Source organism: Arthrobacter sp. Helios (assembly GCF_023167125.1).
GTDB classification, from domain to species: domain Bacteria; phylum Actinomycetota; class Actinomycetes; order Actinomycetales; family Micrococcaceae; genus Arthrobacter_B; species Arthrobacter_B luteolus.
Window position 1 is genome coordinate 859902 of record NZ_CP095402.1, and the last position, 57671, is coordinate 917572.

At 65.9% G+C, this 57671-nt stretch carries 48 protein-coding genes and 3 rRNA genes (2 of these 51 cut by a window edge); 37 read left to right on the plus strand and 14 right to left on the minus strand.

All coding sequences use genetic code 11. The annotated features are described in order from the left end of the window. The 3 genes in view from rplT to ArtHe_RS03770 are tightly spaced (at most 52 nt apart) and all read left to right on the plus strand, a layout consistent with a single transcriptional unit that may run on beyond the window. A protein-coding gene (rplT, locus tag ArtHe_RS03760) for a 50S ribosomal protein L20 (protein WP_066302904.1) crosses the window boundary here: on the plus strand, positions 1-415 show its 3' portion. The gene continues 257 nt to the left of window position 1, outside the view; 415 of the gene's 672 nt are visible here — the last part of the coding sequence; its start codon lies off the left edge, out of view; it ends in the stop codon at positions 413-415. A gap of 51 nt (positions 416-466) precedes the next feature. Then, positions 467-1336 carry an RNA methyltransferase gene (locus tag ArtHe_RS03765; RefSeq protein WP_248318830.1) on the plus strand — a complete coding sequence of 290 codons (870 nt, stop codon included), beginning with the start codon at positions 467-469 and terminating at the stop codon, positions 1334-1336. 52 nt (positions 1337-1388) lie between these two features. Further along, a complete protein-coding gene (locus ArtHe_RS03770; RefSeq protein ID WP_066302907.1) occupies positions 1389-2360 on the plus strand; it encodes a cation diffusion facilitator family transporter in 972 nt (323 codons plus the stop codon). On the opposite strand, the gene ArtHe_RS03775 is transcribed toward ArtHe_RS03770, so the two are convergent. Next, complete coding sequence (locus ArtHe_RS03775) at positions 2257-3516, minus strand: MFS transporter (protein WP_248318831.1); 1260 nt, start codon at positions 3514-3516, stop codon at positions 2257-2259. The two genes, ArtHe_RS03770 and ArtHe_RS03775, sit on opposite strands and share 104 nt — an antisense overlap. Positions 3517-3738: 222 nt before the next feature. Here ArtHe_RS03775 and ArtHe_RS03780 point away from each other — a divergent pair, with 222 nt between their 5' ends. Beyond that, positions 3739-4188, plus strand: a complete 450-nt coding sequence (locus tag ArtHe_RS03780) for a (deoxy)nucleoside triphosphate pyrophosphohydrolase (RefSeq protein WP_248319660.1) — start codon at positions 3739-3741, stop codon at positions 4186-4188. A gap of 42 nt (positions 4189-4230) precedes the next feature. On the opposite strand, the gene ArtHe_RS03785 is transcribed toward ArtHe_RS03780, so the two are convergent. Beyond that, the gene (locus ArtHe_RS03785; RefSeq protein WP_248318832.1) at positions 4231-5298 is read right to left on the minus strand and encodes an Rv2578c family radical SAM protein; all 1068 of its coding nucleotides are present in this window, start codon (positions 5296-5298) and stop codon (positions 4231-4233) included. 69 nt (positions 5299-5367) lie between these two features. Further along, a complete protein-coding gene (locus ArtHe_RS03790) occupies positions 5368-5874 on the minus strand; it encodes a hypothetical protein (protein WP_248318833.1) in 507 nt (168 codons plus the stop codon). 177 nt (positions 5875-6051) lie between these two features. On the opposite strand from ArtHe_RS03790, the gene pheS reads away from it, so the two are divergent. From pheS to ArtHe_RS03805, 3 genes are all read left to right on the plus strand, one after another. Continuing rightward, a complete protein-coding gene (pheS, locus tag ArtHe_RS03795) occupies positions 6052-7128 on the plus strand; it encodes a phenylalanine--tRNA ligase subunit alpha (protein WP_248318834.1) in 1077 nt (358 codons plus the stop codon). After that, positions 7129-9672 carry a phenylalanine--tRNA ligase subunit beta gene (gene pheT, locus ArtHe_RS03800; RefSeq protein ID WP_248318835.1) on the plus strand — a complete coding sequence of 848 codons (2544 nt, stop codon included), beginning with the start codon at positions 7129-7131 and terminating at the stop codon, positions 9670-9672. It abuts the gene before it with no gap. 76 nt (positions 9673-9748) lie between these two features. Continuing rightward, positions 9749-10369 carry an HAD family phosphatase gene (locus tag ArtHe_RS03805; RefSeq protein ID WP_248318836.1) on the plus strand — a complete coding sequence of 207 codons (621 nt, stop codon included), beginning with the start codon at positions 9749-9751 and terminating at the stop codon, positions 10367-10369. On the opposite strand, the gene ArtHe_RS03810 is transcribed toward ArtHe_RS03805, so the two are convergent. Both ArtHe_RS03810 and ArtHe_RS03815 read right to left on the minus strand, forming a co-directional pair. Then, the gene (locus tag ArtHe_RS03810; protein WP_248318837.1) at positions 10366-10698 is read right to left on the minus strand and encodes a TfoX/Sxy family protein; all 333 of its coding nucleotides are present in this window, start codon (positions 10696-10698) and stop codon (positions 10366-10368) included. The genes ArtHe_RS03805 and ArtHe_RS03810 overlap by 4 nt on opposite strands. 224 nt (positions 10699-10922) lie before the next feature. After that, positions 10923-11888 carry a quinone oxidoreductase gene (locus ArtHe_RS03815; RefSeq protein WP_248318838.1) on the minus strand — a complete coding sequence of 322 codons (966 nt, stop codon included), beginning with the start codon at positions 11886-11888 and terminating at the stop codon, positions 10923-10925. Positions 11889-12041: 153 nt separating this feature from the next. Between ArtHe_RS03815 and argC the strand changes: the two genes are divergently transcribed. From argC to rrf, 17 genes are all read left to right on the plus strand, one after another. Beyond that, on the plus strand, positions 12042-13073 hold the full coding sequence (gene argC / locus ArtHe_RS03820) for an N-acetyl-gamma-glutamyl-phosphate reductase (RefSeq protein ID WP_248318839.1): 1032 nt from the start codon (positions 12042-12044) through the stop codon (positions 13071-13073). After that, positions 13073-14266, plus strand: a complete 1194-nt coding sequence (gene argJ, locus ArtHe_RS03825) for a bifunctional glutamate N-acetyltransferase/amino-acid acetyltransferase ArgJ (protein WP_248318840.1) — start codon at positions 13073-13075, stop codon at positions 14264-14266. Before argC ends, argJ begins: the two co-directional genes overlap by 1 nt. Positions 14267-14277: 11 nt before the next feature. Continuing rightward, positions 14278-15204 (plus strand): acetylglutamate kinase, encoded by a 927-nt coding sequence (gene argB, locus ArtHe_RS03830; protein WP_248318841.1) that lies wholly within the window; start codon positions 14278-14280, stop codon positions 15202-15204. Continuing rightward, positions 15201-16469, plus strand: a complete 1269-nt coding sequence (locus ArtHe_RS03835; protein WP_248318842.1) for an acetylornithine transaminase — start codon at positions 15201-15203, stop codon at positions 16467-16469. The genes argB and ArtHe_RS03835 overlap by 4 nt, the downstream gene beginning before the upstream one ends. After that, positions 16466-17431 carry an ornithine carbamoyltransferase gene (argF, locus tag ArtHe_RS03840; RefSeq protein WP_248318843.1) on the plus strand — a complete coding sequence of 322 codons (966 nt, stop codon included), beginning with the start codon at positions 16466-16468 and terminating at the stop codon, positions 17429-17431. Before ArtHe_RS03835 ends, argF begins: the two co-directional genes overlap by 4 nt. A 2-nt stretch (positions 17432-17433) precedes the next feature. Continuing rightward, complete coding sequence (locus tag ArtHe_RS03845; protein WP_066302938.1) at positions 17434-17964, plus strand: arginine repressor; 531 nt, start codon at positions 17434-17436, stop codon at positions 17962-17964. 128 nt (positions 17965-18092) lie between these two features. After that, positions 18093-19301 (plus strand): argininosuccinate synthase, encoded by a 1209-nt coding sequence (locus tag ArtHe_RS03850; RefSeq protein WP_066302939.1) that lies wholly within the window; start codon positions 18093-18095, stop codon positions 19299-19301. A gap of 4 nt (positions 19302-19305) precedes the next feature. Beyond that, on the plus strand, positions 19306-20769 hold the full coding sequence (gene argH / locus ArtHe_RS03855; protein ID WP_248318844.1) for an argininosuccinate lyase: 1464 nt from the start codon (positions 19306-19308) through the stop codon (positions 20767-20769). Positions 20770-20882: 113 nt separating this feature from the next. Beyond that, positions 20883-21416: a pyridoxamine 5'-phosphate oxidase family protein gene (locus ArtHe_RS03860; RefSeq protein WP_248318845.1), complete on the plus strand. Its 534-nt coding sequence runs from the start codon at positions 20883-20885 to the stop codon at positions 21414-21416. Between the two features lie 110 nt (positions 21417-21526). After that, complete coding sequence (locus tag ArtHe_RS03865) at positions 21527-22411, plus strand: SRPBCC domain-containing protein (RefSeq protein ID WP_248318846.1); 885 nt, start codon at positions 21527-21529, stop codon at positions 22409-22411. An 82-nt stretch (positions 22412-22493) separates the two neighbouring features. After that, positions 22494-23162: a DNA-3-methyladenine glycosylase gene (locus ArtHe_RS03870; RefSeq protein ID WP_248318847.1), complete on the plus strand. Its 669-nt coding sequence runs from the start codon at positions 22494-22496 to the stop codon at positions 23160-23162. A gap of 189 nt (positions 23163-23351) precedes the next feature. Beyond that, entirely contained in the window at positions 23352-23867 is a 516-nt protein-coding gene (locus tag ArtHe_RS03875; protein WP_248319661.1) for an adenine phosphoribosyltransferase, read from the plus strand. Between the two features lie 127 nt (positions 23868-23994). Continuing rightward, entirely contained in the window at positions 23995-26262 is a 2268-nt protein-coding gene (locus ArtHe_RS03880) for a UvrD-helicase domain-containing protein (RefSeq protein ID WP_248318848.1), read from the plus strand. Between the two features lie 12 nt (positions 26263-26274). Continuing rightward, positions 26275-27600 (plus strand): tyrosine--tRNA ligase, encoded by a 1326-nt coding sequence (gene tyrS, locus ArtHe_RS03885; RefSeq protein WP_282568711.1) that lies wholly within the window; start codon positions 26275-26277, stop codon positions 27598-27600. Positions 27601-28179: 579 nt separating this feature from the next. Then, positions 28180-29708 (plus strand): 16S ribosomal RNA (locus ArtHe_RS03890). A 588-nt stretch (positions 29709-30296) separates the two neighbouring features. Beyond that, positions 30297-33432, plus strand: a 23S ribosomal RNA gene (locus tag ArtHe_RS03895). A 239-nt stretch (positions 33433-33671) separates the two neighbouring features. Next, positions 33672-33788, plus strand: a 5S ribosomal RNA gene (gene rrf, locus ArtHe_RS03900). The 16S, 23S and 5S rRNA genes sit together here, the layout of an rRNA operon. A 917-nt stretch (positions 33789-34705) precedes the next feature. On the opposite strand, the gene ArtHe_RS03905 is transcribed toward rrf, so the two are convergent. Continuing rightward, positions 34706-35335, minus strand: a complete 630-nt coding sequence (locus ArtHe_RS03905) for a maleylpyruvate isomerase family mycothiol-dependent enzyme (RefSeq protein WP_248318849.1) — start codon at positions 35333-35335, stop codon at positions 34706-34708. Positions 35336-35777: 442 nt separating this feature from the next. Further along, on the minus strand, positions 35778-36821 hold the full coding sequence (locus ArtHe_RS03910; protein ID WP_248318850.1) for a hypothetical protein: 1044 nt from the start codon (positions 36819-36821) through the stop codon (positions 35778-35780). Positions 36822-36827: 6 nt separating this feature from the next. Between ArtHe_RS03910 and ArtHe_RS03915 the strand changes: the two genes are divergently transcribed. The 10 genes from ArtHe_RS03915 to ArtHe_RS03960 all read left to right on the plus strand — a co-directional run bounded on the left by ArtHe_RS03915 (position 36828) and on the right by ArtHe_RS03960 (position 46674). Beyond that, the gene (locus ArtHe_RS03915) at positions 36828-37691 is read left to right on the plus strand and encodes a hypothetical protein (RefSeq protein ID WP_248318851.1); all 864 of its coding nucleotides are present in this window, start codon (positions 36828-36830) and stop codon (positions 37689-37691) included. Continuing rightward, positions 37684-38679, plus strand: coding sequence for an HAD-IIA family hydrolase (locus ArtHe_RS03920; protein WP_248318852.1), 996 nt, complete (start codon positions 37684-37686; stop codon positions 38677-38679). Before ArtHe_RS03915 ends, ArtHe_RS03920 begins: the two co-directional genes overlap by 8 nt. A gap of 9 nt (positions 38680-38688) precedes the next feature. Next, positions 38689-38967 carry a hypothetical protein gene (locus ArtHe_RS03925; protein WP_248318853.1) on the plus strand — a complete coding sequence of 93 codons (279 nt, stop codon included), beginning with the start codon at positions 38689-38691 and terminating at the stop codon, positions 38965-38967. 2 nt (positions 38968-38969) lie between these two features. After that, complete coding sequence (locus ArtHe_RS03930) at positions 38970-39827, plus strand: TlyA family RNA methyltransferase (RefSeq protein ID WP_248318854.1); 858 nt, start codon at positions 38970-38972, stop codon at positions 39825-39827. Between the two features lie 52 nt (positions 39828-39879). Continuing rightward, complete coding sequence (locus ArtHe_RS03935) at positions 39880-40824, plus strand: NAD kinase (RefSeq protein WP_066301492.1); 945 nt, start codon at positions 39880-39882, stop codon at positions 40822-40824. Then, the gene (gene recN, locus ArtHe_RS03940) at positions 40821-42569 is read left to right on the plus strand and encodes a DNA repair protein RecN (RefSeq protein ID WP_248318855.1); all 1749 of its coding nucleotides are present in this window, start codon (positions 40821-40823) and stop codon (positions 42567-42569) included. The genes ArtHe_RS03935 and recN overlap by 4 nt, the downstream gene beginning before the upstream one ends. Beyond that, a complete protein-coding gene (locus ArtHe_RS03945) occupies positions 42566-44260 on the plus strand; it encodes a CTP synthase (RefSeq protein ID WP_066301483.1) in 1695 nt (564 codons plus the stop codon). Before recN ends, ArtHe_RS03945 begins: the two co-directional genes overlap by 4 nt. Before the next feature lie 4 nt (positions 44261-44264). After that, a complete protein-coding gene (locus ArtHe_RS03950; RefSeq protein WP_248318856.1) occupies positions 44265-44933 on the plus strand; it encodes an NUDIX hydrolase in 669 nt (222 codons plus the stop codon). Between the two features lie 284 nt (positions 44934-45217). Then, positions 45218-46159, plus strand: coding sequence for a site-specific tyrosine recombinase XerD (gene xerD, locus ArtHe_RS03955; RefSeq protein WP_282568726.1), 942 nt, complete (start codon positions 45218-45220; stop codon positions 46157-46159). Next, entirely contained in the window at positions 46156-46674 is a 519-nt protein-coding gene (locus ArtHe_RS03960; protein WP_248318857.1) for an 8-oxo-dGTP diphosphatase, read from the plus strand. Before xerD ends, ArtHe_RS03960 begins: the two co-directional genes overlap by 4 nt. Positions 46675-46715: 41 nt before the next feature. Here ArtHe_RS03960 and ArtHe_RS03965 read toward each other — a convergent pair whose 3' ends face one another. Beyond that, positions 46716-47192 carry a DUF4188 domain-containing protein gene (locus tag ArtHe_RS03965; RefSeq protein WP_248318858.1) on the minus strand — a complete coding sequence of 159 codons (477 nt, stop codon included), beginning with the start codon at positions 47190-47192 and terminating at the stop codon, positions 46716-46718. Positions 47193-47270: 78 nt separating this feature from the next. On the opposite strand from ArtHe_RS03965, the gene ArtHe_RS03970 reads away from it, so the two are divergent. Next, positions 47271-47924 carry a MerR family transcriptional regulator gene (locus ArtHe_RS03970; RefSeq protein WP_248318859.1) on the plus strand — a complete coding sequence of 218 codons (654 nt, stop codon included), beginning with the start codon at positions 47271-47273 and terminating at the stop codon, positions 47922-47924. Positions 47925-48008: 84 nt separating this feature from the next. Here ArtHe_RS03970 and ArtHe_RS03975 read toward each other — a convergent pair whose 3' ends face one another. The 4 genes from ArtHe_RS03975 to ArtHe_RS03990 form a co-directional block, all read right to left on the minus strand. Next, entirely contained in the window at positions 48009-49142 is a 1134-nt protein-coding gene (locus tag ArtHe_RS03975; RefSeq protein WP_248318860.1) for a bifunctional 2-methylcitrate synthase/citrate synthase, read from the minus strand. Between the two features lie 81 nt (positions 49143-49223). Next, the gene (gene prpB, locus ArtHe_RS03980; protein ID WP_248318861.1) at positions 49224-50147 is read right to left on the minus strand and encodes a methylisocitrate lyase; all 924 of its coding nucleotides are present in this window, start codon (positions 50145-50147) and stop codon (positions 49224-49226) included. Beyond that, a complete protein-coding gene (locus ArtHe_RS03985) occupies positions 50148-51665 on the minus strand; it encodes an MmgE/PrpD family protein (protein ID WP_248318862.1) in 1518 nt (505 codons plus the stop codon). 18 nt (positions 51666-51683) lie between these two features. After that, positions 51684-52331 (minus strand): GntR family transcriptional regulator, encoded by a 648-nt coding sequence (locus ArtHe_RS03990; RefSeq protein ID WP_248318863.1) that lies wholly within the window; start codon positions 52329-52331, stop codon positions 51684-51686. Positions 52332-52591: 260 nt separating this feature from the next. On the opposite strand from ArtHe_RS03990, the gene ArtHe_RS03995 reads away from it, so the two are divergent. After that, positions 52592-53602, plus strand: a complete 1011-nt coding sequence (locus ArtHe_RS03995; protein WP_248318864.1) for an AEC family transporter — start codon at positions 52592-52594, stop codon at positions 53600-53602. Between the two features lie 88 nt (positions 53603-53690). Continuing rightward, a complete protein-coding gene (locus ArtHe_RS04000) occupies positions 53691-55610 on the plus strand; it encodes an AMP-binding protein (protein WP_248318865.1) in 1920 nt (639 codons plus the stop codon). Between the two features lie 99 nt (positions 55611-55709). On the opposite strand, the gene ArtHe_RS04005 is transcribed toward ArtHe_RS04000, so the two are convergent. Then, complete coding sequence (locus tag ArtHe_RS04005) at positions 55710-57248, minus strand: sodium:solute symporter (protein ID WP_248318866.1); 1539 nt, start codon at positions 57246-57248, stop codon at positions 55710-55712. Positions 57249-57400: 152 nt separating this feature from the next. Then, a protein-coding gene (locus ArtHe_RS04010; RefSeq protein ID WP_248318867.1) for a response regulator crosses the window boundary here: on the minus strand, positions 57401-57671 show its end. It continues 425 nt past the right edge of the window; 271 of the gene's 696 nt are visible here — the last part of the coding sequence; its start codon lies beyond the right edge, outside the window; it ends in the stop codon at positions 57401-57403.

Consider the following 57671-nt stretch of genomic DNA (forward strand, 5'->3'; position numbering starts at 1 on the left):
CGAGATCGAGGTTGACCGCCGTATGCTCGCCGAGCTGGCCGTGAACGACGCCAACGCGTTCGCCACCCTGGTTCAGGTTGCCAAGGATGCCCTCCCGTCCGACACCTCCGCGCCGGCCGCTGCCGCGGCTCCGGTTGCCAAGAAGGCTCCGGCCAAGGCTGCTAAGGCTGCTCCGGCTGCGAAGGCTGCCCCGGCCGCCACCGCCACCGTTGCAGACGGCGGTTTCAAGGCTTCCGAGGGCGAAGCTCCCGAGGGCTTTGTTATCAAGGGTGCCGCGACCGGCAAGTACCACGTTCCGGGTTCCACCTGGTACGAGCAGACTGAAGCCGAGTACTGGTTCAACTCCGTGGAAGCAGCCAAGGCTGCCGGCCTGGAGCCTGCTGGCGGCGAAGCCCGCCAGAAGTTCCAGGGCTAAGTTCGGTATCTGCTGAACATGTTTGACGCCGGACGCTCCCCAGCGCCGCTGATGTCCAATCCCCGAGCTGATCGGGTGAAGGAAGCAGCGAAGCTGGCGGGGCGTCCGGCGCGTTTAAAGACCGGCCGGTTCCTCGCTGAAGGACCGCAGGCCGTACGGGAAGCCCTTGTTGCGCACCGTAACGCCGCCGGCTCAGGCCGTAACGGCGTCGTGCTTGAAGTCTTCGCGACTGCTGCCTGCCTGGAGCGCCTGCCGGAACTGGCTGAACTTAGCCAGGGACTGCCGCTGCGGCTCGCCACTGACGAAGTCCTGGCCGCCATGGCCGATACCGTCTCGCCGCAGGGAATCGTGGCTGTCTGCCGGATCGAGTCCCCGGCGCTCAGCGACGTCCTGGCGCTCCGCCCGAAGCTGCTTGCCGTGATGTGCGAGGTGCGCGATCCGGGGAATGCGGGGACCATCCTGCGCGCCGCGGACTCGGCTGGCGCTGACGCTGTGATCCTGACGGCCTCCAGCGTTGACATCCATAATCCCAAGGCCGTCCGGTCCACCGCCGGCTCACTTTTCCACCTTCCGGTTGTCTCCGGCGTGGAGTTCGCTGAACTTGCCGGTGCACTGCAGGACGCCGGCATCACGATCCTCGCCGCTGACGGGTATGGCGACCAGGACCTGGACAAGCTGCAGGACGCCTCGGCGCTCCGCCGGCTGGCCCCGGACGCTGATGTCGCGGATGGAGCTGGTCCCCGCCTGGAGAATCCGACCGCCTGGCTCTTCGGCAACGAAGCCCAGGGACTCTCCCAGGACGAACTCGATGCCGCAGGCCACCGGGTTGCCGTCCCCGTCTACGGACAGGCTGAGAGCCTTAACGTCGGCACCGCCGCAACCGTGTGCCTCTACGCCTCCGCCCGCGCCCAAAACGGCTAAAGTAGGCAGGGTTCCCGTGGGGAGCATGACTTCAGGCGTGTAGGGAGGCTGTATGGCTGCCAGCGGCGGGACGAAGGCTGTAGTAGCAGCGCTGATCGCGAACCTGGTTATCGCGGCCCTCAAATTCCTGGCGTTCTTCCTGACCCGTTCGTCCTCGATGCTGGCGGAAGCAATCCACTCAGTAGCCGACTCGGGAAACCAGATCCTGCTGCTGATCGGAGGGAAACGGGCACGCCGCCAAGCCAGCCCCGAGCATCCGTTCGGGTATGGGCGGGAACGCTACATCTACGCGTTTATCGTTTCGATCGTGCTCTTCAGCGTGGGCGGCTTGTTCGCCCTGTACGAGGCATACTCCAAGTGGCAGGACCCGCATCCCATCGAAGGATTCTGGTGGTGGGTACCCCTGGCCGTCCTCGCCGGGGCGGTCATCGCTGAATCGTTCTCCTTCCGCACCGCCATCCGGGAATCCAACCACGTCCGCGGAACCCAGGGCTGGGTGCAGTTTGTCCGCACCGCGAAGGCCCCGGAACTGCCCGTGATCCTGCTGGAGGATTTTGGTGCCCTGCTCGGGCTGGTTTTCGCGCTCTTCGGGGTGGGCATGACCCTGATCACCGGCAACGGCATCTGGGACGCCCTGGGCACAGCGATGATCGGTGTCCTGCTCGTGGCTATCGCTGCGGTCCTGGCGCTTGAAACCAAGTCGCTGCTGCTCGGAGAATCAGCCGCGGCGCCGATGGTCCGGCAGATCGAGTCCGCCATCACCGAAGACGGAACCCGCATCATCCACCTCAAGACCCTGCACCTGGGCCCGGACGAGCTCCTCGTAGCAGCGAAGATCTCCGTCAGCGAGGGCGAAACCGGAGAGCAGATTGCCCGGGCGATCAACGCCGCAGAAGCCCGGATCCGCTCCGCCGCCATGCCTACAAGGACTGTGATTTATCTGGAACCGGATCTGTACCGTCCGCGGGCTGAAGGGGACCTTCCAGGCCCAGCCTCGTCCGACGGCGGTCCAGCGCCCCGCTGAGCAGTGCGATGCCCAGGCCCAGCAAGGCCAGGACAGCACCCACGACGGCAGGGGACCGGAACCCCCAGCCCCAGGCGATGACCAGGCCGCCCACCATGGCGCCCAGGGCATTGGCGACGTTCAGGGCCGCATGGTTCAGTGAGGAAGCCAGTGACGGTGCTCCCGGGGAGACGTCCAGCAGACGGGTCTGCAGGGCCGGGGTCAGTGCGGAACCCACGGCACCAACCAGGAAAACCAGGATGATGGCGCCGGCCTTGTACTGCACCGCCCAGGCATAAACCGCCAGGATCACGGCGGTGCCGGCCAGCACCGCGTAAATGCTCCCCATCACGGACCGGTCAGCGATCCTGCCGCCGACCACGTTGCCGACCACCTGTCCCACCCCGTACAGGCCCACGATCAGCGGCAGCACCGAGAGCGGGAGGCCTGCCACCTCGGTCATGGTGGGTGAGATGTAGGTGTAAACGGCGAAGAAGCCGCCAAAGCCAACAGTGCCGACCAGCAGCGCCAGCCACACCTGTATCCGGCGCAGGGCGCTGAGCTCGCGCCGGATGCTGGCATCGGGATGGGCCGCTTGGAACGGCACGAACCGGGCAACCAGGGCCACGCTGACCAGGGCTATCGCCCCGACGAGCACGAACATCCAGCGCCAGCCTGCCTGCTGGCCCAGCCAGGTCGCAAAAGGAACACCGATCACATTGGCGACGCTCAGGCCCAGCATCACCATGGAGATGGCCCAGCCGCGCCGGGTAGGTGCCACCAGGGACGCGGCAATCACGGCAGCCACTCCGAAGAAGGCGCCGTGCGGAAGCCCGGAGAGGAACCGGGTGACCAGCAGCCAGCCGTAGTCCGGGGCGATGAATGAGGAGAGGTTGGCAACGGCAAAGAAGGCCATCAGTCCCAGGGCCAGCCGCTTGCGCGGCATCTTGGCGCCGAGGGCCGCCAGCAGCGGAGCCCCGACCACAACGCCGAGGGCGTAGGCGGAAATGACGTGCCCGCCCGCAGGAACGGAGATACCAAGGTCGGTCACCATTTCCTGCAGCAGGCCCATGATGGCGAACTCCGTGGTGCCAATGGCGAAGCCGCCGGCGGCCAGGGCAGTGATGGCCAGGCCGGCATGACGGGTTTTGGAAGCCGGGGTGCTCGGTGAAGGCATGGGGTGTGGTGCTTTCGGATCAGCGGTGAGCCGCGGAGCCGTGGAGACACGGACGCGCATGGATGGCCAAGCTGCATGGGGAGAGAGGCTGCCGGTATTCCGCGCCGGAAAAACCAACGGAAAACCCGCAGCGACAACTCTGCTGCGAGAAACCGGGCCGGGGACGGCTTTAAACCATCGCCGTCCAGTGTAGTGCAGCGGGGACCGTAGACTCGAGCTGTGTTGAATCCAGAGTTGAAGCAGGTGGTCGGCGCCGCGATCGTTGACGACCTTCGCAGTCCACGCAGCCTTCTGGCCGCCCGGCGGTCAGCACCCGAGCAGTATGCCGGAATGTGGGAGTTTCCCGGCGGAAAGGTGGAGCCCAACGAAACGTGTGAAGCCGCACTGCACCGCGAACTGGCCGAAGAGCTGGGAGTTGAGGTGTCCCTGGGCGCCGAGATTGCCGGGCCCCTGGCGCAGGGCTGGCCGCTGAACCAGGCCGCCGCCATGCGCGTCTGGCTGGTCCAGCTCAGTGCCGGCGAGCCGCAGCCGCTTGAGGATCACGACGAACTGCGCTGGGTCCGGCTCGACTCGCCCGACCTCGCGCAGCTGCCCTGGATTCCCGCGGATCTGCCAATTGTCTCGGCCATGCTGCAGGCCGCCGGTGTGCGGAATCCTGCCCTCAGGGGCTGAGCCAGTCCCAAGCCGAGCGGTCAACGGGCTGCGTGAACGGGTTTAGAACAAGGTGCCGGCTGTAGCCGGAACGGGCGGCAGCCCGGACCGAGCAGGCAGCGGCGCCGGAACTGCGGGCGGATGCCCGGGCCCCTGCCCAGCGGCCCGGGTGGCGAGGAACCGGTTGGCGCCGTCGAATCCATGACGGGCTTTGAAAAACCGGATGCGTCCGGCGAGCCAGGTGCGGTACTCCTTGGAGGCATAGGAACCGCCGGCGTAGAGCGCATCGTACTTTGCGCCCAGCTGCGGATAGTCCCGGGCCAGCCATTGCCGGTACCACTCCCGCGCGCCGGGGCGGAGGTGCAGCGCGCCGGCTGTCACTGAGGATGCTCCAGCGGCGGCCAGGGCGGAGAAGAGCGCGTCCAAAGACTCGTCGCCGTCGGTCAGCCACGGGAGGATGGGCATGGCCATCACGTTGCACTCCATGCCGGCGTCCCGGATCCGGCTGATCAGTTCCAGGCGGGCCCTGGGCGACGGTGTTCCCGGCTCTACACGGGAGGCAAGGTCCGGGTCCAGCAGGGCCAGCGAGATGCCCATGCTGATCGGAATCTGCGCCGCGGCTTCGGTCAAGAGGGGAAGGTCCCGTGCCAGCAGGGTGCCCTTGGTGAGGATGGAGAACGGTGTGCCGCTGTCCGCCAGGGCACGGATGATCCCGGGCATGAGCTTGTAGCGCCCCTCGGCACGCTGGTAGGGATCGGTGTTGGTGCCCATTGCCACGTGCTCGCGGTTCCAGGACGGCCTGGCCAGCTCCCGGCGCAGCACCTCGCCGGTGTTGGTCTTCACGACCAGCTGGCTGTCGAAATCGGCCCCGGAATCCAGGTCCAGATAACTGTGAGTTTTACGGGCAAAGCAGTACACACAGGCATGGCTGCAGCCGCGGTACGGATTCACGGTCCACCCAAAGGGCATGGAGGAGGACTTGGGTACCTTGTTCAGTACGGATTTCGCCAGGACTTCGTGGAAGGTCACGCCGGCGAAGGCCGGGGTCTGAACTGATCTGACCAGCCCCTGCAGGGGAAGCAGCGCATCTGCTGCGGGTGCGGCCTTGGGTTCCTGCTGCTGCCACCTCATCCAACCATTAGAACATATGTTCGAATAACTGTCAGTGGTGCGGTGCCGTGCTCCCGCGCCCATGGGAGTTCATGAGCCGGGATCGGAGGAACGGCTGGGAACGCCGGGCGCCGCGCCGGGGCGCCGGTAGCCGCCGTCGTCGAGCCCGGCCAGGATTTCAAAGAGGTTCGACGACGCCGGATCGCCGGAGCGCAGCACGGAAATGCCCGCGGCGGCGAAGTACAGCGGCAGGAAGGCCAGGCCCAGCAGGGCGTATTGGGTGCAGTGCCGGGCCTCGTGCCGCAGCAGGGGAGAGGCAGCCCCTGCCGGGGAAGGGTCGAATGCAGCGGAAACCCGCGGCCGGTAGATAACCACGTTGCCCAGGGTGAAAGCGGCGGCATGCGGGAGCCGGTGTTTCCAGCCACCGGCGAGCAGGACCCCATCCGGGCCGCGCCGCGGCCGCACTCCGCCAATCCGCGCCACGATGATCCCCGCCGCCGTCGTTCCGTTAACCAGATTCAGCGCGCGGCGCAGCCGGTGGCCGCCGGTCGCTCTGCCTGTGCCCGTGCCGGTGCTGGAGTCCTGCGCCAAAGTCATGGGCCAATGGTAGGGCGGGCTGAGCGCCTTCACACTGCCCGGCGGCCAGGTGTTCGTTGGTTAGACTGGTAGCCGCAGGCTTTTTCACTTCCCGCCTGCGGACCAGCGTTCCTTGAACAGCCACTGAACAGCCATCGAACAGCCATCAACACGGCCGGAAACAGGTAAGAACGGTACATGTCGAATTCCATACCGGGGATGGACTCCCCAGACACCGCGGCACCCAACCCGCTGGACGAGCCGGCGGTCGCGGCCGCCGTCGACGCAGCGCTCGCAGCCATCAGCTCCGCCGCCGACCTGGACGCCCTCAAGGACGTCCGCATCGCTGTCACCGGTGAGAAGTCGCCGCTGGCCCTGGCCAACCGGCAGATCGGCGGACTCCCCAAGGAGCAGAAGGCCGCGGCAGGCAAGGTCGTCGGCCCGGCCCGGGGACGGATCAACCAGGCGCTCGCCGCCCGTACCGTCGAGTTGGAGGCCGAGCGGGATGCCCGGATCCTCGTCGAGGAAGCCGTGGACGTCACTGCCGCCCCGCGCCGCCGCCGCATCGGCGGGCGCCACCCGCTTTCCACCCTGCAGGACCGCGTCAGCGACATTTTCGTGGGCATGGGCTGGGAAATCGCCGAAGGCCCCGAGGTTGAATCCGAGTGGTTCAACTTCGATGCCCTGAACTTCAAGCCGGACCACCCGGCCCGCGAAATGCAGGACACCTTCTTCGTGGAGCCGCCGGAAGCGCACCTGCTCATGCGCACTCACACCTCACCGGTGCAGGTCCGCTCCATGCTCGAACGCGACCTGCCGATCTACGTGCTCTGCCCGGGCAAGGTGTTCCGCACCGATGAGCTCGACGCGACGCACACCCCCGTGTTCCACCAGTTCGAAGGCCTGGCCATCGACAAGGGCCTGACCATGGCAGACCTGGTCGGCACCTTGGAGCACTTCACCCAGGTGCTCTTCGGCGACGAGGCGAAGGTCCGCCTGCGCCCGAACTTCTTCCCCTTCACCGAGCCCAGCGCTGAGCTGGACATCTGGCACCCCGGCGCCAAGGGCGGCCCGCGCTGGATCGAGTGGGGCGGCTGCGGCATGGTCAACCCCAACGTGCTGCGCGCAGCGGGCATCGACCCCGAGGTCTATTCAGGTTTTGCCTTTGGCATGGGCATCGAGCGTGCCCTGATGTTCCGCAACGAGGTTACGGATATGCGGGACATGATTGAAGGCGACGTACGTTTCAGCGAACACTTCGGGATGGAGATCTAAGTGAGAATCCCACTTTCCTGGCTGCGCGAGTATGCCCAGGTTCCGGCGGACGCAACCGCCGAAGACGTTATGGCAGAACTGGTGAAGGTTGGCCTCGAGGAGGAGGACGTCCACCGTCCCACCGACGAGCTGCAGGGCCCGATCGTTGTTGGCCAGGTGCTCTCCAAGGAGCCGGAGCCGCAGAAGAACGGCAAAACCATCAACTGGTGCACCGTCCGCGTGGTGCCCGAAGGTGCCGAGCAGACGCTGACCGGCGACGGGATCGATCCGTCCGGGATCCAGGGCATCGTCTGCGGTGCGCACAACTTCGAGGTCGGGGACAAGGTGGTTGTCACCCTGCCCGGCGCCGTGCTGCCCGGGGACTTCCGCATCAGCCCGCGCAAGACCTACGGCCACGTCTCGGCGGGCATGATCGCCTCCGTGCGTGAACTGGGTATCGGCGAAGACCACGACGGCATCCTGGTGCTCTCCACCCTGGGCCTTGATCCCGAAATCGGCACCGACGCGATGGAACTGCTCGGTCTCTACGACCAGGCAGCCGAAATCAACGTCACCCCGGACCGCGGCTACGTCTTCTCGATCCGGGGTGCTGCCCGCGAATACGCGCACGCCACGGGCACCAAGTTCACCGACCCCGCCGCCACGGTGGAGGTTCCGGAAGCCGACGGCGCCGGATACCCGGTGCGCCTGGCCGACGAAGCTCCGATCTACGGCAAGCCCGGCTGCGACCGATTTGTCGCCCGCACCGTCCGCGGCGTCGATCCCACCCGCCCAACGCCGCCGTGGATGGCTGCGCGGCTGCGCCTGGCCGGCATGCGGTCCATCTCGCTGATCGTGGACATCTCCAACTACGTGATGCTCGAACTGGGCCAGCCGCTCCACTTCTACGACCTGGACAAGCTCACCGGCGAGATCACGGTCCGCCGTGCCGCCCCGGGCGAGACCATCAAGACCCTGGATGACAAGGTCCGCACCCTCGATCCCGAGGACCTGCTGATCACCGACGAATCCGGTGCCATCGGCATCGCCGGCGTGATGGGCGGGGCCAGCACCGAGGCCTCTGACACCACTCGGAACGTCCTGGTCGAGGCCGCGCACTTCGACGACGTCAGCATCGGCCGTTCGCGGCGCCGGCATAAGCTGCCCTCCGAAGCGTCCAAGCGCTTCGAGCGCGGCGTGGACTGGTACGTTGCCGACGTCGCCGCGCAGCGCGCCGTCGACCTGCTGGTGGAACTGGCCGGCGGCACTGCCGACGAATCCATCACCGACGCCGGAACCGCGCCCGAACCGCGGAGTATTTTCCTGCCCGCCGGTTTCCCGGCGCAGCTGATCGGCTATGACTTCACCGAAGAGCAGATCACCGGCACCCTGGCCGACCTGGGCGCGGACGTGGAGAAGGCCGACGGCGGTTACCGGGTTTCGCCCCCGAGCTGGCGGCCGGACCTGGAAACCCGGGAAGACCTCACCGAGGAAATCATCCGGCTGGTGGGCTACGACCAGATTCCGTCCACGCTGCCGGTGGCGCCGCCCGGACGCGGCCTGACCCGCATCCAGCAGCAGCGCCGCCGCCTGCTGCAGTCACTGGCGGCCTCCGGTCTCACCGAAGTGCTGTCCTACCCGTTCGTGACGGAAGAGGACAACAACACCTTCGGCACGCCGGTTGCCGGTGAGCAGCGTCCGGCCCTGAAGCTGGCGAACCCGCTCAGCGCCGAGTTCGGCTACCTGCGCACCTCGGTGCTGCCGGGCCTGTTCGACGTCGCCAAGCGCAACCTCTCACGCGGCTTCCGGGACCTGGCACTGTTCGAGTCCGCGGCGGTTTTCCTGCCCGGCGAACAGACCGGCACCGAGTCGATTCCGCCGCTGGGCATCAAACCCTCAGAAGAGGTCCTGGATGCGCTGTACAACGGGATTCCGGATCAGCCGCTGCACATCGGCGCGCTCTTCACCGGCCACGAATCGCCGGCCGGCGCCGGCCATACCCCGCGCACGTGGGACTGGGCCGACGCCGTCGACACCGCCCGCCTCATGGGTGACGTGCTGGGCGTTGAACTCGTGATCAGCCAGGGCGAACACCAGGCCTTCCACCCGGGACGCACCGCGAAGATCTCGCTGCGCAGCGGAGAAGCCGTGGGTTACGCCGGTGAACTGCATCCGAAGCTGCTCGCCGCCCGGGACATGCCGGCCCGCACGGTGGCACTGGAGATCAACGCCGACGCGCTGTTCGATGCCGCACCGGACGTGATCGTTGCCCGGGAAATCTCGGCGTACCCGGCGACCACACAGGACGTGGCCCTGGTGGTGGCCGAGGAGATCCCGGCCGAAACCGTCCTGGAAACCCTGCGCGAAGGCGCCGGGGAACTGCTGGAAGACATCGCGCTGTTTGATGTGTACGCGGGCAAGGGCATCGACGAGGGGCACAAATCCCTCGCCTTCGCCCTGCGCTTCCGTGCCGCCGACCGCACGCTGACCGCTGACGAGGCCTCCGAGTCCCGTGCCGCCGCCGTTGCGCTGGCTGCCGAGCGGTTTGGCGCCGTGCAGCGGTAGGTTCGTTCGTTGACAAGCCGCAAGGCCCCACCGGACTTTCCGGCGGGGCCTTGCGCGTTTTGCTAGCTTGTAGCGGGTGAGTACTCATTCCCGCCCCGGCACCTGGTATCTCTTCGACTACGGCATGGTCATTTCTGCCGCGCCGCTGCCGGCGGACTGGGACGCGCTCCGGGAGGCCACCGGAATGGATCTGCAGCCCGCGTCGAGTTCCTATTGGGCCACCCGGCTGGAGTACGACGGCGGCTCGCTGGGTCCGGCGGAGTACTGGGCTTCGGTGCTCGGCCGTCGGGTCCGCGGGGATGAGCTGGCCCGGCTCGAAGAGCTGGACGCGCGGCAGTGGTCCCGGCTCAATCCCCGAACGCTGGAAGTCCTGGAGTTCCTGGCAGAGGAGGGCGCGCAGCTGGCGCTGCTTTCAAACATGCCCGCGGAGATGTCTTACCGGTACGAGTCGGATGCTTCCTGGCCGGCGTTCTTCGCCGCCCGCTATTTCAGCGGCAGGCTGCGCATGGTCAAACCGGACCCGCAGATCTACCGGCATGTCCTGAACGGCCTCGGAGCTGCGGCGGAAGACGTAGTCTTCATTGACGACAATTCTGCGAATATCGAAGCAGCCAGGGCGCTTGGCATGCGGGTGGTCCTGCATACGCGGGACACCGACCTAAGGCAGGAACTGGCCCAGCCCGCGGATCCGGCCTAACTGTCCCTGGACGTGCGGCCGACGGCGATCCACCAGTCCAGGGCCTCATCGTCCGCGATGATGTCCAGGGGGACGTTCATCCATCCTTCGCCCATCGGCCTGCCCGTACCCATGAAGGCTGGCTGTCCGCCGGCGGTGAGCAGGTCCCGGTATTCTGACGGGTCCACCCGCACCAGCAGGTCTCCGCCGCGGCCCGCCGAGACGGCCAGCTGGCCGTCCACCATAAAGGCCACTCCGCCGAACATGTTTTTCTCCCGGATGTCCGGGTGCGAGGCAAGGTTCTGCCGGATGCGTTCTGCCAGGGCATCTCGAGCCGGGTCCGTCTGCATGTGCTGCCACCTTCCCTCAGGAAACGTTGTCGACAGGATCCGTCTGATCCGTTTTCCGGCTCTCCACCAGCGACGAGGTGCTTATGCCCATGCCTACGAGCAGCTAACCGAGGGCTAACCAACCGTGTCCCGGAATCGCTCCGCTTTGTGACAATCGCTCCGCCGCGAACCGGAGCGATTGTCACAAAGCGGAGTCAAACCAGGAAGGCTGCTGCCTGCAACCCCTACGGAACCAGCAGCACCTTGCCCGTGGTCTTCCGGCCCTCCAGATCCGCCTGCGCCTGAGCGGCTTCCGCCAGGGGATAGGTCGCCCCGATCCGCACATCCAGGGTTCCCGCCTCTACCATTTCGAACAGCTCCCGCGCACGCCACTGGCGCTCTTCGGCGCTGAGCAGGTAATCCCTGATGGTCGGCCGGGTCAGGTACAGCGAGCCCAGGGCGTTCAGCCGCTGGATGTCGAACGGAGGCACCTGGCCCGACGCGCCGCCGAACAGCACCATCATTCCGCGCGGACGCAGGCTGGCCAGGGAGCCGTCGAACGTTGCCTTACCCACGCCGTCGAACACCACGTCCACGCCGCGCCCGTCGGTGAGTTCGCGCACCCGGTCCGCGAAGCCGTCGTAGCGCAGCACGTGGTCGGCGCCGGCGCCGCGCGCCAGCTCTTCCTTCTCATCGCTGGACACCGTGGTGATCACCGTGGCGCCCTTGGCCTTCAGCAGCTGGATCAGCAGCAGGCCGACGCCGCCGGCCCCGGCATGGGTGAGGACCGTTTCCCCGGACTGCACGGGGTAGGTCGAATTACACAGGTAGTGGGCTGTAATCCCCTGCAGCGGCAGAGCGGCCGCCACCTTGATATCCACGCCGCGCGGCACCGGCAGGGCCTTGTCCGCGTCCAGCAGCATGTACTCGGAGTAGGCACCGCCGCCCTCGGCGGTGGCCACGTGGTCCCCTTCGCGGAACGCAGCCACTTCCAGGCCCGCGGACACCACCGTTCCGGCAGCCTCCGAACCCGGGATGAAGGGGTAGTGCATCTTGTAGACCCCGCTGCGCTGGTAGGTGTCGATGAAGTTCACCCCGGCGGCGGCCACCTTGACGAGCAGCTCGTTCGGGCCGGGAACCGGCAGGTCCACATCTTCATAGCGCAGGACGCCGGGACCGCCGGCCTGGGGGACGACAATGGCTTTGTGCATGGTTTGCCTCTTCCGTTCGGGGGTGCGCCTGCCTGGCATCAATTGGGAACCATCGTAGGCCCCGGCCCGGCCGGGCACGGTGGAAAAAGCCCATTCCGGTCACAATGCATAAATATGAAGGGTCTTGCATAAAGTTGTTGTAGTGTGGTGAACATGACGATTTCCGTTGCCGTATCAGGAGCCAGTGGCTACGCCGGGGGAGAGGTCCTGCGCCTGCTCGCCGGCCACCCCGGCGTCGAAATTGGCGCCATCACCGCCCACAGCAATGCCGGTTCCCGGCTCGGCGAACTGCAGCCGCACCTGCACGCCCTGGCTGACCGCATCCTCGTGGACACCACGGTGGAGAACCTGGCCGGGCACGACGTCGTCTTCCTGGCGCTCCCGCACGGTGCCAGTGCCGAGATTGCCGCCCAGCTGAGCGCGGACACCCTGGTGATCGACGCCGGTGCCGACCACAGGCTCACCGATCCCGCCGCCTGGGAAAAGTTCTACGGCTCCCCGCACGCCGGCAGCTGGCCCTACGGCCTTCCGGAACTGCCCGGCCACCGCGAAATCCTCCGCGGCGCCAAGCGGATCGCCGTCCCCGGCTGTTACCCGACGTCTTCGCTGCTGGCCCTGACCCCCGGCTTCGCCGCCGGTCTGTTGGAGCCCGACGACGTCGTGATCGTGGCCGCGTCCGGCACCTCCGGTGCGGGCAAAGCAGCTAAGCCGCACCTGCTCGGCTCCGAAGTCATGGGCGGCATGAGCCCCTACGGTGTCGGCGGCGGACACCGGCACACCCCCGAAATCGAGCAGGGCCTCTCCGCCGCAGCGGGCGAGCAGGTCTCCATTTCCTTCACCCCGACGCTGGCACCCATGGCCCGCGGCATCCTCACCACCGCGACGGCGAAGGTCCGCCCCGGCGTCGACGCCGCCGCCCTGCGCTCGGCCTGGGAAACCGCCTACGCCAATGAACCGTTCGTCCGGGTGCTGCCCGAGGGCCAGTGGCCGGCCACCAAGATGGTGGTGGGGTCCAACTACGCCGCACTGCAGCTCGCCTTCGATCCGCATGCGGGCCGCGTTATTGTCTCCGCCGTGATCGACAACCTCACCAAGGGCACCGCCGGCGGCGCCGTCCAGTCCATGAACATCGCCCTCGGCCTCGAAGAGGACGCCGGCCTCACCCTGCAGGGAGTAGCACCGTAATGAGCACCGAAACCAACCCCTCCAGAGTCACCACACCGGCAGCCGGCATCACCGCGCCCGCAGGCTTCCGGGCCGCAGGCATCACCGCCGGGCTGAAGGCATCCGGCGGCCGCGACGTTGCCTTGGTGGTCAACGACGGCCCCGCCAAGGCAGCTGCCGCCGTGTTTACCACCAACCGGGTGGCAGCTGCTCCGGTGCACTGGTCCCGCCAGGTCATTTCCGACGGACGGGCCGACGCCGTGTTCCTGAACTCCGGCGGAGCCAACGCCTGCACCGGACCGCAGGGCTTCCAGAACACCCACGCCACCGCGGAAAAGGTCGCCGAACTGCTGGGCGTCTCCGCCGGCGACGTGCTGGTCTGCTCGACCGGCCTGATCGGCGAACAGCTTCCGATGGACAAGCTGCTGCCCGGCGCTGAGGCGGCAGCCGAGGCCCTGACCAGCGACGGCGGGGCGCTGGCCGCCGAGGCCATCATGACCACGGACTCCGTGTCCAAGCAGGCAGGTTTCGCCGGCACCGGCTACCGGATCGGCGGTATGGCCAAGGGCGCCGGCATGCTCGCGCCCGGGCTGGCCACCATGCTGGTTGTCCTGACCACCGACGCACTGCTCGACGCCGCCAGCCTGGATGCGGCCCTGCGCGCCGCCACCACGGTCACCTTCGACCGGACCGACTCCGACGGCTGCATGTCCACCAATGACACCGTGGTGCTGATGGCCTCCGGAGCCTCCGGCACCATCCCGGACACCGATGAGTTCACCCGCGGCCTGACCGAGGTATGCCATTCCCTGGCCCAGCAGCTGATCACCGACGCCGAGGGCGCCAGCCACGATATCGCCATCACCACCCTCAACGCCGCCACGGTTGCCGACGCCGAAACGGCAAGCCGCGCCGTCGCCCGCTCCAACCTCTTCAAGACCGCCATCTTCGGCAACGACCCGAACTGGGGCCGGGTCCTGTCCGCCGTGGGCACCACGGACGCTGCCTTTGAACCGGAGCAGATCAACGTCTCCATTAACGGAGTCCAGGTCTGCCGCAACGGCGGCATCGGCGACCCGCGCGAAGACGTGGACCTCAGCGGCCGGGCCGTGAGCGTGGAAATCGATCTCGGCGCCGGCAGCGAAACCGCGACCATCTGGACTAATGACCTGACCACGGACTACGTCCACGAAAACTCCGCCTACAGCAGCTGATCGAGGACCCTATGAGCACTCCCACCGAAGCCCGCGAACAGCTCGCCGCGCAGGACAAAGCGGCAACGCTGATCGAGGCACTGCCCTGGATCCAGCGCTTTGCCGGCAGCACCATGGTGATCAAATACGGCGGCAACGCCATGGTCAACGATGAGCTGCGCCAGGCGTTCGCCGAGGACATCGTTTTCCTGCACCACGTAGGGGTGCATCCCGTGGTGGTGCACGGCGGCGGCCCGCAGATCAGTGCGCTGCTGGCCCGGCTGGGCATCAAGTCCGAGTTCAAGGGCGGCCTCCGGGTCACCACCCCCGAAGCCATGGATGCCGTGCGGATGGTCCTCACCGGCCAGGTTGGCCGCGAGCTGGTTGGCATGATCAACTCCCACGGGCCCTACGCCGTCGGCCTCTCCGGCGAAGACGGCGGGCTGCTGCAGGCCGTCCGCACCGGAACCGTCGTAGACGGCGAGGAAGTGGACCTGGGGCTAGTCGGCGAAGTCGTCGGCGTTAACCCCGGCGCGATCCTTGACCTCATCGAGGCCGGACGGATCCCCGTGATCTCCACCGTCGCCCCGGAAATTGATGCCGCAGGCGCACCCACCGGACAGGTGCTCAACGTCAACGCCGACACCGCCGCGGCGTCCCTGGCCGTCGCCCTGGGCGCCTCCCGGCTGGTGGTGCTCACCGACGTCGAAGGCCTCTACGCCAACTGGCCGGACAAATCCTCGCTGATCTCCGCGCTCACCGCCGGTGAACTGCGGCAGATGCTGCCCACACTGGAATCGGGCATGATTCCCAAGATGGAAGCCTGCCTGGCTGCCGTCGACGGCGGTGTGGACCGGGCAGCCGTCGTCGACGGCCGCATGGCCCATTCCATGCTGCTGGAAGTCTTCACCACCGCCGGCATCGGCACCCAGATCGTTCCGGACGGAGAGAGCGTATGAGCAGCATCCCCAAGGCACCGGGCGCGGACATCGCTCCCGCCAGCCCCGAACTCACCGAGCTGACCGGCACCGGCAGTGACTGGCTGGCCCGCTACGGCAAGTCCCTGATGGGTGTTTTCGGGACCCCCCAGCGTGTGCTGGTGCGCGGGCACGGCTGCTATGTCTGGGACGCCGACGGCAAGGCCTACCTTGACCTGCTGGGCGGAATCGCAGTCAACGCCCTGGGCCACGCCCACCCGTTCGTCACCTCGGTCATCGCCAGCCAGCTGAACACACTGGGCCACGTTTCGAACTTCTTCACCAGCCCGCCCCAGATTGCCCTGGCCGAAAAGCTCCTGCAGCTGGCCCAGGCTCCCGAGGGTTCCAAGGTGTTCTTCTCCAACTCCGGCACCGAGGCCATCGAGGCCGCGTTCAAGCTGGCCCGCCGCAACTCCACCCCCGAACGCAGCCGGATCATCGCCATGGACCACGCCTTCCACGGCCGGACCATGGGCGCGCTGGCCCTGACCGCCAAGGCCGCCTACCGGGAACCGTTTGAACCGCTGCCCGCCGGCGTGGAGCACATCCCCTACGGCGATGTCGAGGCGCTGCGCGCCGCAGTCGACGAGACCGTTGCTGCAGTGTTTATGGAACCGATCCAGGGTGAGGCCGGCGTGCACCTGCCGCCCGAGGGCTACCTGCAGGCTGCCCGGGAGATCACCCAGGCCGCCGGCGCGCTGCTCATCTTCGACGAAGTGCAGACCGGCATCGGCCGGACCGGCACCTGGTTCGCCTCCGAAGGCGTGCTGCCGGACGCCATGACCCTGGCCAAGGGCCTGGGCGCGGGATTCCCGATCGGCGGGCTGATCACGTTCGGGGAAAAGGCTTCCTCCCTGCTCACCGCCGGCCAGCACGGAACAACATTCGGCGGCAACCCGGTGGCGACGGCGGCGGCGCTGGCAACACTGGCCGCCATCGAGTCCCAGGACGTGCTCGCCAACGTCAACACCACGGGGGAACAGCTCCGTGGGGCGTTGCGGAAAGTGGACGGGGTCGGCTCGGTCCGCGGGCGCGGACTCCTGATCGGCATCGACCTGGACCAGGAAATTGCCCCGGCAGCTGTCACGGCCGCGCTCGAGGCGGGCTTCATCATCAATGCCACCGGACCGCACACCCTGCGCCTGGCACCGCCGCTGATCCTGGGCGTTGATCAGGCGATGAGCTTCACCGACGAACTCCCTGCCATCCTGAAAGCCGCTGCTGCCACAACGATTGGACAGTCATGACCCGCCATTTCCTTGTTGACACCGACCTGACGCAGGCCGAGCAGACCGAGGTCCTGGACCTCGCCGATGCCCTGAAAAAGGACCGCTACAAATACCAGCCGTATGCGGGCGACTCCACCGGACGCAAGACCGTGGCGGTCATCTTCGACAAGACCTCCACCCGCACCCGGATTTCCTTTGCTGCCGGCATTTCCGACCTAGGCGGGGTGCCGCTGATCATCGGTGCCGGTGAATCCCAGCTGGGGCACAAGGAATCCGTGGCGGACACCGCGAAGGTCATGGAGCGGATGGTCTCCACCATCGTCTGGCGCACCTACGCGCAGTCCGGGCTGGAGGAAATGGCTGCGAACTCCTCGGTACCGGTGATCAACGCCCTCTCCGACGATTACCACCCCTGCCAGCTCCTCGCGGACCTGATGACCATCCGCGAGCACAAAGGCACCCTGGCCGGCCTCACCCTGACCTACCTCGGGGACTGCGCCAACAACATGGCCAACTCCTACCTGCTGGCCGGCGTCACCGCCGGTATGCATGTGCGGGTTGCCGGGCCCATGGGCTACCTGCCGGACCCGCTGGTTGTCGACGCCGCCGCGGCGCGTGCCGAGGAAACCGGGGGATCGGTGCTGATCACCACTGACGCTGCGGAGGCGCTGGCCGGAGCCGACGTCGTCGCCACCGACACCTGGGTGTCCATGGGGCAGGAAGAGGAAAAGGCCGCGCGGCAGGAGCTGTTCCGGGACTACGCCGTGGACAGCGATGCCATGGCGCACGCCGCGGACGACGCCGTCGTTCTCCACTGCCTGCCCGCCTACCGCGGCTACGAGATTTCCGCCGACGTGATCGACGGACCGCAGTCCCTGGTCTGGGACGAGGCGGAGAACCGGCTGCACGCCCAGAAAGCCCTGATGCTCTGGCTGATGGCCAAGTCCGGACTCACCGGAGTGCCGGAGCGCGCGCTGTGACCATGCCCGCCACTAAAACAGCCCGGCAGGCGCGCATCCGTGCCCTGCTGACCGGCCTGTCGGTCCGGTCGCAGGCCGAGCTGGCGGCACTGCTGGCGGACGACGGTGTACAGGTCAACCAGGCCACGCTCTCCCGCGACCTGGTGGAGCTCGGCGCCGTGCGGATGCGCGGCAAGGACGGCGTGCTGGTCTACGCCGTCCCCTCCGAGGGCGGTGAACGGACCCCGCAGTCCGGGATCGGGCAGGAGGTGCTCGACTCGCGGCTGGCCAGGCTCTGCGGCGAACTGCTGGTCACGGCCGAGGCGTCCGGGAACATCGTGGTGCTGCGCACCCCGCCCGGAGCCGCCAACTTCCTGGCGCTGGCGATCGACCACTCGGTGATGCCGTCCATTCTGGGCACCCTGGCCGGGGACGACACCGTGCTGCTGGTCACCCGGGATCCGGACGGCGGCGGCGAACTGGCGGCCCGCTTCCTGAGCATCGCCGATGAGGCGACCGCCAGCGGGCAGGCCCCGGACAATCGAATACTGTAGAAGCTGATCCTGCCCGGGCGTGAGCCCGGCCACCGGGCCTCACAGGTTTCCGGCTTTCCCAACTGTTTCCCAACTTTTCATACCCAACGCAGCACCCCCGCTGCACCAATCGCAAGAGGAGCACATTCGTGAGCGAACGTATTGTTCTGGCCTACTCAGGTGGCCTGGATACGTCAGTGGCCATCGGCTGGATCGCCGAGGCAACCGGCGCCGAAGTCATCGCCGTGGCGGTCGACGTCGGACAGGGCGGCGAGTCGCTGGAGACCATCCGCCAGCGTGCGCTCGACTGCGGAGCCGTCGAAGCCTACGTGGCCGACGCCCGCGACGAGTTCGCCGCCGAGTACTGCATGCCAGCACTGCAGGCCAACTCCCTGTACATGGATTCCTACCCGCTGGTCTCCGCGCTGTCCCGCCCGGTGATCGTCAAGCACCTGGTGGCCGCAGCCCGCGAATTCGGTGCCACCACCGTCTCGCACGGCTGCACCGGCAAGGGCAACGACCAGGTCCGCTTCGAGGTCGGCATCCAGACCCTGGGTCCGGACCTGAAGTGCATCGCACCCGTCCGCGACCTGGCACTGACCCGCGACAAGGCCATCGCCTTCGCCGAGGAGAAGAACCTCCCGATCGTCACCACCAAGAAGAACCCGTTCTCCATTGACGCCAACGTCTGGGGACGCGCCGTGGAAACCGGCTTCCTGGAAGACATCTGGAACGCCCCCACCCCGGACGTGTACGAGTACACCTCCGATCCCGACTCCGGGATCGCCGCCGACGAAGTGGTCATCACGTTCAAGGCAGGCGTCCCCGTCGCCATCGACGGCAAGCCCGTCACCCCGCTGCAGGCCATCGAAGAGATGAACCGCCGCGCCGGCGCCCAGGGCATCGGCCGCATCGACATCGTCGAAGACCGCCTGGTGGGCATCAAGAGCCGTGAAATCTACGAGGCTCCCGGCGCGATGGCCCTGATGGCCGCGCACCGCGAACTCGAAAACGTCACGGTCGAGCGCGAGCAGGCCCGGTTCAAGAAGACCGTCGGGCAGCGCTGGACCGAGCTGGTCTACGACGGCCAGTGGTTCTCCCCGCTGAAGAACTCCCTGGATGCCTTCATCGCGGACACCCAGCAGTACGTCTCCGGCGACATCCGCATGGATCTGCACGCCGGCCGCGCCACGGTCACCGGGCGCCGCTCCGAGTCCTCCCTGTACGACTTCAACCTGGCCACCTACGACACCGGCGACACCTTCGACCAGTCCATGGCCCGCGGGTTCATCGAGCTGTTCGGGATGTCCTCCAAGGTAGCGTCGGCCCGCGACCTGCGCCTGGCCGAAGGAAAGTAAGCACATGCATAACGGCAAGCCGTCAATCGAATCAGCGGCCCAGCAGCCGGGAGGCTCCGGTTCAACGGTCCAGGGTGCTCTGTGGGGCGGCCGCTTCGCCGGCGGTCCGGCCGACGCGCTGGCAGCCCTGAGTAAATCCACCCATTTCGACTGGCGGCTTGCCGGCTATGACATTGCCGGCTCCCGGGCGCATGCCCGGGTGCTGCACAAAGCGGGACTGCTCGACGACGCCGAGCTGGCCGGCATGCTTCAGGCGCTGGACGCGCTCGACGCCGATGTGCGCTCCGGCGCCTACCTCCCGGCCGAGTCCGATGAGGACGTGCACGGTTCGCTGGAACGCGGCCTGATCGAACGCGCCGGCCCGCAGCTGGGCGGCAAGCTCCGCGCCGGCCGCTCCCGCAACGACCAGATCGCCACCCTGGGCCGGATGTACCTGCGCGACCACGCCCGGATTGTGGCGGCCGGTGTGCTGGCAACCGTGGACGCCCTGGTGGAACAGGCCGAAAAGCACCTGGGCGTGGCCATGCCCGGCCGAACCCACCTGCAGCACGCCCAGCCGGTTTTGCTCAGCCACCACCTGCTGGCCCATGCCTGGGCCCTGCTGCGTGACGTGCAGCGCCTGGCCGACTGGGACAAACGCGCCGCCGTGTCACCGTACGGCTCCGGCGCCCTGGCCGGTTCCTCGCTGGGACTGGATCCCAACGCCGTGGCCGCGGACCTTGGCTTCGACTCCGCTGCCTGGAACTCGATCGACGGCACCGCTTCGCGTGACGTCTACGCCGAGTATGCCTGGGTGGCCGCCATGATCGGTGTGGACCTCTCCCGCATCAGCGAAGAGATCATTCTCTGGGCCACCAAGGAATTCTCCTTCGTCACGCTCGACGACGCCTTCTCCACGGGCTCCTCGATCATGCCGCAGAAGAAGAACCCGGACGTGGCTGAACTGGCCCGCGGCAAGGCGGGCCGCCTCATCGGCGACCTGACCGGGCTGCTGGCCACGCTCAAGGGCCTGCCCCTGGCGTACAACCGGGACCTGCAGGAGGACAAGGAACCGGTCTTCGACGCCACGGACACCCTGGAGCTGCTGCTCCCGGCCGTTTCCGGCATGATCGCGACGCTGGTCTTCAACACCGAACGTATGCAGTCCCTGGCTCCGCAGGGCTTTGCCCTGGCCACCGACATCGCCGAATGGCTGGTGCGCCAGGGGGTGCCGTTCCGCGAGGCGCATGAACTTTCCGGTGCCGCCGTCAAGCTGGCCGAATCCCGCGGCGTCGAACTCTGGGACCTGACCGACGAGGAATATGCCCGAATCTCGGCGCACCTGACACCCGAAGTCCGCACGGTGCTTTCCACTGAAGGGTCGCTGGACAGCCGCAGCGCGCAGGGCGGAACCGCCCGCTCCGCCGTCGAGGCGCAGCTGGCCGAGCTGAAGAAGCAGATCGACGCCGTCCGCGGCTTCGCGGCGTAGCTCCACCCCGTACTCCCGCCCTATCGAGAGGCCAGTTGCGGCTGCTTTGAGCCCTCAAAGCAGCCGCAACTGGCCCCTCGTGTTTGCCGGGGGAGAGGGGATAGCGTGGCGTTATGCCCAACCCCGAGTTCCGGCGCATGCTGCGCGCCCTGCCCGACTTTCCGGCGACGCTCCCTGACTTTGACCCGGACACCGCGCCGGATGACCCCGCGGAGCTCTTCCGGCTCTGGCTGGATGAGGCCCTGGCCGCCGGAATCCCACAGCCGCACGCCTTCTCCCTTGCCACCGCAGACGCAGCCGGCAGCCCGTCCGCCCGCATGCTGATCCTGAAGGACCTCGACGACGACGGCTGGCAGTTCGCCACCGCCCGCACCTCGCGCAAGGGCCGGGAGCTGGCTGCCAACCCGCGCGCTGCGATGAACTTCTTCTGGCAGCCGCTGGGCCGGCAGGTTCGCGTTGCCGGTAGGGTGGTGCCGCTGTCGGCGGACGCTTCAGCTGCGGACTGGGACGCCAGGCCCGGTGCGGACGGCACCCCGAACCCGGCCTGGCAGCTCTACGCCCTGCAACCGCTGGAAACCGAATTCTGGCAGGCCCGGGCGGACCGGAACCACATCCGCTACCGTCTCCCGCGCACAGCAGGTCACTGATCCGCCGCCACGGGCCCGCGGCTGCGGTTTCAACGTCAACGGCCTTCCAGACCGGACGCGCCCACCCTAGGGTTGGTACTGCAGCAGATGGCATCTACGGAAGGGCCGCCATGTCTGAAGCATCATCGTCCAACGGTTCCGGGCAGGACGATCCCTCGGTTCCCACCGGCCGCATCGAGAAGCTCACCGACGGCTGGGCGCTGGCCTTCGATAAGCAGTTTGACTACCCCGCGGCGCACATCTGGGACGTCCTGATCAATCCGCGCAAAGTTGAGCAGTGGCTCGGGACCGTGACCCCGGACTGGGAACTGGGCAAGGAATACACGCTGGACATGGGCGGCGGCAGCGCGTCCGGGACGGTCCTGCAGCTCACTCCGCGCAGCAGCCTCCAGATCACCTGGGACGATGACCTGGGCGAGGAATCGGTGCTGGAATGGCAGGTCCTCGATTCGGACGGCGGTGCGCTCCTGCAGTTCCGGTCCCGCACCGACACGCCCGATTTCCTCGCCGAAGGCAGCGCAGGATGGCAGGGCATCCTGCGTGCCTTCGCGGCAGTGGCCGCCGGCAACCCGCCTACCGGAGAGCCGCCCGGCCAGTGGCGGACCTTGCGCGATGCCTACTCGCGTGAGTTCGGTGTCTCGCCGACCATGGGTTACCTGGACATCGGCACTGGGCAAAACACTGAGCAGGCCACGCTGGTGTTCGAACGCTGGTACGACGCCGAAGCCGAGGACATCAGCGCCGCCGTCGAAAGTTCCGGCGGAAACCTCCGCCTGGGTGATGGTGCAGAAATTTCCGTGACCGAGGAAGACGGGGTCGGCAAACTGCGGATCCGGCAGCGGATCGAAGACAGCGACCCGCAGGACACCGCCGCCCTGATGGCCGCCTGGCACCTGGCACTGGACTCGGCCGCCGTCCGGCTGCTGGGGGAGACGCCACATCCGAACTCCCACCGTCTCCGGGCACTCGAAGCGCTGTACAGCTCTAATCTGTGACCCGGTGGCGCAGCCTGGAGACCGCAGGCCGCAGCCGGCGGCAGTTTATTGAGCAGCCCCAGGTCTTGCTACGGTCGAAGGTATGGAGCGGACATACCTGGATCCCGCAGAGCAGCGCAGCCGGCTGGTCATCCCGGCGACCGAGGCAGCACCCTGGCTGCTGGGCGCCGTCCTCCGGAGGGAATCCGAGGAAGGTGACGTCGCGGTCCGGATCACGGAGGTGGAAGCCTACCTCGGCGCAGCGGATCCCGGGTCCCATGCCTTCCGCGGACAATCGCCGCGGAACTCCACGATGTTTGGCCCGGCCGGGCACCTCTACGTCTACTTCACCTACGGTATGCACTACTGCGCCAACGTGGTCTGCGGCGTTCCGGGCCAGGCCACCGGGCTGCTGCTGCGGGCGGGGGAAATCACAGAGGGGCACGAGATCGCCGCACTGCGCCGCCGGCAGCCCAAGTCACCCCTGGACCTGGCCCGCGGTCCCGCCCGGCTGACCCAGGCACTGGGGATCGACCGCAGTCTCGACGGTGCGGACGTCTTCACCTCTCCGCTGCGTCTGGAACTGCCGAAGGAACCGGTACCCGAGGAACTGATCTCCCGGGGGCCCCGGGTCGGGGTCAGCGGTGAAGGCGGGGGAGAGGCCTACCCCTGGCGGTTTTGGCTCACCGGCGAACCGACCGTCTCCAAATACCGGCCAGCGGTCCAGCGGGCACGGGTGCGGCCTTCCGGGGCGACGGCGAAACGGGCCTAGACCCCGCACCAGCCAGGTATCGGCGGTGCAGGAGCCGGGTGGCAGCCGCTGTGAGCAGCAGCGCAGCCGCAGAACGAGGCCCGGGACGCGGAGGACCGGTAAGGTAGATGGGTGAAACACACTGCTTCGAACCCGCTCAACAGCCCCGCAGTTCCGGCCGAAGTCCCGGTCGCCGACCCGGCCGAAACCATAGCGGAAACCATTGACCGCCTCGGCGCCGTCGTCCAGGATTACCCAAAGCCCGGCATCGTTTTCCGCGACCTGACTCCGGTCTTCGCCGACGGACCGGCGCTGCGCGGTATGGTCGATGCCCTGCTTGCCGGATACGAAGGGCAGTTCGACTTCGTCGCCGGCGTTGAAGCCCGCGGCTTCCTGCTCGCCGCTGCTGCGGCCTACGCCTCCGAACGCGGTGTGATCACCATCCGCAAACCCGGCAAACTGCCGCGGGAGACCTACACCGAGACGTATGACATGGAATACGGGCAGAACAGCCTCGAACTGCACGTCGAAGACATCCCCGCCGGTTCCCGTGTCCTGATCCTTGACGACGTCCTGGCCACCGGCGGAACACTCGCTGCTGCTGCCCGCCTGATCGAAAGTGCCGGTTCCAGCGTTGCGGGCTTCGGCGTCGTGCTGGAACTCGGTGAACTGGGCGGCCGCGAGGCCCTCGCCGGCCACAGCGTGCGGTCGCTGATCACGTACTGAACCGGCCATCCGGGAACGGAATGCGGGCCGCGGAACGCAACGTCCACCCGCACTATGGACAGGGCATGGAAATTGTGCCGATGCACGGTAAGATAGACGGTCTGCCTTTGCGAGAGGGAACGCGAACATGCCTGAAACGTCTTCGGTCCAAACGGAGCTCGACCACGAGCGCCGTTACGTGGCCGGCCTGTACCACCGGCTCGATGAACTCCGGGAGGAAAAAAGCGAGCAGCTGGCCCAGGTCCGCCGCTCCCATTCAGCCGGTTCCCACCAGAACCGGTCCGAACGCGACGCCTTCGCCACCATGTATGAGGACCGGCTCGCGCAGCTGAACGCCGTCGACGACCGGCTGGTTTTCGGCCGGCTTGACCTTGACGACGGCGAGACCCGCTACATCGGCAGGATCGGCCTCTCCACCGCGGATCTGCAGCGGCTGATGGTGGACTGGCGCGCCCCGGAAGCGGGCACCTTCTACCAGGCCACCGCGTTCGAGCGGCAGGGTGTCCGCCGGCGGCGCCATCTGATCCTCAAGGGCCGGGACGTCCAGGGCCTCGAAGACGACGTGCTGGATTACTCCATGCTGGAGGACGGCGACAACCTGCAGGGCGAAGGTGCGCTGCTGGCTGCCCTGAATTCCAAGCGCACCGGCCAGATGTCGGACATCGTCGGCACCATCCAGGCCGAGCAGGACCGGATTATCCGCGCACCGCTGCCCGGAACCCTGGTGGTTCAGGGCGGTCCGGGAACGGGCAAAACCGCCGTCGCACTGCACCGCGCCGCCTACCTGCTGTACACCCACCGGGAGCGGCTCAAGTCCGCCGGTGTGCTGCTCGTGGGCCCCTCGAACGCCTTCATCCACTACATCGAACGGGTGCTGCCCTCCCTGGGTGAAACCGGCGTCGTGATGTCCAGTCTTGGCCAGCTCATGCCGGGTATCACCGCCGCGGGCGAGGATACGCCCGCCGCCGCCGAGGTCAAGGGCCGGCTGTCGATGGCCGACGTCGTCAACCGTGCCGTCGCCAACCGCGAACGGATCCTGGCGGAACCGCGCCGGCTCAACATCGACGGCACCATGATCACGCTGACCCCCAAGCAGGTCCAGCGCGCCCGTGACCGTGCCCGTGCCACCGGCAAGCCGCACAATGAAGCCCGCGTGACCTTCGTGAAGATCCTGCTGCGCGAACTCACCGACCAGCTGACCGATGTGCTCGAAGAATCGGCCGGTGCAGGAAACAGCACCGACCGCGCGTATCTTGCCGAGGACGTGCGGAGCGCCCGGGACGTCCGCATCGCGCTGAACCTGTGCTGGATGCCGATGACGCCGGAAAAGCTTATCAGCGAACTGTTCAGCAAGCCCGGACACCTGGAAGCTGCCGCCCCGGAGCTTACCGACGACGAACGAGCGCTGCTGATGCGCAGCCCGGACGCGCCGTGGACCGAAGCGGACATTCCGCTGCTCGATGAGGCAGCGGAGCTGCTGGGGGACCTCGATCCGTCCGCCGGCCGGGACAGCGCTGCGCTGGAGGAAGCCCGCAAGCGGGACCTGGCCAACGCCGAACGCGCAATTGAAAACACCGAGGGCTTCCTCGAGGATTCGGGTGCCCACGGCATTCTCTCCGCCGAGGACCTGGCTAACCACAACATGGAGACTGAGCAGCGGCTGACCGCCGCGGACCGGGCCGCCATCGACCGGACCTGGGCTTTCGGACACGTCGTAGTGGACGAGGCACAGGAACTTTCCGCGATGCAGTGGCGCCTGCTGATGCGCCGCTGCCCGTTGAAGTCCTTCACCGTGGTGGGGGACATCGCCCAGACCAGTTCCGCCGCCGGTGCCACGTCGTGGCAGCAGGCGCTGGATCCCTTCGTAGGGGAGCGCTGGACGCTGGAGGAACTCACCGTCAACTACCGGACCCCGGCACAGATCGCCGAGGCAGCCGTCCGGATGGCCAACGCCGCAGGACTGGTCGTCTCGGCACCGAAGGCAGTGCGCGAGGGCCAGTGGCCGCCGTTCCTGGACACGGTTGAGGAAGGCGGGCTGATTGCCCGGCTGCTTGAAACCCTGCCCGCGGACCTGGCCGCCCTGGAAGGCGGCCTGCTCGCCGTCATCACCGAGGACCACCGGCTGGTGGAAGTCCGCCAGGCCGTGAAGGGCGTCTACGGGAACCGGGTAGGCACCGGCGCCGGCGGACTGGGCCAGGACATCGTGGTTATCTCGCCGCGGGAAGCCAAGGGACTGGAGTTCGACGGCGTCGTGATCCTTGAGCCCTCCGAACTGCTCACGGCAGCGGCCGGAAAGGTGGGGGATCTCTACGTTGCGATGACCCGTCCGACCCAGCGTCTGCGTCTTATTGCGGAGCACGGGATCCCGGCGGGGATTGCCGACGGCGAATCCTGATAATTTAGAGGCGTGCCACAGAATACCCAGACCTCCGAGGGCCTTGTTGCCCAGCAGAACGATCCGACCTTTGCCAACATCTGGCAGGAACTGAAGTGGAGAGGGCTGATCAAGCTCTCCACCGACGAGGCGGAGCTTGAAAAGCTACTCAGCGGAGACCCCGTCACGTATTACTGCGGCTTCGACCCCACGGCCCCGAGCCTGCACCTGGGCAACCTGGTCCAGCTGCTGACCATGCGCCGGCTGCAGCTGGCCGGCCACAAGCCGCTGGCCCTGGTCGGCGGGTCCACCGGTTTGGTGGGGGACCCGCGCCCGACGGCGGAACGCACCATGAACACCAAGGAAACGGTGGCGGAGTGGGTCGGCTACCTGCAGGGCCAGGTCCAGCGGTTCCTGAGCTTCGAGGGCGAGAACGCTGCCCGCATGGTGAACAACCTGGACTGGACGGCGCCCATGAGCGCCCTCGACTTCCTGCGGGAAATCGGCAAGCACTTCAGGGTCGGAACCATGGTGAAGAAGGAGATCGTGGCTTCGCGCCTGAACTCCGACGAGGGCATCAGCTACGCGGAATTCAGCTACCAGGTCCTGCAGGGCATGGACTACCTGCAGCTCTTCCGCGACTACGACTGTGTCCTGGAAACCGGCGGATCAGACCAGTGGGGCAACCTCACCTCCGGCACCGAGCTGGTGCGCAAGGTTGAAGGCGCCACAGTGCATGCCCTGGGCACGCCGCTGATCACCAACTCCGACGGCACCAAGTTCGGCAAGAGCGAAGGCAACGCCGTCTGGCTGGATCCCACGATGACCAGCCCGTACGCCATGTTCCAGTTCTGGCTCAATACGGCCGACGCCGATGTGATTGACCGGCTCAAGGTCTTCACCTTCCGCACCAAGTCGGAAATCGAGGAACTTGAGCGGGCCGTGGCGGAGGCTCCGCACAAGCGTGAGGCGCAGCGCGCCCTGGCGTACGACGTCACCTCGCTGGTACACGGAACGGAAGCCACGGACAAGGTCATCGCCGCTTCGGCTGCCCTGTTCGGCCAGGGTTCGCTTGAGGAGCTCGACGAAGCAACCCTCACCGCGGCCACTTCTGAGCTGCCGCGCGCCGAGGTGGACGCAGCCGGTCTGGGCATCATCGACCTGCTGGTTGCCACGGGCCTGTCCAAGACCAACTCGGATGCCCGGCGGACTGTCACCGAAGGCGGTGCCTACGTGAACAACCGCAAGATCACGGAGATCGACGCCGTCATCGGAACCGAAGAACTGCTGCATGGAAAGTACCTGCTGCTGCGCCGCGGCAAGCGGACCCTCGCAACCGCGGTTGTCACCGGAATCTGATCCATCCAAAACACCTGAGGGCAGGCCATCCATGGTCTGCCCTCAGGCGTTTCCACCGCCGGCAGCACGGCGTGCAGGAGGTCACATCCGTTCCGGCTTGCACGTCCGGCAGGGGATGTGTACAGTTATGTGAGTCGCCGCGGCCGGGACGCTCCGCTGAGAAGCAAGAAGCGCCCGAAGCATGGCGGCCAAACCCCAAACGGAACAGAAGCTTAGCTTTCAGCTCTGGCTGAAATAATGGCTTCGGTTTTTGCGTGGGGTGATCCGGAGGAATGGAATTCAGGAATTATCCCGAATTGCAAAAACCGGAAAGATGAAATAGAATTATGAAACACCGCAGCGGTGCGAAAAGAAAGACATTGATCCGGAAACGGAATGGTTTTTCTGAGTAGACCGGATGCGACTGTTGTTTGAGAACTCAATAGTGTGCCAAGTTTATTGATACCAATTATTTTGATTGGTTGAATTGGCTGTCCCGCCCACCCCGTGGGCTGTGGATGGTTTTTTTAGCTGGTTTCGAATTTAGTGCAGAACTGTGCAGCCAATTTTCCTTGGCTCCGGTTTTGTGTCTGTAACACATTTACGGAGAGTTTGATCCTGGCTCAGGATGAACGCTGGCGGCGTGCTTAACACATGCAAGTCGAACGATGACTTCTGTGCTTGCACAGAATGATTAGTGGCGAACGGGTGAGTAACACGTGAGTAACCTGCCCTTAACTTCGGGATAAGCCTGGGAAACTGGGTCTAATACCGGATACGACCACCTGGCGCATGCCATGGTGGTGGAAAGCTTTATGCGGTTTTGGATGGACTCGCGGCCTATCAGCTTGTTGGTTGGGGTAATGGCCCACCAAGGCGACGACGGGTAGCCGGCCTGAGAGGGTGACCGGCCACACTGGGACTGAGACACGGCCCAGACTCCTACGGGAGGCAGCAGTGGGGAATATTGCACAATGGGCGAAAGCCTGATGCAGCGACGCCGCGTGAGGGATGACGGCCTTCGGGTTGTAAACCTCTTTCAGCAGGGAAGAAGCGAAAGTGACGGTACCTGCAGAAGAAGCGCCGGCTAACTACGTGCCAGCAGCCGCGGTAATACGTAGGGCGCAAGCGTTATCCGGAATTATTGGGCGTAAAGAGCTCGTAGGCGGTTTGTCGCGTCTGCTGTGAAAGCCCGGGGCTCAACCCCGGGTCTGCAGTGGGTACGGGCAGACTAGAGTGCAGTAGGGGAGACTGGAATTCCTGGTGTAGCGGTGAAATGCGCAGATATCAGGAGGAACACCGATGGCGAAGGCAGGTCTCTGGGCTGTAACTGACGCTGAGGAGCGAAAGCATGGGGAGCGAACAGGATTAGATACCCTGGTAGTCCATGCCGTAAACGTTGGGCACTAGGTGTGGGGGACATTCCACGTTTTCCGCGCCGTAGCTAACGCATTAAGTGCCCCGCCTGGGGAGTACGGCCGCAAGGCTAAAACTCAAAGGAATTGACGGGGGCCCGCACAAGCGGCGGAGCATGCGGATTAATTCGATGCAACGCGAAGAACCTTACCAAGGCTTGACATGAACCGGAAAGGCCTGGAAACAGGTCCCCCACTTGTGGCCGGTTTACAGGTGGTGCATGGTTGTCGTCAGCTCGTGTCGTGAGATGTTGGGTTAAGTCCCGCAACGAGCGCAACCCTCGTTCTATGTTGCCAGCGCGTTATGGCGGGGACTCATAGGAGACTGCCGGGGTCAACTCGGAGGAAGGTGGGGACGACGTCAAATCATCATGCCCCTTATGTCTTGGGCTTCACGCATGCTACAATGGCCGGTACAAAGGGTTGCGATACTGTGAGGTGGAGCTAATCCCAAAAAGCCGGTCTCAGTTCGGATTGAGGTCTGCAACTCGACCTCATGAAGTTGGAGTCGCTAGTAATCGCAGATCAGCAACGCTGCGGTGAATACGTTCCCGGGCCTTGTACACACCGCCCGTCAAGTCACGAAAGTTGGTAACACCCGAAGCCGGTGGCCTAACCCCTTGTGGGAGGGAGCCGTCGAAGGTGGGACCGGCGATTGGGACTAAGTCGTAACAAGGTAGCCGTACCGGAAGGTGCGGCTGGATCACCTCCTTTCTAAGGAGCACCTCAAGGCCCATGTCCTTCCACAGTGCTGGATGTGTGTTTTGCAGGAGATGCCCATATCGGGGACATATGTTCCCCGGTGGGTGCTCAAGGGTGGAATATCAATAAGCAGGTGCCCGGCGCTACGCCTGGCAGCCCAGTACGTTCTGTTCCTTCGGGGACGGGATTGGAACACGCTGCCGGATCGTGGGACCGGGTTTTTCCGTTTGGCACACTGTTGGGTCCTGAGGCAACAGGACCGTATGAATGACAATTGACTGCTGGTGGCCTGATCCGTTTTGTGCGGAGCGGGTGCCGGCGGGTGGTTGGAAGGACACGGATTCGGTGTTGTTTCTGATTGTTCCTGCGCAGGTCTGAGACTGTCACGGTAAATACGTGGTGGTGGAGGGGTGTGACGGGGTTGTTGTTTGAGAACTACATAGTGGACGCGAGCATCTTAAAAATTATTAAGTGCAATTTCAGAAAAACCTGGTAGATCCGGTTGGTCTGTTGGCTTGTCCTCCTTTGAGGGGGTGGGTTGATGGGTTGGCTGGTGAGACCGTGGTTTTCTCGATAGCGATATTAATTATTGATCTTTGTGGTCAAGTTTTTAAGGGCACACGGTGGATGCCTTGGCATCAGGAGCCGAAGAAGGACGTAGGAATCTGCGATAAGCCTGGGGGAGTTGATAACCGAGCGTTGATCCCAGGATGTCCGAATGGGGAAACCCCGCCCGGCGCGCGAGTGACCGGGTGACCCGCATCTGAACACATAGGGTGCGTGGAGGGAACGCGGGGAAGTGAAACATCTCAGTACCCGCAGGAAGAGAAAACAACAGTGATTCCGTTAGTAGTGGCGAGCGAACGCGGAAGAGGCTAAACCAGTGGTGTGTGATAGCCGGCGGGCGTTGCATCACTGGGGTTGCGGGACTTTCCGTACCAGTTCTGCCGGATTGGTGAAGTGAGTGCAGGTGCATAGGTGAACTGGTTTGAAAGCCAGGCCGTAGAGGGTGTTAGCCCCGTAACCGGAATGTATGCTGCCGCTTGGAGAGGATCCCAAGTAGCACGGGGCCCGAGAAATCCCGTGCGAATCTGCCAGGACCACCTGGTAAGCCTAAATACTCCCTGATGACCGATAGCGGACAAGTACCGTGAGGGAAAGGTGAAAAGTACCCCGGGAGGGGAGTGAAATAGTACCTGAAACCGTGTGCCTACAAACCGTTGGAGCAGCCTTGTAGCTGTGACAGCGTGCCTTTTGAAGAATGAGCCTGCGAGTTAGTGTTACGTCGCGAGGTTAACCCGTGTGGGGAAGCCGTAGCGAAAGCGAGTCTGAATAGGGCGAGTGAGTGGCGTGATCTAGACCCGAAGCGGAGTGATCTACCCATGGCCAGGTTGAAGCGACGGTAAGACGTCGTGGAGGACCGAACCCACTTCAGTTGAAAATGGAGGGGATGAGCTGTGGGTAGGGGTGAAAGGCCAATCAAACTCCGTGATAGCTGGTTCTCCCCGAAATGCATTTAGGTGCAGCGTTGCGTGTTTCTTACCGGAGGTAGAGCTACTGGATGGCCGATGGGCCCTACAAGGTTACTGACGTCAGCCAAACTCCGAATGCCGGTAAGTGAGAGCGCAGCAGTGAGACTGTGGGGGATAAGCTTCATAGTCGAGAGGGAAACAGCCCAGACCACCAACTAAGGCCCCTAAGCGTGTGCTAAGTGGGAAAGGATGTGGAGTTGCCCAGACAACCAGGAGGTTGGCTTAGAAGCAGCCACCCTTGAAAGAGTGCGTAATAGCTCACTGGTCAAGTGATTCCGCGCCGACAATGTAGCGGGGCTCAAGTACACCGCCGAAGTTGTGGCATTCAGATTTTTGGTAAGCCTTCGTGGTTCAGCCGTCTGGATGGGTAGGGGAGCGTCGTGTGGGCAGTGAAGCTGCGGTGTAAACCAGTGGTGGAGCCTACACGAGTGAGAATGCAGGCATGAGTAGCGAAAGACGGGTGAGAAACCCGTCCGCCGAATGATCAAGGGTTCCAGGGTCAAGCTAATCTGCCCTGGGTAAGTCGGGACCTAAGGCGAGGCCGACAGGCGTAGTCGATGGACAACGGGTTGATATTCCCGTACCGGCGAAAAACCGCCCATACCAAACGGGGGATACTAACCGCCCAATACCTGACCGGCCGCCCTTGTGGCGACCCGGTTTTTGGTGGAGCGCGGGACCGTAACCCGGGAGGTAAGCGTATTAACAGGTGTGACGCAGGAAGGTAGCCGGGCCAGGCGATGGTAGTCCTGGTCTAAGGATGTAGGGTCAGTGATAGGCAAATCCGTCACTGTGTCTTTGATGACGCACCTGAGATCTGATGGGACCCCCGAACGGGGGAATCCGGTGATCCTATGCTGCCTAGAAAAGCATCGGCGCGAGGTTTTAGCCGCCCGTACCCCAAACCGACACAGGTGATCAGGTAGAGAATACTAAGGCGATCGAGAGAATTATGGTTAAGGAACTCGGCAAAATGCCCCCGTAACTTCGGGAGAAGGGGGGCCTGCCCCGTGACCGTCACTTGCTGGCGTGAGCGGGTGTGGGCCGCAGAGACCAGGGGGAAGCGACTGTTTACTAAAAACACAGGTCCGTGCGAAGTCGCAAGACGATGTATACGGACTGACTCCTGCCCGGTGCTGGAAGGTTAAGAGGACCGGTTAGCCCTTACGGGCGAAGCTGGGAATTTAAGCCCCAGTAAACGGCGGTGGTAACTATAACCATCCTAAGGTAGCGAAATTCCTTGTCGGGTAAGTTCCGACCTGCACGAATGGAGTAACGACTTCCCCGCTGTCTCAACCATAAACTCGGCGAAATTGCAGTACGAGTAAAGATGCTCGTTACGCGCAGCAGGACGGAAAGACCCCGAGACCTTTACTATAGTTTGGTATTGGTGTTCGGTGTGGCTTGTGTAGGATAGGTGGGAGACTGTGAGACCCGGACGCCAGTTCGGGTGGAGTCATCGTTGAAATACCACTCTGGTCATACTGGATATCTAACTTCGGCCCGTAATCCGGGTCAGGGACAGTGCCTGATGGGTAGTTTAACTGGGGCGGTTGCCTCCTAAAGAGTAACGGAGGCGCCCAAAGGTTCCCTCAGCCTGGTTGGCAATCAGGTGTCGAGTGTAAGTGCACAAGGGAGCTTGACTGTGAGAGAGACATCTCAAGCAGGGACGAAAGTCGGGACTAGTGATCCGGCGGTACATTGTGGAATGGCCGTCGCTCAACGGATAAAAGGTACCTCGGGGATAACAGGCTGATCTTGCCCAAGAGTCCATATCGACGGCATGGTTTGGCACCTCGATGTCGGCTCGTCGCATCCTGGGGCTGGAGTAGGTCCCAAGGGTTGGGCTGTTCGCCCATTAAAGCGGTACGCGAGCTGGGTTTAGAACGTCGTGAGACAGTTCGGTCCCTATCCGCTGCGCGCGCAGGAAATTTGAGAAGGGCTGTCCTTAGTACGAGAGGACCGGGACGGACGAACCTCTGGTGTGTCAGTTGTACTGCCAAGTGCACCGCTGATTAGCTACGTTCGGATGGGATAACCGCTGAAAGCATCTAAGCGGGAAGCCTGCTTCGAGATGAGATTTCCATACACCTTGTGTGTGAGAGGCCCCCAGCCAGACCACTGGGTTGATAGGCCGGATGTGGAAGCGGGGACTAAAGACCCGTGAAGCTGACCGGTACTAATAGGCCGATAACTTACACCACAACACACTCTGGCGGAACACGACTTCAAACGGTTCCGCAATATAGAGGGGTGTGATGATCATGCTGCTTGCGTCCACTATGTGGTTCCCGGACAACAACCCGTTGGGTTGTTATTCCAGGGAACAAATAATTGAATACACGGTACCCGTGTAATCCACCACAGATTTACCCGCCCCCCGCCACCGCATCCTCCTTTTCGGGATGATGCCGGCAGCAAGAGGGGTTTGGGTTGGAAGGGTTACGGCGGTCACAGCGCGGGGGAAACGCCCGGTCCCATTCCGAACCCGGAAGCTAAGACCCGCAGCGCCGATGGTACTGCACCCGGGAGGGTGTGGGAGAGTAGGTCACCGCCGGACAATCATTTGAAGACCACCTGTTGGGTGGTCCGGGTTCAGGCCCCGCACCCTTGGTGCGGGGCCTGACCTGTTTAACCCCGCTTAACCACAAACAGGCTGCCCGCCCCGCCCAGGGCGGGCCGGCTTCGGCCCGGCTCACTCCACCTGCAGCCTTGCCTGGCTGCTGCCGGCAGGTCGATTCCGGGGTTCCGGACCGGCCCCGGGGATGGGCCCAGGCCCGTCCTGGTGAGCACCTACGGCGGGGGGGGCTGTGAAGTTCATCCCGCAACACCCACACCCGCAAACCCACCCATCCGTACGTGCCTGGTCCGGTGCCTGGTTTCCCTGGTGCGCAGAGACGGCGGGCTGCTGCCGCTCCTGGTCACCAGAGCTGCACACCCACGACTACCTGTCGGGTTGGTGCTCCGCAGCCGGACACCGCGGTGCGCAGGTAATGCGGGTTGCTGGTGTTTAGGGCACTAGAGCTACGCACCCAGCGATGCTGGCCTCCCACACGGGTTGCTCGGTGCGCAGGTAAGGCGGGCTGTTGGCGTTTGGTCACCAGACCTGCGCACCCGGACGGGGAACCTCAACCACTTTCATGACTTCCGGCGCCAAGCAGGCCCGCAGTTCCCACCCCTCGTGACAGAAGTGATCTGTTGTGACCTCACCCGCCTCATGGGTAACGACGGATGGGAAACGCGGCGGTCACCCACTCTCCCCAACCCCGATGGCCTTCGTTTTTGATGAACTCGGCCATCGCGGCGACACGCGTTCCCACTCTTCGTGACAGGTGTAACCTGCTGAGGTCACACCAGTCCCGGTACGCAACAAAGAGTGGGAACGCGTGCTGACATGGGTGGACCAGCAGCGTGCTGGTCTGCTGGGGAGGAAGTAATCGGCTGCGGTGTGTGACGTGCGTGGGTGCGGCGGGATTCTCAGTCGGTCAGGGCGAGTCGTCTCAGAAAATCAGCGGTGCCTTCGCCTGTGAACTCGTCCGGGTGGACTGGGCGGCCTGAGACTGCCAGAAGCATGGATAGAGTCGATCCCCGCACGATGTCGCCGGAGCCTGAAATGACACCGGAGTCGTCCGCCATGAGCCGTACTCCTTCCGCCCGCTGTTTGCCGCCTCCCATGGCGACGGTTCTCTTCAGCTGATAATTCAGTGCTGTGGCAACGGGCTCGACCGGATACTGACGAGTCTTACCCAGAGGGCGTCGAATATCCTCGCCATGAACGATTGCTTCGACCAGCCGGGTTGCAGGTGCCGCGGGCGGCGTGTTCGTTTCATCTATTACGCGACGGAATTCAGCAAGAGTGCCAGCCGGCGTCGCCGCCCGCTCCCGAGCTATTCCCGCTGCGTTATCGCGGTCAAAATCGAACCGGGCCGCGATCATGCCGCGAAGAAATCCCCACCGGGTGGTTTTCGCTGTGCTTACAAGGTGGGCGAGGACATCGTGGATGTCCCAGCCAGGACATAGGGAGGGGGCCGCCCACTGTTCTGGCCGGAGGGCTGTGAGGTCGTCGATGAGCGCCCGGCGTTCTTCATGCACGGCAAGCCACACCATCGGCCATTCTTTGGAAAGCATGCAGCAACTAAAACACGATTATCCAACGCTGAGCGAAGGCTCACCCCGAGCCAGTCTCCGTAGGCGATGCCGTGGTGAAACCGGCTCCGGATGGACAATTCGACATTCGGGACACAGCGGACGCTGCCGCTCCTTGGACGACAGTGGCGAGATTCACTGGCGTCAAACTGCCACAGCGGGGACTGAGGACGGCGGTGCTTCCGTACTGGCTTAGAATTGAAGATGACCCAAGGTGGTCCCACGACTTTCGCAGGCCAGATCCTGCACATCACCTACACATACATAGTGACGAGCGACTGCAGTTAATCCGTTGGTCGGCTCACGACGAGAGGAACTCAGCATGTCCGAGCAGAACAACAGAGAAGAACGCGACAGCCAGGGACGCCCCAAGGCGAACGATCGCAAGCCTCCGCAGCGCAAGTCATACAACGACCGCCAGCCGTCCGCCAGCCGTCCGACCCGCGACGGAGAACGGCGTTCCTTCTCCAACGATCGCGATCGCAAGCCTTATGCGGGCCGTGATGAGCGTAAGCCGTTCGGCAGTGATCGTGGTGATCGTAAGCCCTTTGCTGGTGGCGATGATCGTGGAGCGCGTAAGCCGTTTGGTGATCGTCCGGCTCGTGATGGTGAGCGCAAGTCGTTCGGCAGTGATCGTGGTGATCGTAAGCCTTATGCCGGCCGTGAGGATCGGGAGCGTAAGCCGTTCGGCAGTGATCGTGCTGAGCGTAAGCCGTACGCTGGTGGTGCTGGTCGTGATGATCGTAAGCCGTTTGGTGATCGTCCGGCTCGTGATGGTGAGCGTAAGCCGTTCTCGAATGACCGTGGCGATCGTAAGCCCTTTGCTGGTGGCGATGATCGTGGAGCGCGTAAGCCGTTTGGTGATCGTCCGGCTCGTGATGGTGAGCGTAAGCCGTTCAATAGTGACCGCGGTGACCGTAAGCCGTATGCCGGTGGCGATGATCGTGGAGCGCGTAAGCCGTTTGGTGATCGTCCGGGCCGTGATGGTGAGCGTAAGCCGTTCAATAGTGACCGTGGTGATCGTAAGCCCTTTGCTGGTCGCGATGATCGTGGAGCGCGTAAGCCGTTTGGTGATCGTCCGGGCCGTGATGATCGTAAGCCGTTCAGCAATGACCGCGGTGACCGCAAGCCGTATGCCGGTGGTGGCGGCCGCGATGATCGTAAGCCGTTCCGCAAGGACTCGGATCGCCGTCCGACGTCCGACCGTCCGTTCCGGAGCAATGATTCCCGGAGCAACGACAGGAGCAATGACCGGGCACGCGGCACCGATGAGGCGCCGGTTACCGAGCGCAAGCACAATGCCCGGGATCTGCGCAGCGCCAACCGCGCAGACCGCGAACGGTCGCCGGAGATTGATGATGACGTCACAGGGCAGGAGCTGGACAAGGTCACCCGCGCCCAGCTGCGCAACCTTGAAGAGGTCAACGGCGAGTGGGTTTCCAAGCACCTGGTGATGGCCGGACGCCTGATTGACACCGACCCGGAGCTGGCTTTCCAGCACGCTCTCGCAGCCAGCCGCCGCGGCGGACGCATGGCAGCCGTCCGTGAAGCAGTCGCCCTGACCGCCTACGCCGCAGGGGAGTTCGGTGATGCGCTGCGCGAGTTCCGTACCCACCGGCGGATCAGCGGATCGAACGAATACCTGGCCATGATGGCTGACTGCGAACGCGGGCTGGGCCGTCCTGACCGTGCCCTGGACCTGGCACGCTCCGAAGAAGCAGCCGAAATGGATGCTGCCGGCAAGGTGGACATGGCGATCGCAGCCTCGGGTGCCCGGATGGACATGGAGCAGTACGACGCCGCCGTTCACGCCCTGGAGATCCCGCAGCTGGATAAGAACCGTGCGTTCTCCTACAGCCCCCGGCTGTTCCGCGCCTACGCCGATGCCCTGGAACTCGCAGGACGCGGCGGCGAAGCCGAGCCCTGGCGCCGGCAGGCACTGCTGGCCGAAAGCGTGCTCGGCATGGGAGAGTTCGCTGAACCTGAGATCATGGATCTGGGCGACGACGACGAAGCTCCCGCCAAGCCGCGCTTCCGCCGGGACTCCGCCGAAGGGGATGCCTCGGCTTCCGCCGAGGACCGCTCCGGCAACTATGCCCAGGTCCCTGAGGCAGCTATTCCGGACTCTGAAGAGGACGAATCCGACGACGCCCTGCCCGGTGACGAGCGTGAAGCCCTCCTCGGTGCCGAAGAAGCAGAAGAAGCAGAAGAAGCAGAAGAAGCCGATGTGGACGATGCATCCGTAGAGGCGGAGGCGGGGGAACCCGGCCTCGGCGGCGATATGGAAGCCGAGGACACCGCGGAGCGTCATGACTAGGGCGCTGGTAGAGAACTTCGACGCGGTCTTTGCGGACCTCGACGGCGTTGTTTATGCCGGACCGCACGCCATCCCGGGTGCGCCGGAGGCACTGCAGCGGCTGGAAGCAGCCGGCATCAAGCTGGCCTACGTAACGAACAACGCCTCCCGTTCCTCGGAAACGGTTGCCGCGCACTTGCGGGAGCTGGGCGCGCCGGCCACCGCGGAAACCGTGTTCGGTTCTGCCCAGGCCGGGGCCGAGCTGCTTGCCGGGCTTGTCCCTGCCCGCAGCCGGGTCCTGGTGACCGGCAGCGCCACGCTGGCGGACCAGGTCCGTGCCCAGGATCTGGAACCGGTGAGCTCCGCCGATGACGGGCCGGTGGCCGTGATCCAGGGTTTCGATCCGGAACTGGGCTGGAAGGACCTGGCAGAGACGGCCTTCGCCGTCGCGGCCGGGGCCGTCTGGGTCGCTACGAACACCGACCTCTCCATCCCGCAGGCCCGCGGCATCGCCCCGGGTAACGGCACACTGGTGGCCGCGGTGGCGGCCGCCACCGGCAGGACACCGCTGGTTGCCGGGAAACCGGAGGCACCCCTGTTTACGACGGCGGCCCGGCACCTTGGTGTCTCGCAGCCGCTCGTCGTCGGCGACCGGCTGGATACCGACATCCTCGGCGGCAACACTGCGGGCTACGCAACAGCGCTGGTTCTCACCGGCGTGGATACCCCGGCCACTGCGCTGGCAGCCCGCGCCGCGGAACGGCCGGTCCATCTGATCCCGAACCTCGCGGCCCTCTATGAGCCCTACCCGGAGGTGGCCCGTTCCGGGGAAGGCTACCGCTGCGGGGACGCCCTCGCCCGGGTGGTGGGAGGCGCGGTGGAGATCACGGCGCCCGAAGAGACCCTCGACGGGTGGCGGGCGGCCTGTGCAGCGTGGTGGGACGCCCACCCGGACTCCCCGGCGGCGACCAGCCCCGAAGTCCGCTGGACTGTCGGCAGCGGCAGCTAGGCTGAGGCCGTGGACAAAAACGAAGAGGATCCTGGAACGGAGGCGGTTCCGGCGGCCGGAAACCATCCTGCCCGGGAAAGCGCTGCCATGCGTGTTCCGGACGCTCCGGTCACAACCGGCGACCCCCGGGTCGACGCCGTGCTGGCCGGGCTGGACCGGGTGCCTGAGCTCCCGGTGGCAGAACACGCCGGCCTTTATGCGGAACTGCATGACGGGCTGCTTGCGGCCCTGAACGAGGAATCCCCGGGAACCCAGGGGAGCCCCGTTCCCGGACCGGGAGCGGGGTAGCCGTGGGCAGGCTTGACCAGGAACTCGTTAGCCGTGGCCTCGCGCGCTCCCGCACCCACGCGGCGAAACTTATTGCTGCCGGCCGGGTCGCCCGCGACGGCACGGTGCTGACCAAAGCTTCGGCTGCCGTCCAGCCGGAGGAGCTGCTGAGCATCGCGGACGACGGCGGCCCGGACTACGTCAGCAGGGCAGGGCACAAACTGGCCGGCGCGCTGGCGGCCTTCCCCGGGGTGTCACCGGCCGGGCTCCGCTGCCTGGACGCCGGTGCCTCCACGGGCGGGTTCACGGATGTGCTGCTGCGTGCCGGGGCGCGGGAGGTTGCCGCAGTGGACGTGGGCCACGGACAGCTCGTGGACTCGCTGCGCGCCGACCCCCGGGTGCGTGTTTTCGAGGGTATGAACGTCCGCTACTTCACCCCCGACCAGATCGGCGGCACCGTGGAGCTCACGGTTGCCGACCTTAGCTTTATCTCCCTGACCATGGTTGTCGGGCCGCTGGCTGCTGCCACCAGTCCCGGCGGCAGCCTGCTGCTGATGGTTAAACCGCAGTTCGAGGTGGGACGCGAACTGCTGAACCGCACCGGCGTCGTCACCGACCCCGCCCGGCACCGCCTGGCAGTTGAGCGTGTGGCCGAGGCCGCCGTCGGCGCGGGTCTGGAAATTGCCGGAATCGCCCGCAGTCCTTTGCCCGGCCAGAACGGGAATGTGGAATTCTTTATGTGGATGACGGTTCCAGTGAGCTCCGTCCGTGCCGCAGCCGACCGGTCGGCGGCAGCATCAGCGCTGGTCAATGACGTGTTCGAAGAAACCTCCGAGGAGGGACTGGCGTTTGCGGAGGTGCCGGAAGGCGTACAAGACTGACTGGACAGCAACACACTTGCCCCCTCGCGGGGCAGAACAGGACTGGAAAAATATGAGCAGACGAATACTGGTGCTCGCGCACACCGGCCGGAAGGCCGCCATGGCTGCGGCCCAGGAAGTCTGCACCCAGCTGCATGCCGCCGGGCTGACCCCGGTCATGCGTGCCCAGGACCTGGAGGACATTCAGGCCGAATACGGACAGCTCACGGCACCCACCGAGATCCTGCACGACGACGTCCAGCTCGGCGGGGTGGACCTGGGCATGGTGCTCGGCGGTGACGGCACCATCCTCCGCGCCGCGGAACTGGTGCGGGGCACCGAGGTTCCCCTGCTGGGCGTGAACCTGGGGCACGTGGGATTCCTGGCCGAAAGTGAACGCGAGGACCTGGAAAAAACGGTGCGCTGGGTCGTGGACCGGGCCTACACCGTCGAAGAGCGGATGACGATCGACGTCAAGGTCTGGCTGGACAGCACCCTGCTGGCCCATACCTGGGCCCTGAACGAAGCCGCCGTTGAGAAAGCCGACCGCCAGCGCATGCTCGAAATCGTGATGGAGGTGGACGCACGTCCCATTTCATCCTTCGGCTGCGACGGCGTGGTCATGGCCACCCCCACCGGTTCCACGGCCTATGCCTTTTCCGCCGGCGGTCCCGTGGTCTGGCCGGAAGTGGAAGCCCTGCTCATCACGCCGATCAGCGCCCACGCCGTGTTCTCCCGGCCGCTGGTCGTTGCCCCGGAATCCATCCTCGCGGTGGAGATCCTGGCCCGGAACGCAGCAAACGGTGTGCTCTGGTGCGACGGACGGCGCAGCTTCAATCTCCCGCCCGGAGCGCGGGTGGAAGTCACCAGGTCCAGCGTACCGGTCCGCCTGGCACGCACCCACGAAACTCCGTTCTCGGAACGGCTGGTCCGTAAGTTCCAGCTGCCCACACAGGGCTGGCGCGGACCCGTGAACCATCCTGCAGACGCAGCCGAAGGCGGAGGAGGAATTCCGTGATCGAGGAAATACGCATTCGCGACCTTGGTGTCATCACCGATGCAACGCTGACTCTGGGGTCCGGATTCACCGTCGTCACCGGCGAGACCGGTGCCGGCAAGACCATGGTGATCACGGCCCTGGGACTTCTGCTGGGCGCTCGGTCGGACGCCGGAGCCGTCCGCACCGGTGCCAAATCAGCGCTGGCCGAAGCCGTGGTCCGGCTGCCGGAGCAAAGCCCAGCCGTGCTGCGTTCCGTGGAAGCCGGGGCGGAGCTCGAAAAGGTCGACGGCGGCGTCGAACTCCTGGTGGCCCGCACCGTTAACGCCGACGGCCGCAGCCGCGCCCACCTGGGCGGCCGCTCGGCGCCCGTCGGAGTCCTCGGAGAAGTGGGCAGCCACCTCGTTGCGGTGCACGGCCAGACCGACCAGCTGCGGCTCAAGAGTGCCACTGCCCAGCGCGAGGCACTGGACAAGTACGCGGGGGAGTCCCTGCGCGCCGCGCTGGAGGACTACCGCACCGGGTACGCCCGCTGGCGGGCCGCTGCTGCTGAGCTCTCGGAGCTGCGGGAGACCGCACGGGAACGGGTACGGGAGGCGGAGTTCCTGGCAGCATCGCTGGCAGAGATCGACGCCGCGGCACCCGAGCCGGCGGAAGATGAAACGCTGAAGACCGAGGCCATGCGCCTGGGCAACATCGAAGAACTGCGGACGGCGTCCGTCAAGGCGCACGAGGCACTGGTGGCCGGCGACTTCGCCGACGGATCCGACGCGACCTCCCTGGTGGACGCCGCCAAGCGCCAGCTGGAACAGGCCGGCGAACACGACCCAGCGCTGGCGCAGGCCGGCCAGCGGCTGGCGGAAGTCGGCTACATCCTGACGGACATCGCTGCGGAGCTCTCCAGCTACAGTGCCTCGCTCGACAGCGAGGGACCGGGCCGGCTGGCCGAAGTGGAGTCCCGGCGCGCCGAACTGGCGACGCTGGTCCGCAAATATGCGCCGTCCATCGACGAGGTCCTGGAATGGGCCGAAACGAGCCGGGCACGCCTTGCGGACCTGGGCGACGACGGCAACCGGATCGAATCCCTCGAAGCCGAGCTGACGGCGCTTGAGACCCGGCTGCAGGATGAGGCCGCCGGGCTGACCAAGCTGCGCGCCGAGGCCGCCGGGGAACTCTCCAGCCGGGTCAGCGCCGAACTCGCGGCCCTGGCGATGCCGGATGCCCGCCTGGTCATCAACGTGGAAAACACCGGCGAGATGGGACCACACGGCGCGGACGCCATCGAATTCCTCCTGGCCCCGCACCCCGGGGCGCCGCCCCGCCCGCTGGGCAAGGGCGCGTCCGGCGGCGAACTCTCCCGCGTGATGCTGGCCATCGAAGTGGTGCTGGCTGAGGTGGACCCGGTCCCGACGTTTGTCTTTGACGAAGTTGACGCCGGCGTCGGCGGCAAGGCCGCCATCGAAATCGGCAGGCGGCTGGCCATGCTGGCCCGCCATGTTCAGGTCATTGTGGTCACGCACCTGCCGCAGGTGGCGGCCTTCGCCGGCCACCACATCCGCGTGATTAAAACCTCAACCTCGGCAGACGACGGATCCGGCGTAACCGCCAGCGACGTCGTCGTGCTGGACCGCGAGGCCCGGATCAGGGAACTGGCCCGGATGCTCGCAGGCCACGAGGACTCGGAGTCGGCCCGCGCCCACGCCGAGGAACTGCTGGCGACGGCTGCCGTCCCCGGTGAAGCAACTACCCAGACCAACAAAAGGTGATAGGCTCGAATTCCGTGGTGCAGCGATCAAATTCCAGGTTTCCCAAGTCGTCTTCTACGACCAAACACATCTTTGTCACCGGCGGCGTGGCATCGTCCCTCGGCAAGGGACTGACGGCCTCCAGCCTCGGTCACCTGCTTCGGGCACGCGGCCTCTCGGTGACCATGCAAAAGCTCGATCCCTATCTCAACGTGGATCCGGGCACAATGAACCCCTTCCAGCACGGTGAAGTCTTCGTGACCGATGACGGCGCCGAAACGGACCTCGACATTGGCCATTACGAGCGTTTCCTTGATGAGAGCCTCGACGGGTCGGCCAACGTGACCACCGGGCAGGTGTACTCCACCGTCATCGCCAAGGAACGCCGCGGCGAATACCTCGGTGACACCGTCCAGGTCATTCCGCACATCACCGACGAGATCAAGCGCCGGATGCGCCTGCCCTCCGAGGCGAAGAAGCACCCGGACGTCATTATCACCGAAATCGGGGGCACTGTCGGCGACATCGAGTCCCAGCCGTTCCTCGAAGCGGCCCGCCAGGTCCGCCAGGACATTGGCCGGAACAACGTCTTCTTCCTGCACGTCTCCCTGGTTCCGTACATCGGTCCGTCCCAGGAGCTGAAGACCAAGCCGACCCAGCACTCCGTGGCAGCCCTGCGATCCATCGGCATCCAGCCGGACGCGATCGTCATCCGCTCGGACCGTCCGGTTCCCGATGCCATGCGCGACAAGATCGGCCGCATGTGCGACGTTGACGTCGACGCCGTCATCGGCTGCCCGGATGCCCCGAGCATCTACGACATCCCCAAGACCCTGCACTCCCAGAACCTGGACGCGTACATCGTTCAGCACCTGGGATTGAAGTTCAAGGACGTCGACTGGACCAAGTGGGACCGCCTGCTTGAAGCCGTCCACAATCCGAAGCACCACGTGGAGGTGGCGCTGGTCGGCAAGTACATCGACCTGCCCGACGCCTACCTCTCCGTCACGGAGGCCCTGCGTGCCGGCGGTTTCGCCAACAACACCAAGGTCCAGATCCGCTGGGTTCCCTCCGATGACTGCGCCACCGAAGAGGGCGCGCGCAAGGCCCTGGCCGGCGTCGACGCCATCTGCGTGCCCGGCGGCTTCGGCATCCGCGGCCTCGAAGGCAAGCTCGGTGCCCTGAAGTTCGCCCGCGAGAACAAGCTGCCGACCCTGGGCCTGTGCCTGGGCCTGCAGAGCATGGTCATCGAGTACGCCCGCAACGTGGTTGGCCTCGAAGGTGCTTCCTCCAGCGAATTCGAACCGGATACCAAGTACCCGGTGATCGCGACCATGGCAGAGCAGAAGGAAATCGTGGCCGGACAGGGCGACATGGGCGGCACCATGCGCCTGGGACTGTGGGACGCGAAGCTTGACGAAGGCTCCGTTGTGGCCAAGACCTATGGCAAGACGGCCGTTTCCGAACGCCACCGCCACCGCTACGAGGTCAACAACGCCTACCGCGGGCAGATCGCCGAAGCCGGCCTGGTCTTCTCCGGCACCTCCCCGGACGGTGCACTCGTGGAGTTCGTTGAACTGCCCGAGGACGTGCACCCGTACTACGTCTCCACCCAGGCCCACCCGGAACTGAGCTCGCGGCCCACCCGCCCGCATCCGCTCTTTGCCGGGCTGGTCAAGGCCGCACTGGTTCACCAGGGCGCGGAGGCGTAAGGACATGAGCGAGGACCGGGGGTTCGCCGACGAACAAAGTCCGCGACGGCTGCTGGAATCCACAGTTGCCTACAGCGGTCCCATCTGGGACGTGGTGAAGGAAAAATTCACCCTGACTGACGACGGCGAACCCCTGGTCCGCGACTTCATCTCACACCCCGGCGCCGTGGCCGTCCTGGTCATGAACGACGCCGGCCAGGTGCTGCTGATCAACCAGTACCGGCATCCGGTGCGGATGACGCTCTGGGAAATCCCCGCCGGTTTGCTCGACGTGGAGGGCGAGGACTATCTGGCGGCCGCCGTACGCGAGCTGGCAGAAGAAGCCGATCTGGTGGCTAAGGACTGGAATGTCCTGACCGATCTGTTTCTCTCACCCGGCTCCTCGCGCGAAGAACTGCGCATTTACCTGGCCCGCGGGCTCCAGGAGATTCCCGAAGCGGAACGCCACGAACGTTTCCACGAGGAAGCCGAAATCAAGATGCTCTGGGTGGACCTGGACGACGCCGTGCAGGCGGTCCTCGAAGGCCGGCTGCACAGTCCCTCGGCAGCTGCTGCCGTCCTGGCCGCAGCGGCCGCACGCCCGTCCGGCTATAACAACCTCCGGCCGGCCGACGCGCCGTGGCCGGAGCATCACTCAGAGCACCACGCCTGGCCCAACGGTTCCGTCCGCTAGGGGAATGGGTGTCCACCGCCGTCCCCGCCGCAGGCAGCGGCCCCGGTAGCCGGTCCGCGCAGGACCGGGCTTCCATCAACGACACCATCGATCTGGTTCTGCAGTCCCAGCTCAACCCCACCCTCATCCTGGACAGCTCGGAGCTGGCTGCTGCCACGTCCCTGGCAGCCTCGTCTCCTGCTGCATCTGCCGCTGCGGCCCCTGCAGAGCCCGCAGCCGCCGGCACAGTCCGTCCCGCCGCCGGAGGCCCCGCCGCCGGGAGCAAGAGGTCAGCCGAGGACGAACTGCGGTCCACCGCCGTCGGACGCGCGATCGGCAGCTATCTCCAGCACATGGCCGTTGAACGCGGGCTGGCCAGGAACACCGTTGATGCCTACCGCCGGGACCTGCTCCGGTACGCCCGTTTCCTGGCCGCCGGCGGCCGTACCGACGTCACCGCGATCACCCGCCACGACGTCACCGCGTTCGCCCGTTCGATCGTTGAAGGGTCCGACGGTGCCGCCCCGCTGAGCATCCGGTCCGCTGCCCGGACCATCGTGGCTGTCCGCGGCCTGCACAAATTCTGGGCGCTCGAAGGCGTCACCGCCGTTGATCCGGCGAGCGACGTCCATCCGCCGATGCCGGGCAAACGCCTTCCCAAGGCCATCAGCGTCAATGAAGTCACCCGCATGCTCGAGGCGGTTCCACTCGATACCCCGGCCGGCCTGCGGGACCGCGCTCTGCTCGAGTTCCTGTACTCCACGGGGGCCCGCATCAGCGAAGCCGTGGGCCTGGACATCGACGACCTGTCCCTCGAACGGATTCCGGCCAACGGCCCCGACGTCGTGCGCCTGTTCGGCAAGGGCTCCAAGGAACGCCTGGTGCCGCTGGGCTCCTACGCCGCCCGCGCTTTGGACGAATACCTGGTCCGTGGCCGGCCCGGCGCAGCGGCCAAGGGCAAAGGCACACCGGCCCTGTTCCTGAATGCCCGCGGCGGACGGCTGAGCCGGCAAAGCGCCTGGACCATCCTGAAAGCCGCTGCCGAGCGCGCGAAAATCGACCGGGATGTCTCCCCGCACACGCTCCGGCATTCCTTTGCCACCCACCTGCTGGAGGGCGGAGCCGATGTGCGCGTGGTCCAGGAGCTGCTGGGCCACGCATCCGTGACGACCACCCAGGTCTACACCCTCGTCACCGCCGACACGCTGCGCGAGGTGTACGCCGCGGCCCACCCCCGCGCGCTGTGAGCAGGATCCCGGGCGGAGCGCCGGACCCGGCGTCCAGCCGCGCCACCCCTGTGGTGCTCTGCTTCCTGTTCCGGGAAACCCCGGACGGCGGGCAGGAAGTGCTGCTGGGCCTGAAGAAGACGGGGTTTGGCGTCGGCCGGATTGTCACCCTCGGCGGGCACGTCGAGCAGGGGGAGTCCTCCGGGCAGGCCGCTGTTCGGGAGGTCTTTGAGGAGTCCGGCGTTGTGGTCGCGGAGGAGGACCTCGAACCCGCTGGAAGCATTGAGTTCATGTTCCCGGCCCGGCCGGACTGGGACATGTCCACCGTGGTCTACCGCACCTGGAACTGGACCGGGGAACCGGAGCCGTCCACGGAGATCACGCCTGCCTGGTATTCCGTGGATGCCGTGCCCTATGCCCAGATGTGGGAGGACTCGGCGTACTGGCTGCCCAAAGTCCTTGCCGGGGACTACTTCGCTGCCGCCGTCACCCTCGCTCCGGATAACGAGTGCGTGGGCAGCGTCGTCTTTTCCTAATCTGCCTGAACCGGTCTGACCCGGCTCCAGCCCGGCCAGAGCTAGTGCGCCGCGCGACCCAGCCGGTCCGCCGCGCGGCTGCCGTCGTCCACCAGCTCCACCGCCGTGGCCTTGGCCAGCCCAGCCAGCGGCATACCGACATACATGGATTCGGCGCGGTCCACCACATAGGTCTCGTGCCAGATGCCGACGCTGCCCGGTGCCCTGCGGGCCCGCCGGTTGAACGCCGCCCAGGCCGGGCGGTGAGCCGCGTCCGGCTGGCTCGCATAGGCGAACAGCTGCTCGGCGGACTTCCAGTACTGGATGACCAGCGGTCCTCCTGCCCCGATGGTGAGGCGGTATCCCAGCAGACCGGAGTTTGGATCGGCCGAAAGCTCCGCCAGCATCCGCGGCATGGCGGCAAAGGCCGGGATCCACAGGTCCGGACGCCACGGACGGTTGATCCGCATGCCGATCAGGAACACCACCAGGGGTCCGGTGTGATGATGGGTTGAACGCTGGCTGACGATGCGAGCCATAACGAGGCCCCTTTCACTGCTGGATAGTGATGCTATCCAGACTAGAGAGTTACACTATCCAGCACAAGGGGGATTGCCATGCGGATCTCAGAATTAGCCGCCGCGTCAGATGTGCCGGTGGCCACCATCAAGTTCTACCTGCGGACCGGCCTGCTTCATGACGGGCGGCAGACGGCTCCCCGGCAGGCCGACTACGACGACGGCCACTTGGCCAGGCTGCGGCTGATCCGCGCCCTGCTGGGGGCGGGTGGCCTGTCGGTAGCTGCTGCGGGAGAGGTGCTGCGCCAGCTCGATGATCCGCCGGAATCGGGCCATGATCTGCTCGGGGCTGCACATCATGCCCTGGACGCCGGTGCCCAGCCGAAGCAGGAGCAGGAGCAGCAGCAGGCGGACCATCCCCGGGCTGACGCGCTGCTGGAAGCGTGGGGCTGGCAGATCGACCCGGAGGACCATAACGCGCGGCGCGGCCTGGAACGGGCGCTGCAGGGCCTGGAAGACGGCGGCTTCGAGCCTCCGGCCGGATTCCTGGACATGTACGCCGCCGCGATGCGGGAGCTGGCCACCCGGGAGGTGGAGCAGGTTCCGGTCAACCCGCCGGACGCCATGCGGTACGTCGTCCTGGGAACCGTCCTGGTGGAGCCGCTGCTGCTGGCCCTGCGCAGGCTCGCCCAGCAGGACGCGTCCCGCCGGATGTTCTCCGCCCCGGGCCCGCCCGCTCCCGGGGCCGGGTAGCGCTCCCTGAATCTGCACAAAAAAACGCCCGCCGCGGGCCCGAAGACCGAACCCGCAGCGGGCGTTATTAGTTGAAGCGGCAGGTTAGCCCAGGTGCCGCTCATCCGCGCCGTTGTATTCGCTCAGCGGCCGGATCAAGGCATTGGACTCGAGCTGTTCCATGATGTGCGCTGTCCACCCGGTGATCCGCGCTGCGACGAACAGCGGCGTGAAGGTGGCGGTGTCGAAGCCCATCAGGTGATAAGCCGGACCCGCCGGGTAATCGAGGTTCGGCAGGATGTTCTTCCGCTCGGCCATCGCCGATTCCAGGGCCGTGTAGAGCTCACCCAGGTCCGCCCGGTCATAGTGCTTGACCATGGCGTCCAGGGAGGCCTTCATGGTCGGCACGCGTGAGTCCCCGTTCTTGTAGACCCGGTGGCCGAATCCCATGATCTTTTTCTTGTCCGCCAGCGCGGAGTCCAGCCAGGCCGCGGCGTGGGCCGCGACGTCGTCGCCCTGAGCGCTGGCGGTAATCGCCTCGAAGGTGTGCATCACCGCTTCGTTGGCGCCGCCGTGAAGCGGGCCTTTGAGGGCACCGATCGCGCCGGTGACTGCGGAGTGCAGGTCTGCCAACGTGGAGGTGATCACCCGCGCCGTGAACGTGGAGGCGTTAAAGGAATGCTCGGCGTACAGGATCATCGAAACGTTGAAGGCTTCCACGACGTCCTGCGCGGCTTCTTCCCCGAACGTCATCCACAGGAAGTTCGCCGCATATCCGAGGTCCTCCCGCGGCTCCACCAGGTCCTCGCCGCGGCGGCGGCGCTGGTCGTAGGCGACGACGGCGGGCATGGCGGCAAAGAGGCTGACGGACTTCTCCATGTTGGCCAGCCGGGAGGAGTCCTCGGCCTTCGGATGCTCCGCGCCCAGGACGGACGCCGCGGTCCGGCAGACATCCATGGGATGGCACGTCGACGGCAGGGCATCGATTACCGCCTTCAGCTCCGGCGTCAGGGCCCGCTGGGACCGCTCGCCGGTGGTGAATTCCGCCAGTTCCTCCGCGGTGGGCAGCTCGCCGTTCCACAGCAGATAGGCCACTTCTTCAAAGCTGCAGCGGGCAGCGAGCTCCTGGACCGGATAGCCCCGGTAGAGCAGGGAGTTCGTCTCGGGGTTGACCTTGGAAATACTGGTGGTGTCCACCAGCACTCCGGCCAGGCCCTTGTGAATGGTTGTTTCTGTCATCTTTGGGACTCCTTCGTCGTAGTACGCAGATCAGGGGTGGGGCGGCGCCTTCTTCTTGGTGGGTGGCTCTGGACGGCCAGGTCAGGCCGGGGCCGGTGTTCCGGGGTTCCCGGGGACCTGGAAATTGAAAACTGAGGTATCGAAGCGGTTATACGCCTCATAATCCACCAGATCGTACAGGCGCGCACGTGTGAGCATGCTGGGAACCGCGGCAGTCTGCGTGCCCTCGGCCCGGATCACGTCCAGGGTCCGCTCTGCCGCACCCATGGCGCTGCGCAGCAGGGTCACCGGATAAATGACCATGTTGACGCCCGCGGAGGCGAGCTGGTCATAGGTGAACAGCTCGCTTTTGCCGAACTCGGTCATGTTGGCCAGGATCGGGACGTCGACGGCGGCGCGGATGGCCGCGAACTCCTCCACCGTTTTCATGGCTTCCGGGAAGATCGCGTCGGCGCCGGCCTCGACCAGGGCCCGGGCCCGGTCCTGGGCGGCTTCCAGGCCCTCGACGGCGCGGATGTCGGTGCGGGCCATAATCAGGAAGTTTGGATCCCGCCGGGCGTCCGCCGCGGCCCGGATCCGCTTGGTGGCGGTGTCCAGGTCCACCACGTTCTTGCCGTCGAGGTGGCCGCAGCGCTTCGGATTGAACTGGTCCTCGATGTGGCAGCCGGCCAGGCCGGCGTTTTCGAGTTCCTGGATGGTGCGGGCCACGTTCATCGGCTCGCCGAAACCGGTGTCGGCATCGACGATGGCCGGCAGGTCAGTCATCCGGGCGATCTGGCTGGCGCGGGTGGCGACTTCGGTGAGCGTGGTCAGCCCGATGTCCGGCAACCCCAGGTCATTGGCGAGGACAGCGCCGGAGATGTAGACGCCGTCGAACCCTTTTTCCTGGATCAGCCGGGCCGAAAGGGGATTAAACGCGCCGGGATACTGCTGCAGGGTGCCGGAGGTGAGGCCCTCCCGCATCGCGATGCGCTTCTGCTCGGGGGTGGTGGAGGAGTACAGCATTTAGAACAGTCCCTTCGGGGCTGCCGCCGGATCAATGACGCCGGCGGCTGCGGTGATGTTGAGCTGGTCCAGTTCGCCCGGGGCGAGTTCGGGCAGCCGTTCGGCGGCGGCGATGAAGCGGTCGATTTCCGCTTCGGACACCAGTCCGGCTGCCAGGGTGCGGAACTTGTGGATGTAGTCGGCGCGGACGAAGGGCCGGGCGCCCAGCGGGTGGGCATCGGCTACGGCAATTTCATCGGTGATCACGCGGCCGTCGGTGAGGGTGATGTCCACCCGCCCGCCGAAGGCCTTCTCCGCGATGTCCAGGGAATGGTAGCGGCGGGTCCATTCCGGATCCTCGACGGTGGTGACCTTGTGCCAGAGGTTGACCGTGTCCGGCCGGCCGGCCCGTTCCGGGGAGTAGGAATCCACGTGGTGCCAGGCGCCGTCCTGCAGGGCGACGGTGAAGATGTAGGGGATCGAATGGTCCAGCGTTTCGCGGGAGGCCGTGGGATCGTACTTCTGCGGATCGTTGGCGCCGGAGCCGATCACGTAGTGCGTGTGGTGCGACGTGCTGATCAGCACCGAGGCAACGTTGGCCGGGTCGGTGGCCTCGGGGTGTTCGCGGTGGATCCGCCGGGCCAGATCGATCCAGGCCTGGGCCTGGTACTCCGCGGAGTGTTCCTTGGTGTAGGTGTCCAGGATGGCGCGCTTCGCCTCACCGGGAGCGGGAAGCGGCACCGAGTACGCGGCCTCGGGTCCGTCCAGGAGCCAGGCGATCACACCGTCTTCGCCCTCGTAGATCGGGGTGGGGGAGGTCTGGCCGCGCATCGCCCGGTCCACCGCTTCGACGGCCATCTTCCCTGCGAAGGCCGGTGCATGGGCCTTCCAGGTGGAGATTTCGCCCTTGCGGGACTGGCGGGTGGCGGTGGTGGTGTGCAGCGCCTGGCCAATGGCCTGGAAGATGGTTTCGATGTCCAGTCCCAGCAGGGTGCCGAGGCCGGCCGCGGCGGACGGGCCGAGATGCGCCACATGGTCAATTTTGTGCTTGTGCAGGCAGATGGCCTTGACCAGGTTCACCTGGATTTCATAGCCGGTGGCGATGCCGCGCAGGAGGGCCGCACCGGAGGCGCCGGTGTGCTGTGCGGCGGCGAGGATCGGCGGAATGTTGTCCCCGGGGTGGGAGTAGTCGGCTGCCAGGAACGTGTCGTGGTAGTCCAGTTCCCGCACAGCGACACCGTTGGCCCAGGCGGCCCACTCGGGGGAGGTTTTGGCTTCCACGCCGAAGACGCTGGCTCCGGACCCGCCCGACGATGGCGCGAAGGAGAGTGCCTGCGCGCGGGCAGCCACGATCGGTGCGCGGTTCAGTGACGCGACGGCGACTGAGGCATTGTCGATGATGCGGTTGATCACCATGTCTGCGGCGTCGGCGCTCACCTCGACCGGGTCAGCGGCGACTTCGGCGATTTTCCAGGCCAGCTGGTCTTCGCGGGGAAGGTTCTCATCGCTGCGGTAGACGCGCAGGTTATGGGCTTTCACGGTGGGCAGTCCTCTCGGTCAGGGGTGGTGGACGGTACTGAAGTGCTCAAGGCTTTTGTGCAGGTGGACGGCGGTGGCTGCAGCTGCCATCGCAGGGTCGCCGGAGGCGATTGCCCCGGCAATCGTGGCGTGCTCGGATGCGGTCTCGCGCAGCCGGGCCGGATTGTCCTTGGCCAGGCGGCGGACCCGGGCAAGGTGCAGGCGCACATTGCCGAGCGCCTGGGTCAGGTAGGGATTGGCAGCGGCTGCGTCGATCGCCGTATCGAGGCGGGCCACGAGGGCGTAGTAGCCCTGGCGGGCTGGATCTTCCTCCGGGTCGGCTCCCAGCCGGGCCGCGGCGGCGTCGAACTCACTGCGCAGCTCCCGGAAAACGGCGGGATCGCGGCGGCCGGCGGCGAGGGCGGCTGCCTGGCATTCCAGGGCCTGGCGCAGTTCGAAGAGCGCGCCCACGGTTTCGGCGGAAATGGAGGTGACGACGACGCCGCGTCCGTTGTGCGGTGCCGCGAGCCCGTCGGCGGTGAGCCGGCCGAGGGCCTCCCTCAGGGGTGTGCGGGAAATCCCGAGGCGCTGGGACTGTTCAACTTCGCCGAGGACTGTTCCCGGGGGAAGGCGCCATTCCACGATGTCCTCGCGGAGCATGGCGTAGGCGCGGTCGCTGGCACGCATGGTGCGCTCCTTCCCACTGGTGTGACGCTGAAGCACCAGTGTATACAGAGAATCAGGCACCGAGCGAAAATTTCCACAACTTTCCGAGTACTAACGTCGCTGTGTATACACAGGTGGATGGATTCGGAAGTGCAGAGAGACCCCGTGTGACGCCCGGCACGGCCTGGATCCACCGTGGTCTGACAGGATGGGAACGGCGGGGCGGTGCGCCGGCCTGGGCCCCGGCAGCGCTGGGACAAAGGGAAACTGAGACCAAGGGAATGGGGCCCGCGCAGGTGCTGGGAGTTGTTGAGGGATTCGCCGTTGTACTGATCATCGTGGGGGTGGGCTACGCTGCCGCGGCCCTTCGCCTCGGCCGCGGAAAGGACTTCAAGCCGGCGCTGACCGCGGTGATCTACTACATCACCAACCCTGCCCTGATGTTCATTCTCCTGGCCGAGGCTCCCGTGCAGCAGGTGCTGGGGACGCTGGCCCCGGCCGCGCTCGCGACCACCGCAGTGTGCGGGCTGCTCTATGCCCTGGTGGCGAAGCTGTTCCTCCGCCGGAATGCGGCTGACACCGCCGTTGGTGCGATGAGCGCTTCCTACGTAAACGCCGGGAACATCGGGCTGCCGATCGCGCTCTATGCGGTGGGCAGCGCAACCCCCGTGATCTCCGTGCTGGTCGCCCAGCTGCTCATCGTGGCGCCCGCCTACCTTGCGCTGTTCACCTTTACCGCCCGGCGGCAGGCACTCGCCCGGGAGCGGCTGGCAGCGGGTCCGGGAGCACTGGCAGCGCCGGCCCGCCGCCGCCGTCATCCGCTGGCCGCTGCCAGGGCTGTCCTGCTGCCCTTCGCCAACCCGGCGACGATCGGGACCGTGGCCGGGCTGGTTGTGGCGCTGACCGGCGTGAACCTGCCCACCGTGGTGTGGGAGCCCCTGTCCCTGCTGGGACACGCCTCCGTTCCACTGCTGCTGCTGGTGTTCGGAATGAGCCTGTTCGGCCAGCGGCCGCTCGCCGACGGGGCGGTCCGTGCAGACATCATCACCGCCACCATGTTCAAGATCGTGGCTGCTCCGCTGGTGGGCTACGCCGTCGCGCGATGGGTCTTCGGACTGGAAGGGGAAGCCCTCTTCGGCGCCGTGGTGATGAGTGCCCTGCCCACCGCGCAGAACGTCTACCTGTTCGCCAGCCAGTTCGGCATGAAGTCCGTGATTGCCCGGGACGTGGTGTTCCTGACCTCCTTCCTCTCCTTCCCCGTGATCCTGCTGGTGGCCTTCTGGCTCGCCTGACACCTCCGTGCCCTACCATGGCCGGTACGGCAGTGGCCCTCCGGAGGAGACGGGCACTGCGATACCAGCCGCGAATCAAGGAGGATTCATGGGCACCGAGGGCTACGCAGAAACCTACGCCGCCGCAAGCGGGAACCCGGAGAGATTCTGGCTCAGCGCCGCGGAGCTGGTGGACTGGGATGTGGCCCCGGCCCTGGCCCTGGACGAGCGCCGCCCGCCGTTTTACCGGTGGTTCCCGGACGGCAGGCTCAACACCAGCTTCAACGCGCTGGACCGGCACGTGCTCGCCGGACACGGGGACCGGGCGGCCTTGATCTATGACTCCGCCATGCTGGGCCTGACGCGCACGTACACCTACGCGGAGCTGCTGGCCGAGGTGGAGGCCTTCGCCGGTGTCCTGCATGCCCAGGGCATCCGGGCCGGGGACCGGGTGGTCATCTACCTGCCGATGATCCCGGAAGCCGTCATCGCCATGCTGGCCACCGCCCGGCTGGGTGCGGTGCACTCGGTGGTGTTCGGCGGGTTCGCGGCGGCCGAACTGGCGGCGCGGATCGACGATGCCCGGCCCGACGCCGTCGTCACCGCCAGCGGGGGACTGGAGCCCAAGCGCCGGGTCGAGTACCTGCCCACCGTGGCCGAAGCCTTGGAGAGCGCCGCCCACCGGGTGCGGGCCGTCATTGTGGCTGCCAGGGAGGGGTTTGCGCACACGGTTCAGGAGTTCGACGGCGCCGGCGGCGCCCGGTGGGCGGACTGGGCAGAGCTGGCCGCGGACGCCCAGCCCCAGGGGCCGGTGAGTGTGGCGGCGACCGACCCGCTGTACATTCTCTACACCTCCGGCACCACCGGCTCACCCAAGGGGGTGGTGCGGGACAACGGTTCGCACGCCGTCGCGCTGGCCTGGTCCATGGCCAATATTTACGACGCCGGCCCCGGGCAGGTGATGTGGACGGCCTCGGACGTCGGCTGGGTAGTGGGGCATTCCTACATCGTCTACGGACCGCTGATTGCCGGTGCCACCACAGTGCTCTACGAGGGGAAGCCGGTGGGAACGCCCGACGCCGGCGCCTTCTGGCGGGTGGCAGCGGAGCACAACGTGGAAGTCCTGTTCACCGCCCCGACCGCGCTGCGGGCCATCCGCCGGGCAGATCCGGAGCTGGCGCTCGCCGCCGGGTATGACCTGGCGAAGCTGCGGACACTGTTCGCGGCGGGGGAGCGGCTGGACCCGGAGACCTTCCGCTGGATCTCGGATGCGATGGGAATCCCGGTGGTGGATCACTGGTGGCAGACCGAAACCGGGTGGGCGATCTGCGCCAATCCCATGGGGCTGGACCCGCAGCCGCTGAAGGCCGGATCGCCCACCTTCCCGGTGCCGGGGTTCCGGCTGCGTGTTCTCGATGGCACCGGGGCGGAGGTCCCCGCGGGAGCAGAAGGCAACATCGTGCTGGACCTGCCGCTGCCGCCGGGCACACTGTCGACCCTGTGGGGCAGCGATGAACGCTACTGCGCGTCCTACCTCGAAGCCTTCGAGGGCAGTTACGCCACCGGGGACTCCGGGTATGTGGATGAGGACGGGTACGTGTTTGTGATGGGCCGGACCGACGACGTGATTAACGTGGCCGGGCACCGGCTCTCCACCGGGGCGATCGAGCAGGCCGTGGCGAAGCACCCGGACGTCGCCGAATGTGCAGTGATCGGGGTGCGGGACAGCCTCAAGGGCCAGCGGCCGTGCGGGTACGTGGTGCTGAAGGCCGGGTCCACGGCCACCGAGGCCGAAGTCCAGGCGGCGCTCGCGGACCTGGTCCGCCGGCAGATCGGCCCGGTGGCTGACTTCCGCGACGTCCGCGTGGTCGACGGGCTGCCCAAGACCCGGTCCGGAAAGATCCTGCGCAAGACCATGCGCCAGATCGCCGACGGTGAGGACTTTTCCGTGCCCTCCACCATTGAGGACCGGTCGGTGCTGGACGCCCTGGTGCCGCTGCTGCGCCCGGCGGTGCAGCGGGAGGCCTAAGCAGAGTCTGAGGGTGGTCCATTCAGGCGGCACAGGAAAAGAGCAGGAACCGGCGGACCGCCGGTCCCTGCTCTTTTCAAGGCTGGGCAAGGCCTGCTGCTATCCCGCCCGCGGAGGCGTGGGTGCTGCTTCCCCGGCCGCAGGCTCCGGCTCTTCCTGGATCCGTCCGGCCAGCCGGTCCTCCCACGAGGTCATGACCGCTTCATCAGTCCGAGGGCTGAGCAGGGAGATGATCACGTAGACGGCGGCCGATGCGATCAGGCCAAAGTAGATCGGCTCGTTGGCGTAGACACCGTCGTACGGCTGTTCGCCGGTGACTTCCAGGAAGATCATGGTTGCCAGGGTCGCGACGGTGCCGGCGACCATCGAGGCAGCGGCGCCAAGGCCGGTGCCCCGCTTCCAGATGAGTCCGCCGAGGATGGCAACCAGGAGTCCGCCGACCAGGATGTCATAGGCGATGGTCAGTGCCGCGACCACGTCCTGAACCACGATGGCCAGGGTGATGGCCACCAGTCCCAGGCCGAGGACCCAGACCTGGCTGCGGGCAATATCGTGCTCCGGATTGCCGGCCGCACGTTCGCCGTTTTCCGGTTTGGCGGCGCCGAACCAGCTGCGGACATACGGCACCACGTCCGTGCGCGCCACGGTGGCGGCAGCAATAAGCGCACCGGAGGCGGTGGACATCATGGCTGCCACGGCAGCGGCCAGCACCAGGCCGCCCAGGCCCACCGGCAGCAGGTTCATGGCGACATCGGCGTAAACATCGTCCTTCGACTCGATGCTGGGCAGCACCACCGATGCGGCCATGCCGATCAGGGCGCCGGCGACGCCGTACAGGATGCAGTAAATACCGGCGGCAGTGCCGCCCCAGCGGGCGATCAGCGGAGTGCGGGCCGTGAAGACCCGCTGCCAGATGTCCTGCCCGATCAGCAGGCCCAGGGTATATACGACGAAGTAGGTGATGATGCTCTGGGCGCCGATTCCGGTGATGTTGAAGAACTCTGCGTCCACCCGCTCACGGATGCCGTCCAGTCCGCCCGCCGCGGAGAAGGTGAAGGGCAGCATCAGGGCAAAAACGCCGATGGTCTTGATGATGAACTGCGCCATGTCTGCCAGGGTGATGGACCACATGCCGCCGATCGTGGAGTAGATCAGCACTACGGCGCCGCCGATGGCGATGGCCACCCAGCGCTCCCAGCCGAAAAGCACCACGAAGATGGTGGCGTAAGCGCCCGTGGAGGTGGCGCACAGCATCAGCGTGTAGGCCAGCATCACAATCGAGGACATCTGTGTGGATTGCGCACCGTAGCGCAGCGAGAGCATCTGCGAGACGGTGTAAATCTTCAGCTTCTGCAGCTTGGAAGCGAAAAGCACGCTGATCAGCAGTACCCCCGCGCCGATCGCCACCACCAGCCACATGCCGGAAATGCCGTACTGGTAGCCCAGGCCCACACCGCCGACCGTGGAGGCACCGCCCAGGACGACGGCGGCCATGGTGCCGGTGTAGAACAGGGGGCCGAGCCGGCGCCCGGCGACGAGGTAGTCGCTTTCACTCCGGGTGCGGGTCTTGCCCCACCAGCCGAAGGCAAGCATGCCAACGAGGTAGGCCACCACGATCGCCGCGTTGAGGTAGTCCATTCAAATCCTGTCGATAGGAGGCAATACCGGGCGAAGCCACGGGTTCTGCCTCAAGATATGCCTCTGGGTCAACTTATGTTTACCAAACGCTATGGCCGAACAGGGCGATGGGTCAAAGGGAAGGCCGGATTGTGTCCGGACTGAAACCCGGGCTACCGCCGCCAGGTGTATTCCAGCTCCGGCCGGCCGGGGGAACCGTAACGCGGGGAACGCTCCACGGCACGCTGTCCCTCCAAATGCTCCAGATAGCGGCGGACGGTAATACGGGACATCGCCAGTTCCGCGGACAGCTCCGACGCCGACAGGGGTGCGGCTGCGTTCTTCAAAGCCCCGGACACCGCCGCCAGTGTTTCCGGCGCAAGGCCTTTCGGCAGGGACGCGGCATGCTGGGGGCGCAGGGCAGCCAATGCCTGGTCCACCTCG

Coding starts and splice junctions, on each gene's coding strand:
- ArtHe_RS03785 (WP_248318832.1), bottom strand. CDS start 5,298: ATGAGGTGGCAGCAGCAGGAACCCAAGGCCGCACCCGCAGCAGATGCG.
- ArtHe_RS03790 (WP_248318833.1), bottom strand. CDS start 5,874: ATGACTTTGGCGCAGGACTCCAGCACCGGCACGGGCACAGGCAGAGCG.
- argB (WP_248318841.1), top strand. CDS start 14,278: ATGAGCACTCCCACCGAAGCCCGCGAACAGCTCGCCGCGCAGGACAAA.
- ArtHe_RS03845 (WP_066302938.1), top strand. CDS start 17,434: ATGCCCGCCACTAAAACAGCCCGGCAGGCGCGCATCCGTGCCCTGCTG.
- argJ (WP_248318840.1), top strand. CDS start 13,073: ATGAGCACCGAAACCAACCCCTCCAGAGTCACCACACCGGCAGCCGGC.
- ArtHe_RS03935 (WP_066301492.1), top strand. CDS start 39,880: ATGAGCAGACGAATACTGGTGCTCGCGCACACCGGCCGGAAGGCCGCC.
- ArtHe_RS03915 (WP_248318851.1), top strand. CDS start 36,828: ATGGCCGGACGCCTGATTGACACCGACCCGGAGCTGGCTTTCCAGCAC.
- ArtHe_RS04005 (WP_248318866.1), bottom strand. CDS start 57,248: ATGGACTACCTCAACGCGGCGATCGTGGTGGCCTACCTCGTTGGCATG.
- ArtHe_RS03970 (WP_248318859.1), top strand. CDS start 47,271: ATGCGGATCTCAGAATTAGCCGCCGCGTCAGATGTGCCGGTGGCCACC.
- ArtHe_RS03765 (WP_248318830.1), top strand. CDS start 467: ATGTCCAATCCCCGAGCTGATCGGGTGAAGGAAGCAGCGAAGCTGGCG.
- ArtHe_RS03920 (WP_248318852.1), top strand. CDS start 37,684: ATGACTAGGGCGCTGGTAGAGAACTTCGACGCGGTCTTTGCGGACCTC.
- ArtHe_RS03905 (WP_248318849.1), bottom strand. CDS start 35,335: ATGGTGTGGCTTGCCGTGCATGAAGAACGCCGGGCGCTCATCGACGAC.
- ArtHe_RS03965 (WP_248318858.1), bottom strand. CDS start 47,192: ATGGCTCGCATCGTCAGCCAGCGTTCAACCCATCATCACACCGGACCC.
- ArtHe_RS03835 (WP_248318842.1), top strand. CDS start 15,201: ATGAGCAGCATCCCCAAGGCACCGGGCGCGGACATCGCTCCCGCCAGC.
- ArtHe_RS03975 (WP_248318860.1), bottom strand. CDS start 49,142: ATGACAGAAACAACCATTCACAAGGGCCTGGCCGGAGTGCTGGTGGAC.
- pheS (WP_248318834.1), top strand. CDS start 6,052: ATGTCGAATTCCATACCGGGGATGGACTCCCCAGACACCGCGGCACCC.
- argC (WP_248318839.1), top strand. CDS start 12,042: ATGACGATTTCCGTTGCCGTATCAGGAGCCAGTGGCTACGCCGGGGGA.
- ArtHe_RS03810 (WP_248318837.1), bottom strand. CDS start 10,698: ATGCAGACGGACCCGGCTCGAGATGCCCTGGCAGAACGCATCCGGCAG.
- ArtHe_RS03815 (WP_248318838.1), bottom strand. CDS start 11,888: ATGCACAAAGCCATTGTCGTCCCCCAGGCCGGCGGTCCCGGCGTCCTG.
- argH (WP_248318844.1), top strand. CDS start 19,306: ATGCATAACGGCAAGCCGTCAATCGAATCAGCGGCCCAGCAGCCGGGA.
- ArtHe_RS03860 (WP_248318845.1), top strand. CDS start 20,883: ATGCCCAACCCCGAGTTCCGGCGCATGCTGCGCGCCCTGCCCGACTTT.
- ArtHe_RS03770 (WP_066302907.1), top strand. CDS start 1,389: ATGGCTGCCAGCGGCGGGACGAAGGCTGTAGTAGCAGCGCTGATCGCG.
- ArtHe_RS03775 (WP_248318831.1), bottom strand. CDS start 3,516: ATGCCTTCACCGAGCACCCCGGCTTCCAAAACCCGTCATGCCGGCCTG.
- ArtHe_RS03880 (WP_248318848.1), top strand. CDS start 23,995: ATGCCTGAAACGTCTTCGGTCCAAACGGAGCTCGACCACGAGCGCCGT.
- ArtHe_RS03865 (WP_248318846.1), top strand. CDS start 21,527: ATGTCTGAAGCATCATCGTCCAACGGTTCCGGGCAGGACGATCCCTCG.
- ArtHe_RS03950 (WP_248318856.1), top strand. CDS start 44,265: ATGAGCGAGGACCGGGGGTTCGCCGACGAACAAAGTCCGCGACGGCTG.
- ArtHe_RS04000 (WP_248318865.1), top strand. CDS start 53,691: ATGGGCACCGAGGGCTACGCAGAAACCTACGCCGCCGCAAGCGGGAAC.
- ArtHe_RS03990 (WP_248318863.1), bottom strand. CDS start 52,331: ATGCGTGCCAGCGACCGCGCCTACGCCATGCTCCGCGAGGACATCGTG.
- argF (WP_248318843.1), top strand. CDS start 16,466: ATGACCCGCCATTTCCTTGTTGACACCGACCTGACGCAGGCCGAGCAG.
- prpB (WP_248318861.1), bottom strand. CDS start 50,147: ATGCTGTACTCCTCCACCACCCCCGAGCAGAAGCGCATCGCGATGCGG.
- ArtHe_RS03870 (WP_248318847.1), top strand. CDS start 22,494: ATGGAGCGGACATACCTGGATCCCGCAGAGCAGCGCAGCCGGCTGGTC.
- ArtHe_RS03995 (WP_248318864.1), top strand. CDS start 52,592: ATGGGGCCCGCGCAGGTGCTGGGAGTTGTTGAGGGATTCGCCGTTGTA.